The organism is Paraburkholderia aspalathi, assembly GCF_900116445.1.
In the GTDB taxonomy this organism is placed as follows: domain Bacteria; phylum Pseudomonadota; class Gammaproteobacteria; order Burkholderiales; family Burkholderiaceae; genus Paraburkholderia; species Paraburkholderia aspalathi.
In genome coordinates this window covers 1-55,102 of the sequence record NZ_FPBH01000027.1, presented here as the reverse complement: position 1 = coordinate 55,102, position 55,102 = coordinate 1, and the positions used below count along the sequence as shown (strand labels likewise).

Below are 55,102 nucleotides of genomic sequence, written 5' to 3'. Positions count from 1 at the left end.
TAGCCGCGCGGCGGCGTTGGTCGACTGATCGGCGGCGGTCGCGGTGATGCTGCTCGAACGGCTCGCGGCGGCGGTCGCGCTATTGTTGCCGCTGTATGACTCCGACAGACGGATCGTCAGCACGTCGCCAATATGCTGCGCACGCGGCGTTTCGTAGAGCAGCAAGGGCGCGCCAGCCTGATAGATCGCGCCCTGCGTGTTGACGTTCAGCGGCGCCGACGCGAGCGGCGGCGACATCGGCGTTTCGACGATTGACGGCTGTTGGCCGCTCCCGCAAGCCGTGAGGCAGGCCGCCGCGCCTAGCGCGACAGTGAGACGTAGCGCAGTCATACATGCTCCTTGGCCGGATCGGCCGGGTAAAAAACGGACTTTGCAGTCGTGGTGCCGATGCTTTGTTCAACGATGCAATCTGAACCACGCATGCGCCCGCAACCAGCGTGACAGATGAGGCGTCACATCATCCCGCCTCGGCACCGCTCGCCTGCCATTGCCGTACGACCGATTTCACCCATGCGTCCGAGCCTTTCAGCAAATAGGTGAGCGTGCCGTTGCGGGTGCCCGGCAAAAAGCACAACGTGATCGAACTCACCGCGTTTTCCCACACGTAGACCGGCAGCGCGCCCGATGACGACACGCTTTGCGTCACCAGATGCGGCGTGCCATAACGGTCCGCGAGCGCCTCGCGCAGGTCTTCGGCGGTGATCTCGTCGATCACGAAGGAAATCTCGTACAGACGCAGCGCGCTCTGGCCGTCGACACGCGCAAAGCGCAGCACATGCTCCAGCGCCGGCGCGCCGTCGACGACGGCTTGCGACACCGCCCAACCATCGTCCGCACGATGCGCCCAGCGACAGGCCACCGTCAGACTCTCGCGCGATTTCAGCCGCATGCCGAGTGCGCCTGCCTGCACATCCGTCTCGCAGACGGGCACGCTGCCAATCGGCGTAGCGCGCACGGTCGAACCTGCGCGGAACTCGTCGAGCGTGATGCCGAGCGCAATGCCGCGAAATGCAAACGGCATGTCCTGCGAGCGCCGCCGTGCGTCAGCGGAACCCGCCTTCGACGCAGCGCTGGCCGCGTTCGCTTCGCGCACGACGGGCTGCGCCGCAGCGAACATCGAGAACGCGCCGCCCAGCAGCGCCAGCACGCAGGCAAACCGTTTGAGTGTCATGATTCAGTCGATCGCGGATGAACACATGTCGAACGGGGTGGCCGCGGCATGGCCGACGACCGGGACGATTTTCAGCGTAGCCGCAGTCAGCCGACACGGCAGCGCGGCGACGGCGCAGCCGCCGAGTGGCAGCAGCGCCGAGCCGAGCGTCAACCACGCAGCGACACGGATGAAACGTTCAGGAATGCTCGGGGTCGACACACGGGCCTCGGTGCGTCAGGCAGTCGTGTTGACGTGATGCCCGACCAGCCCCGTCGGCAGCGACGGGGGAGCCTCGCCAGCGGGCTCCCTGGTCTGCGGCGTGGCCAGCGAGTTGGTTGGGGCTGCAGGTTTTTCCGCTGGCGGCGTGGGCGCGAGCGAAGAAAAGCGGGTTGAGCTGAGATTGCTATGAACGGTCATGATGAGCCTCGCGTGGCGCTAGGTTTCGATTTCACGCCGCCTGCCGTGGGCCCAAGGCGTTAGGCTGTTTTCGGCATGCGGCGCAACGTACTGCATGACGAATCATCTCGCTGCGCACGTAGTGGCGATGCGCGAAGGAACGCGCGCTTTTCCACGGTTCTTACGACCCGTTGCGACCCCTTGCCGTCAGTAGCAATTGCGCACAGATTCTTTCCCGGAAGAAATTCAAGCGGTGCAAAATGGCTTCCACGCCGCGCTATGCATGGGCAAATGGGCCAACGCCTTACCGGTGCGTTGCCGGCGCGTTGCCGGATATGGCGGCCGTGAAATGTGCCGTGAGCCTTTGGTGGCGGGCCTTACGCCCGCGCCGGAGGGCACGGCGCGAGCCGGGGTAAGCATTGGTAAGAAAACAGTCGATCGCGCGCCGCGCGTGCCAGTCTAAAATTTCGTTATGAATCCACAGGTCCTTATCGTCGACGACGACCCGGTAGTGCGCGATCTGCTCTGCAAGTTTCTGCAGACGAACGGGTTCGACGCGTCAGTGCTGCACGACGGCACCCATTTGCAACGCCGGCTCGAACGTGAACGACCGTCGGTCGTCGTGCTCGACATCATGATGCCGAACACCGACGGCTTACGCGCGCTCACCGCGCTGCGTGCCGCCGGCGACGACATTCCGGTGATTTTCGTAACGGCGCGCGGTACGGTAGCCGACCGCATCGTCGGGCTTTCGCTCGGCGCGGACGACTACCTGACCAAGCCGTTCGACCCACGCGAGCTGCTCGCGCGCATCCATACGGTGTTGCGCCGGCGTGGGCCGTCCACCACGAGCGCGCCGGAAGCCCGCAAGCCGTATCGCTTTGGGCCATTCGAACTCGACTTCGCCACGCGCGCGCTGTCGCGCGACGACTCGAAGCTGCCGCTGCGCGACAGCGAGTTCGCCCTGCTAAAGATTTTCGTCAACAATCCGTACAAAGTGCTGTCGCGCGTGCTGATCCACGATCTCGTACATCGTGACAACCTCGCCTTCCGCGATCGCAGCCTCGACGTGCCGATCTGGCGCCTGCGCCGCGTGATCGAAGACGACCCGTCCAATCCCTGCTACGTGCAGACAGTGCGCGGCAAAGGCTATGTATTCGTGCCGGACGCCGACGGCACACCGTTCGCCGACGAGGCTGCCTCAAGCGCATGAGAAACCCGCTGAACACGCTGTTCGGCAGAATGGCGTTATTGTCGGCAGCGGTGTTGTTCGCAATTCAGGCCGGGTGGTTCGTACTGGTGGTGATGCAGCCGCCGCGCCACGAAATCGACGGTTTCGCACGCGGCATTCTGCTCGTGCTGCAGGCCATCAACGGTGAGCCGATGAAGGGCGCCGCGCTCGCGCCCGCCATGCGGGTGCACCTCGTGCCTACGTGGAACATGCCGTCGAGCGTCCATCTGCGCACGCCGGATCAGCGTCCGCTGGTCGAATTGAGCCGGCACTTGCGCGAGAACCTGCCGCCCGGCACGCAGATCGCCGTCGACGACCTGCGCCCGCCGCAGCTATGGGTGCTGTTCCCCGGCAAATCGAACTGGGTTGTCGTGCCGGTGGACGTGCCGCCGCGCCCGCGCTTCGTGATCGAATCCGTCTCGATGCTGGCGGCGGCGCTGATTCTGTCGCTGTTCGCGGTCTGGCAGATGCAGCGGCCGCTGTCGCGCGTGGCCGATGCCGCCCGCGCGTTCGGCTCGGGCGGCCGGCCGGAACCCGTGACCGTGCAAGGTCCGCGCGAACTGCGCGATCTGATCGGCTCCTTCAACGACATGATGCGGCGCCTGAATGAAGCCGGCGACGACCAGGCAGTGATGCTGGCCGGCGTAGCGCATGACCTGAAAGCGCCGCTCACGCGGCTCAAATTGCGTGCGAGCGTACTGGTTGCGGAAAGCGAGCGGGCCGGCCTGATACGCGACGTCGACTCGCTGACCAACATCGTCCAGCAGTTTCTGGAGTTTGCGGGTCAGTCCGCCGACACCGGACCGCCGGTCGAGGTCGACGAATTCCTGCAGGAACAGTTTTCCGCCGGCGACAGCGCCGAGACGCCGCTCTTCACGCTCGATCTACGCGCCGGTTCGTCGTTCACGCTGCCGCGCACCTTGCTCGACCGGCTGGTCACGAACCTGGTCGACAACGCGCTCGAACACGGCTCACCGCCGGTGGATATCGCCACGGCGCGCGATGACAGCCGTTGGGTCATCAGCGTGCGCGACCACGGCCCAGGCATTCCCGACGACCGTATCGCGGCGGCGATGAAACCGTTCGTGCGGCTCGACGCCGCCCGCGGAGGCGAAGGTCATTGCGGCCTGGGTCTCGCGATTGTCGCGCGCCTCGCGCACGATCGCGGCGGACGCTGCCATGTGCGCAATCACGTGCAAGGCGGGCTGGAAGTGCGGATCGAATTGCCGGTTGAGCCGGCACACGCGTAAGAATGATCGAGAAGGGTGAAGCGCCATTGAGCATGGGCACTTACGCGCCCTTACCAGATGGCCTTTTGTGATGGTTGCGGCCTTATAGTCGCCCCCGGCAACCTCGATGCCGCCCTTCTCTGTCCGCCCGCTTATTTGGGGCGGACTTTTTTTCGTTTGTACCTGCCGGTGTGGTCCACGCAATACCAGGCGCATCGGGCGCGCCAGGCGGGGCGAGCGCGGGTCAGACGACGAGGCGGTCGTGCAACGCGTCGATGGTGGCTTGAGACAGACCCAGGCCTTGTGTCAGATAGCTCGCCATCGTGCCGTAGCTCGCCTGCACCTGATCGAACCCCGCCTGCAGATAATTGTCCTGGACGGTGAACAGGGGCGACTCGCTCGCGGCGACCACGTCGCCGCTTTGCGCGCGTATCACCTCGGTCTGCGCCGCGATCGACTGAGCCAGATAGACGTTGCTCAGCAGATAGTCCTGCATGATGACGTCGAGTGGCACGTTGGCAATGCTGAGCAGGAGAGCCGAGACCCAACCGGCGCGATCCTTACCCGCATTGGAATGAAACAGTTGCGCGCCGGCGCCATTGGCGAGTCGCGTGAGAAGCTCGCCGTAGCCGACGCGCTGGGCGGCGCCGGTGACATAGGCGCGCGCCTGAGCCTCCATGAACGCGACGGCTGCAGCTGCCGTATCGAAGGTTGGCGCGACGAAGTCGCTGACACCGAGCACGTCGAGCGCTTGCGAGGTCGCGCCGGCCGGCAGGATATCCGCGGTACGCGCGATTTCACCGGGCGTGCGCAGATCGTAGACCGAGGCGATGCCGAGTTTGTTGAGCGTGATCGTGTCGGCGGCGCTCAAGGTCAGCGCGTTCGCGCGATAAAAGGCCCCGCGGCGCATCTGTTTGCCGTCAACTGTGGGATAGCCGGCAGCCGCGCCCGCCACATCGCGGAAGTTACTTACCGAGGCGAGGCGTGGCGTTTCCGGCTGATCGGCGTCCAGATTTCCGCCCCCGCAAGCCGACAGCAGCGAGCTGCCCATGCCGGAGAGCAGCAACACGCTTGCCGAGGATTTCAGGAATGCGCGGCGCGATTGATAAGCCCGCAAAGGCGTACTCGCGGAGCGACGGGATGGCGAGCAGGTTTTTGCGGTTGCGTGCATTAAGGGTGACGGGTGCGGACGTGAATAGGACTTTCCCAGCTTGAGTGCTGCCGGCGCAGTTTAACGGCGAATAATTTTTTTCGGGTTACTTCGTAGTAGTTGGTAATGAACAGCAATGAAATTTCTTACTCCATCGCCATTTTTGACCACAACTGGCCGCACAACACCTCGTCCCCTTAGAATACAAAAAACCCCCGATCAAGCCGCCGGAAGGCAAAAACTGCCTGGAGACCACAAAAAAACATGCCCTCTCTCCAATGGTTCACCGAACTGACCCAGCGCGAACGCCGCACCCTCTACGCTGGCTTCGGCGGCTACGCGGTCGACGCGTTCGACTTCATGATCTACTCATTCCTTATCCCGACGCTGATCGCAACGTGGGGCATGACCAAAAGCGAAGCCGGCATGATCGCGACCAGTTCGCTGATTTCGTCGGCGATCGGCGGCTGGCTCGCCGGCATTCTGGCTGACCGCTACGGACGCGTCCGTGTGCTCCAGTGGACCATCGCCACCTTCGCGATCTTCACCTGCCTGTCAGGCTTCACCCACTCGTTCTGGCAACTGCTCACCACCCGCACGCTGCAAGGCATCGGCTTCGGCGGCGAATGGTCGGTCGTGACGATCATGATGGCTGAAACCATCCGTTCACCTCAACATCGCGCGAAAGCCGTCGGCACCGTGCAGAGCAGCTGGTCCGTCGGCTGGGCCGCGGCGGCCATCATCTATTGGGCGTTCTTCGCGCTGCTGCCGGAACAGGTCGCATGGCGCGCCTGCTTCTGGATCGGCCTGCTGCCCGCGCTGTGGATCTTCTACATTCGCCGCAATGTCAGCGATCCTGACATCTTTCTCGAAACACGCCGCGCGCGCGACAGCGGTTTCGATACCTCGCACTTCCTGCAGATCTTCTCCTTCCCTCACCTCAAAACCACCCTGCTGGGCAGCGCGCTGTGCACCGGCATGCTCGGCGGCTACTACGCGATCACCACCTGGCTGCCGACCTATCTGAAGACCGTGCGCCATCTGTCGGTCTTCAACACCAGCGGCTATCTGATCGTGCTGATCGTCGGCTCGTTCACCGGCTATATCGTCGGTGCGATTCTGTGCGACAAGATCGGCCGGCGCGCGTCGTTCGTGCTGTTCGCAATCGGCTCGTTCGTGCTCGGCATGGTCTACACGATGCTGCCGATCACCGACGGCATGATGCTTGCGTTGGGCTTCCCGCTCGGCATCGTCGTGCAGGGGATTTTCGCGGGCGTCGGCGCATATTTGTCGGAACTCTATCCGAATGCGATCCGCGGCTCGGGACAAGGCTTCTGCTACAACCTGGGCCGCGGTCTCGGCTCGTTCTTTCCGATCCTGGTGGGTACACTGTCGCAAACCATGACGCTTGTTAAGGCGATGGGAATCGTCGCCGGTTCGGGCTATCTGCTGGTGATCGTCGCCGCCGTGTGTCTGCCGGAAACCAAGGGCAAGGTGCTCGGCGCGACCAACCCTACCGCCTGAAATCGCTGTACACAACCATGAAAACGATTGTTCTGGGCGGCGGCGTCATTGGCGTCGCCACCGCGTTTTATCTGCGCCAGCAAGGCTGCGACGTCACCGTGATCGAGCGCGAGCCGGACGTCGCGCTCTCCACCAGCTTCGGCAACGCCGGCGTGATCGCGCCGGGCTATGTCACGCCGTGGGCTGCGCCCGGCATGCCGACGAAGATTCTCAAGTATCTGTTCGAGCCGGCCTCACCGCTGATTTTCCGCCCTACCGTGGATCCGGCTCAATGGCGTTGGATCGCGCGCTGGCTGCGTGAATGCGACCTCGAACGGTTTCGCGTCAACAAGCAGCGCATGCAGCGCATCGCTTATTACAGCCGCGAGTGCCTGCACGAATTCCGTGGCCGTCATCCGTTCGACTATGGCCGCAGCCAGGGCTATCTGCAATTGTTCCGCAGCGAATACGACGTCGAACTCGCGCAACCGGCGTTGGCGGTCCTGCGCGACGCGGGCATCGCGCATCGTGAAGTCAGTGCAGCGCAGTGCGTCGAGATCGAACCGGGCTTGCGCTGGGCGCGTCAGACTCCGCTCTCAGGCCTCTATCTCCCCGACGACGAAGCCGGTGATTGCGCCCGCTTCACCCGCGAATTGCGGGCGATCTGCGAGCGCAACGGCGTGCAGTTTCGCTTCGACACACGGGTAAGTTCGCTCGACGTGCGAGGCGGTACGGTGCGCGCGGTGCATCTCGAGAGCGAACGCGGCAGCGAGACATTGCAGGCGGATGCGGTCGTGGTGGCGCTGGGCGTCGACAGTGCGGCGCTGCTCGCGCCGCTCGGTGTGAAGGTGCCGCTCTACCCGGTCAAAGGCTACTCGGCGACGCTGCCGGTCACCGACGATGAAAAGGCCCCGCATGCGGCGCTGATGGACGAGTCGCTGAAGACGGCGATCACGCGCTTCGGCAACAACCTGCGCGTGGCCGGCACCGCGGAGCTCGGCAATCGCCAGACGACTCTGCGCGAGCAGGCCTTGCAGACGCTGATGAAAGTGCTCAAGGACTGGTTTCCGCACGCGGCTAACCCGACCTCTGCACACTTCTGGGTGGGCCGCCGGCCGATGACGCCCGATGGCGCGCCGCTGCTCGGCCCGTCCGGCGTAGACAATCTGTGGCTGAATCTCGGGCACGGCTCAACGGGCTGGGCGATGTCGATGGGCTCGGGCCGGGTGGTCGCGGATCTGATTACGCAGCGCACGCCGGAAATCGATCTGGACGGGCTGACGTTGGCGCGCTATCGGAAGTAGCAATAAAAAGCCGGGTCACCCTCTCAGGTGCCCGGCTTTGTTTTTACCGCTTTATCGTCTCCACCACATCCTGCAAGTAGTGGCTGGTTTCCGCGTTGAAGAGCGAAAACCGGCCGGAGACGTTACGTTAGCGCGGCAGTTCCGAATGACCCATCAGGAACGCATCGACCGAACGTGCGCACTGACGGCCTTCGCGGATCGCCCACACCACCAGCGACTGGCCACGACGCATATCGCCCGCGGTGAAGACCTTGTCCACCGACGTGTAATACGCCTTGTCGCCCTCAGTCGAAGCGCGCACGTTGCCACGGTTGTCCTTGTCGACGCCGAACGCTTCGAGCACCGGCGACACCGGTTGCGTGAAGCCCATGGCCAGCAGCACCAGGTCGGCCTTCATTTCGAATTCCGAGTTCGGCACTTCCTGCATCTTGCCGTCCTTCCATTCGACGCGCGCCGCGATCAGCTTCTCGACCTTGCCGTTCTTGCCTTCGAGGCGCTTGGTAGCCACCGCCCAATCGCGCGAGCAACCTTCGTCATGCGACGACGACGTGCGCAGCTTGATCGGCCAGTACGGCCACACGAGCGGCTTGTTCTCTTCTTCCGGCGGTTGCGGCAGCAGTTCGAATTGCGTGACGCTCTTCGCGCCATGACGGTTCGACGTACCGACGCAGTCCGAACCCGTATCGCCGCCACCGATCACGACCACATGCTTGCCCTTGGCGAGCAACTGGTTCGCGACCTTGTCGCCGGCGTTGACCTTGTTCTGCTGCGGCAGGAATTCCATCGCGTAATGGATGCCTTCCAGCTCGCGGCCCGGCACCGGCAGATCCCGCGGCGTTTCCGAACCGCCGGCGATCACGACCGCGTCGAACTGTTCTTTCAGTTCGGCCGGCGTGATGGTTTCCTTCGCGGTGTTACCGATATGCGTCGGCAGCGAATCCGCCTTGCCGACGAATACGTTAGCGCGGAACGTCACGCCTTCGGCTTCCATCTGGCGCATGCGGCGGTCGATCAGCCACTTCTCCAGCTTGAAGTCAGGAATGCCGTAACGCAGCAAGCCACCGATGCGGTCGTTCTTTTCGAACACGGTGACATCGTGCCCCGCGCGCGCGAGTTGTTGCGCGACGGCCAAACCGGCGGGGCCTGATCCGACCACAGCGACCTTCTTGCCCGTCTTGTGCTTCGGCGGCAGCGGTGCGACCCAACCTTCGGCCCACGCTTTGTCGATGATCGCGTGTTCGATCGACTTGATGCCGACCGCGTCGTCGTTGATGCCGAGCGTGCACGCCGCTTCGCACGGCGCCGGGCAGATTCGGCCCGTGAACTCGGGGAAGTTGTTCGTGGAGTGCAGCACTTCGATCGCGGTCTTCCAGTCCTGATGGAACACCAGGTCGTTGAAGTCCGGGATGATGTTGTTCACCGGGCAGCCGTTGTTGCAGAACGGAATGCCGCAGTCCATGCAACGTGCGCCTTGAATCTTGGCTTCGTCGTCAGTCAGTGCCGCGACGAATTCCTTGTAGTGCTTCACACGCGTGAGCGGAGCTTCGTACGCCTCGTGGCGGCGCTCGAACTCGAGAAAACCGGTTGCCTTGCCCATGTGGTTCTCTTCTCTATCTGTATCAGGTGAGGTGATCTACACCCGCCGCGCGTCGAACAATCGAATCGTCGAGCGGCGGGTACGGCTAAGTTTGACGTCTGCGGGTCGAGCCGCGGGCGGGTCAGTTAAGCAGCGAGGACTTCCTTGTTCGCCTTCTTCGCTGCCATTTCGCCCAGTGCGCGCTTGTATTCGGTCGGGAACACCTTCACGAACTGACGGCGCGACGCATCCCAGTTTTCCAGCAACGCTTTCGCACGCGGCGAACCCGTGAACTGGAAGTGACGTTCGATGAGACCCTTGAGCAGGGCTTCGTCGGTTGCGCCGCTGTGCCACAAGCCCTTGTCGACCGTGCGTTCCTGTTCCGCCTGTTGCAGAACCGGATCGAGCGCGACCATCGACTTGTTGCACTTGCCCGCGAACGTGTTGTCCGGGTCGTACACGTAAGCGATGCCACCCGACATACCGGCCGCGAAGTTACGGCCTGTTTCGCCGAGCACGATCACCGTGCCGCCCGTCATATATTCGCAACCATGGTCGCCCGTGCCTTCGACAACCGCCGTTGCGCCCGAGTTACGCACGCAGAAACGCTCGCCCGCGACGCCGCGGAAGAACGATTCGCCTTCGATCGCGCCGTACATCACCGTGTTGCCGCAGATGATGTTTTCTTCGGACTTGCCGCGGAAATCGTTGGTCGGGCGGATGATGATGCGGCCGCCCGAGAGGCCCTTGCCGACGTAGTCGTTGCCGTCGCCGACCAGATCCAGCGTCACGCCTCTCGCGAGGAACGCGCCGAAACTCTGGCCTGCGGTGCCCTTCAACTGGATGTGAATCGTGTCGTCAGGCAGGCCGTCGTGGCCGTACTTCTTCGCGATCGTGCCGGACAACATCGCGCCGACCGTACGGTTCACGTTGCGCACCGGCTGGATGAACGAGACGTGCTCGCCCTTCTCTATCGCGGCCTTCGCCTTCTCGATCAGCACGTGATCCAGTGCGCGGTCGAGACCGTGGTCCTGCACGTCGACGTGCTTGCGTGCGACATCAGCCGAAACCTGCGGCTGATAGAACACGCGCGAGAAGTCGAGACCCTTCGCCTTCCAGTGTTCGACGCCCTTCTTCATATCGAGCAGCTCGGCGTGACCGATCAGGTCCTCGAACTTGCGGATGCCCAGTTGCGCCATGATTTCGCGCGCTTCTTCCGCAACGAAGAAGAAGAAGTTGACGACGTGTTCCGGCTGGCCCTGGAACTTCGCACGCAGCACTGGATCTTGCGTCGCGACGCCGACCGGGCAGGTGTTCAGGTGGCACTTGCGCATCATGATGCAGCCTTCGACGACGAGCGGCGCCGTCGCGAAGCCGAATTCGTCCGCGCCGAGCAGCGCGCCGATCACGACGTCGCGGCCGGTCTTCATCTGACCGTCGGCCTGCACGCGGATACGGCCGCGCAGCTGGTTCAGCACCAGCGTTTGCTGCGTTTCGGCCAAACCCAGTTCCCACGGCGTACCGGCATGCTTCACCGACGACAGCGGCGACGCGCCCGTACCGCCATCGTGGCCGGCGATCACGACGTGATCGGCCTTCGCCTTGGCGACACCGGCAGCAACCGTACCGACGCCCGACTCCGACACCAGCTTCACCGACACGCTGGCCGCCGAGTTGGCGTTCTTCAGGTCGTGAATCAGCTGCGCCAGATCTTCGATCGAGTAAATGTCGTGGTGCGGCGGCGGCGAAATCAGGCCAACGCCCGGCACCGAATAACGCAGCTTGCCGATGTATTCCGACACCTTGTGACCCGGCAGCTGACCGCCTTCGCCAGGCTTTGCGCCTTGCGCCATCTTGATCTGGATCTGATCGGCCGACGCGAGGTATTCCGCCGTCACGCCGAAACGGCCCGACGCCACCTGCTTGATCTTCGAGCGCAGCGAATCGCCGTCCTTCAGCGGAATGTCGACGATCACTTCGTCGCCGATCACCGACTTCATGGTGTCGCCGTTCTTGATCGGAATGCCGCGCAGTTCGTTGCGATAACGGTTCACGTCCTCGCCGCCTTCGCCGGTGTTCGACTTGCCGCCGATGCGGTTCATCGCGACGGCCAGCGTGGCGTGGGCTTCCGTGCTGATCGAGCCCAGCGACATGGCGCCGGTGGCGAAACGCTTGACGATGTCCTTCGCCGATTCCACTTCGTCGAGCGGGATCGCCTTGGTCGGATCGAACTTGAATTCGAACAGGCCGCGGAACGTCATGTGGCGCTTGGTCTGATCGTTGATCAGATGCGCGTATTCCTTGTACGTCTGGTACGAGTTGCTGCGCGCCGAGTGTTGCAGCTTGGCGATCGCATCCGGCGTCCACATGTGTTCTTCGCCGCGCACGCGATAGGCGTACTCGCCACCCGCGTCGAGCATGTTCGCGAGCACCGGGTTGTCGCCGAACGCATCGCGATGCAGACGGATCGCTTCTTCCGCGACGTCGAACAGGCCGATGCCGCCGACCTTCGACGAGGTGCCGTTGAAATACTTCGACACCAGGCCTTCAGACAGACCGACCGCTTCGAAAATCTGCGCGCCGGTGTAGGACATGTAGGTCGAAATGCCCATCTTGGACATGACCTTCATCAGACCCTTGCCGACTGCCTTGGTGAAGTTATAGACCGCCTTCTCCGCCGACAGGTCGCCCTTCAGGCCCACAGCCATCTGGCTGAGCGTTTCCATCGCGAGGTACGGGTGCACGGCTTCCGCGCCGTAGCCCGCAAGCAGCGCGAAGTGGTGCGTTTCACGCGCCGAGCCGGTTTCAACGACGAGGCCCGCGCTCGTGCGCAGACCGTGCTGGACGAGGTGCGTATGGATCGCGGCGGTGGCCAGCAATGCCGGGATCGCGACGTTGTCGCGGTCGGTCTTGCGGTCCGACACGATCAGCATGTTGTAGCCGGACTTGACCGCGTCCACGGCTTCCGCGCACAGCGATGCCAAACGCGCTTCGATACCTTCCTTGCCCCAGGCCACCGGATAGCAGATGTTCAGTTCGTAGGAGCTGAACTTGCCGCCCGTGTACTGATCGATCGCGCGGATCTTGGCGATGTCCTTGAAGTCGAGCACCGGCTGCGACACTTCGAGACGCATCGGCGGGTTGATGTTGTTGGTGTCCAGCAGGTTCGGCTTCGGACCGACGAACGACACCAGCGACATCACCATGTTTTCACGGATCGGGTCGATCGGCGGGTTCGTGACTTGCGCGAACAACTGCTTGAAGTAGTGATAGAGCGTCTTGTTCTTGTTGGACATGACGGCCAGCGGCGAGTCGTTGCCCATCGAACCGACAGCTTCTTCGCCGGCTTGCGCCATCGGCGCCATCAGGAACTTGAGGTCTTCCTGCGTGTAGCCGAACGCCTGCTGGCGATCCAGCAAAGCAGCGGCTTCGCGGCGTTCCGTCGCGACGTCTTCGGCCTTCGCCTCGATTTCGTCGAGCTTGATGCGCACGGCGTCGATCCAGCTCTTGTACGGCTTGGCGTTCGCGAGGTTGTCCTTCAATTCCTTGTCGTCGATGATGCGGCCGTGTTCCATGTCGATCAGGAACATCTTGCCAGGCTGCAGACGCCACTTCTTGACGATCTTCGACTCGGGGATAGGCAACGTGCCCGCTTCCGACGCCATGATGACCAGGTCGTCGTCAGTAACGATGTAGCGCGCCGGACGCAGACCGTTACGGTCAAGCGTGGCGCCGATCTGACGGCCGTCGGTGAAGGCGATCGCGGCGGGGCCGTCCCACGGCTCCATCATCGCGGCGTGGTATTCGTAGAACGCACGGCGGTTGTCGTCCATCAGCGTGTGCTGTTCCCACGCTTCCGGGATCATCATCATGACCGCGTGGACGAGCGGGTAGCCGGCCATGACCAGCAGTTCGAGACAGTTGTCGAACGAGGCGGTATCCGATTGGCCCGGGTAGATCAGCGGCCACAGCTTGGGCAGATCGTCGCCGAGCACGTGCGACGCGATCGCGCCGGTACGGGCGTTCAGCCAGTTGACGTTGCCCTTCACCGTGTTGATTTCGCCGTTGTGGGCGATCATGCGGTACGGGTGAGCCAGTTCCCACGCCGGGAACGTGTTGGTCGAGAAGCGTTGGTGCACCAGCGCCAGCGCCGACACCGTGCGCTCGTCCTGCAGGTCGCGGTAATACACGCCGACCTGGCCGGCCAGCAGCAGCCCCTTATAGACGACCGTGCGCGCCGAGCACGACGGCACGAAGTATTCCTTGCCGTGCTTGAGCTTGAGCGCCTGGATGCGGTGGCTCGCTGTCTTGCGGATCACGTACAGCTTCCGCTCGAGCGCGTCGGTCACCATGATGTCCTTGCCGCGGCCGATGAAGATCTGGCGGATCAGCGGCTCGCTCGCCTTGACGGTGGGCGAAATCGGCATGGTGTGGTCGACCGGCACGTCGCGCCAGCCCAGCACGACCTGGCCTTCAGCCTTCACCGTGCGTTCCAGCTCCTGTTCGCAGGCGAGACGCGATGCATGTTCCTTCGGCAGGAACACCATGCCCACGCCGTACTCGCCGTTCGGCGGGAGCACGACGCCCTGCTTGGCCATTTCCTCACGGTAGAAACCGTCCGGAATCTGGATCAGGATGCCCGCGCCGTCGCCCATCAGCGGATCGGCGCCGACGGCGCCCCGGTGGTCGAGGTTCTCGAGAATCTTCAGGCCTTGCTCGATGATCTCGTGGCTTTTCTTGCCCTTAATGTGAGCGACGAAGCCGACGCCGCAGGCGTCATGTTCGTTTTGCGGGTCGTACAGACCTTGCGCGGCGGGAACCGGGTGAGTCGGTTGCTGGTGGTCGTTCATGGGGACACCGTCTGTGAGGGGCCGGACAGGCCGTTAAAACCGTTTTTCTATTGCCGCAGTGCGTAGCGCAACCACGTCGGCGACTCAGTACGCTTGAATGCTACGCGTGCCAAAAAGTGCCGGAATTCGGAATATACGCGACGAATCAACGGAATAGCAAATAAAACGTGATGTTTGAACCCCAATTATCAAGTTGGTGCATTGCGGCTATTTTTTATTGGTGCCACATCAAAAAGGTGCAAAAGAAAACGGCATGCGAAGATGCCGTTTCGGGTGCAGCCCTTTGATATGGAACGTTTTATTGCGTCTGTGGTGTCTCGCGGACCTTGCGCGGCCGGCCGCGCGGCAGCGGCGAAACACGCCGGTTGGCGGCCCGCGCCGCCCATTCGCGATAGGTGTCGCTGCCCAGAACCCAACCTTTCAGGGTGGCCTGCTGAAGCTGACTGGCTTCGCGTTCGTCGAGCGGCTGCTCGCACAACTCGCGGTAAGCGCGCTGTCGTTCGAAAGGCGTGTTGCCGAGCGACCAGTACAACGGGTGGTCGGTAATCAGGCTGTCGAGCGTGAGGCCGATGTGATGCCGGTAGCTCGACCAGCGGTAGTCCTCGGGCGCGCTCACCAGCCCGGCTCGCACCGGCGACATCTCGACCACGCGGCTCGCCAGCAGGAAATACCGCTCACCTTCAATGACCGTGGCACGGTAGCGGCCCTCCCACAGGGTGCCGCGGCGCGCGTAACGCCGGTTGAAGTGCGCAACGTAGCGGCGCCCCACCGCCTGCATCGCCTTCGGCAGGCTCGACTCCTCAGTGGGCGTGACGAGCAGTTGGACAGAGCCAGGCATCAACGCATACGCGTGGATGGACAAGTGATGGTCGCGTGAAGCCGCTTTTAAACAGTCGATGAAAAGCTCGTAGTCCTGGTCGTCGACGAATGCGGGCTGCTGATCGAGTCCACGGAGGATGACGTGCTGCGGCTGGTCAGGGACATAGAGACGTGCAAGCCGTGCCATGCTGGAGTATCCAATAGTCGCGTTGGTACATACCCGAAGGTCCGAAGAACCGCGCGCGCCCGGGGTTCGGCGCAGCACGGCTAAGCCAGAAACCACGCGGAGCCTAGGGAGAAAGCTCTAACCGCCGCGTATGGTTTGTTTCAAACGTTGTAGTCATAATGAGCGGGCCTTTTTTGGAGGAGCACATATGAAATTAAAACAGGCCGTAACGGGGATCGCGGCGCTAGCCTGCATGACAACGGCAGCGCACGCGCAATCGGCCGGAAGCTTTTACGTCACATCAGGCTGGTTCCATCTTGCGCCTCAATCGAGCAGCGACCCGTTGAAAGTGACAAGCATTGGCGGCAGCCCGACCAACATCACCGAAGCCAACACCGGCGCATCACTCAGTTCAGCCGACACTCTTGGCTTCGCCGCCGGCTACTTCATCACAGATCACATCGCGACCGAGTTCGTGATCGGCGTCCCACCTTCGTTCGACCTTGAAGGCTCGGGCAGCCTCGCCCAATTCGGCAAGCTGGGTCAGGCGAAACAGTGGAGCCCGACTCTGCTGTTCAAGTACTACTTCAACGCCCCGACCGCCACCTTCCGCCCGTATCTCGGCATCGGTGTAAGCCGCATCTGGTTCACCGACGAAAAGATCACCAACGGCGCATTCGAGGCAAACGTTCTGCATGGTCCGACCAGCGTCTCTACGGATAGTTCGTGGGAGCCGGTGTTTAATGCGGGTTTCACCTATGCGTTCAACCAGCACTGGTTCGCGGGCGTCTCGGTCTCGTACCTGCCGCTCAGCACGACCGCCAAGCTCAGCACCGCCGCAAACACGCCGGTCGGCACGCTGAATGTGCAATCGCAAACCAAGATCAAGCTGAACCCGATCGTTACCTACGTCAACATCGGTTACCGTTTCTAACGCGTCACGAAATTGGGGCCGTTTAGTTAGGGTAGTCGAATTTTCGCGGCTTGGACAACGCTGTCATCATCCAATGACGGCGTTTTTCATTTGGTGCGCGTGGAAGGGCTGTTCGCGGTGTGTGTGGCGATCATCCAGCGGGGCAAGTGCGAGCGTGCGTTTGTAAATTTGACCAGCAAGCGGGCCGGCTCGTGCAATATCTGCGTAGGAATCGCGGCCCGCGCCACGGTGCGTAGGGGCTTGGGGTTTGGCATCGAAGTTGCGCTCTCGAAGTGTTTCCCGCGTGGCGACGTGTATCTCTATGCCAGCGTGGGACCTTTTTCATCCTCATCTCATCGACGGAGCGACCATGACAACACTTCCGAACACGCGAGACGCCCTCGGCGAATCCTGGACCACCACCAGCCGCCGTGCGCGGCGTATAGCTCGCCATAGCCGCCACGCGGCCGAAGATATCGCAGGTGAACTGCGCACGCTGATGTCGGAACTCGAATCCACCCTGGCGGACGGCACCCAGGCGGATGCAGTGGCGCTGCGCAGCAAACTGCGCAAGCAGCTCGACACCGCTCGCGAGCGCCTGAACGACACCCGCGAAGCCATGCGCGAACGCGCTGAAGTGGCGATCGCCGACGCCGACGACTACGTGCACGAAAACCCCTGGCAGACGATTGCGATCGTCGGCGGCGTTGCGCTGATCGCGGGTGCGCTGTTCGCATCGCGGGTGCGCTAGGCGGGTTTTTGCAACGAGCAGCGAGACGGGCCGCCATCGCGGCGGCCTTTTTGCGCCGACGCCCGTCGGTGCAGGCCCGTTTAGTTGTCGTCGATTACGAACAGCCGTTGATACTCCTTCACCGCGTATCGATCCGTCATGCCTGCGATGTAATGGGCGATCAGGCGCGGTTGCTGCGACGCGTCCGTTGATTGATAACCGGGTGGCAATAGCCGCGAATCTTCGGTGAACGCATCGAACAAACCGGCCACCACGCGGCGGGCCTTATTGGCCATGCGCATCACGCGATAGTGGCGGTACAGATTTTTGAACAGGAAACGCTTGAGCACCGCCGCCTGCGCGGAGATTGCTTCGCTATGCGCGACCAGCGGCGGTGCGGCGCGCACTGCGTCCAGCGAAGCCGGCGCATGCTTTGCAAGATTGAGCGAGGTCGTATCGATCAGGTCGACGATCAACGTATTGATGATGCGGCGCACCGTCTCGTGAATCAGCCGGCGCCCTTCGATCTGCGGAAAGTCGCCGCGCGCCGCCACGTAGTGCGTCTGCCATAACTCCACTTCGGCAAGCTGCTCCACCGTGAGCAAGCCCGAGCGCAAGCCGTCGTCGACGTCGTGGTTGTTGTACGCGATCTCATCGGCGACATTGGCGATCTGCGCTTCGATGGAAGGCTGCCGCCCCTCCAGAAAGCGCTCGCCGAGCGCGCCGAGGCGCCGCGCATTCTCGCGCGAGCAGTGCTTGAGAATGCCTTCCCGCGTTTCGAAGCACAGATTCAGGCCGTTGAACGCGCCGTAGTGCTCCTCCAGATCGTCGACCACCGCGAGGCTTTGCAGATTGTGTTCGAAGCCGCCATGCTCGCGCATACATTCGTTCAGCGCGTCCTGGCCCGCATGGCCGAACGGTGTATGACCGAGATCGTGCGCAAGCGAAATGGCTTCAACGAGGTCTTCGTTGACGCGCAGATTGCGAGCCACGGAACGGGCAATCTGCGCGACTTCCAGGCTATGGGTGAGTCGCGTGCGAAACAGATCGCCCTCGTGATTCACGAATACCTGGGTTTTGTATTCGAGCCGGCGGAACGCCGTCGAATGGACAATGCGGTCGCGATCGCGCTGGAATTCGGTGCGCGCGCTGGGCGCGGCTTCGGGATAGCGGCGTCCGCGCGATTGAGCAGAACGTGCCGCATACGGCGCGAGGTGCGCTTCGAGTGCTTCCTGCGACGGCACGCCGCTCACGGGCGTGCCTGCCGGGTCATGCTTTACATCGTCGCTGCGCCTGTCAGTCACCGGATTCTCCGAAACATGGGCGGCGCCTCGTGACGCTCGTGCGTGCTGCCTTGCTGCGAAGCCTCTGCCAGATCGGTCTAGACGGCGGCGGCCAGCGTGGCGTGCACCTCGGCGTCGGGCGCCTGGGTGATCAGCGTCTCACCGAAACGCTTCAGCAAAATGAATTTGATCGCGCCGGCTTCAGCCTTCTTGTCGACCCGCATGAGGTCGACATAACGCGACTCGCCGAGCGCAGGCGCCCGGGTGGGCAGATGCGCGGCAACGATCACGTCGACGAGACGCTTGCGCGCCGCTTCGTCGAGATAACCCATGCGCACGGACAGGTCCGCCGCCATCACCATCCCGCAGCCCACCGCCTCGCCGTGCAGCCATTCGCCGTAGCCGAGTCCGGCTTCGATCGCATGGCCGAAGGTGTGGCCGAAATTGAGGATCGCGCGCAGCCCGCCTTCGCGCTCGTCCTGCGCCACGACTGACGCCTTGATCTCACACGAGCGCTTGACCGCCAAGGCCAGCACTTCGGGCTCGCAGCGATTGAGCGCTTCGACGTTCGCCTCGATCCAGCTGAAGAAACCGGCGTCGGCAATCGCGCCGGTCTTGATCACTTCCGCGACGCCCGCCGCCAGTTCACGCGCCGGCAGCGTGCGCAGCGCGCCGATGTCGGCGATCACGGCCTGCGGCTGGTAGAACGCGCCGATCATGTTCTTGCCAAGCGGATGGTTGATGCCAGTCTTGCCGCCCACCGACGAATCCACCTGCGATAGCAACGTAGTCGGTACCTGAATGAACGGCACACCGCGCATGTAGCACGCTGCGGCAAACCCCGTCATGTCGCCGATCACGCCGCCGCCCAAGGCAATCAGCGTGGTCTTGCGATCGGCGCGCGAGCCCAGCAGCGCGTCGAAAATCAGGTTCAGGGTTTCGAGGTTCTTGTACGCTTCGCCGTCCGGCAAAACGACCGTGGAGACCTGCTTGCCGAGCGGCGCCAGCGCGGCGCGCAGCTTGTCGCCGTAAAGCGGGTCGACCGAGGTGTTCGTGACGATGGTGACCGAACTGCCGGTGATATGCGGCGCGAACAATGCGGTCTGGCCGATCAGTTCAGCACCGATATGGATGGGGTAGGCGCGCTCGCCCAGTTCGACATTGACGGTAATCATACGGTCCATTATGACGCAGGATGTTTGGCGACGCCGGCCATCTCGAGCTGCATCAGAACCATGTTGACGAGTCCGTTGACCGAAGGCCGGCCAGTTTCGATCACGAAGTGCGCGCATTCCCGGTATAGCGGATCGCGTACTTCGTAGAGCGCCTCGAGGCGCGCTTTGGGGTCTTCAGTCTGCAAAAGCGGGCGATTCTTGTCGCGTCGGGTGCGCAGCCACAGATCGTGCGGATTGGCGCGCAAATAGATCACCACACCCCGATTTTGCAGCGCTTCGCGGTTTTCCGGCCGCAGCACCGCGCCGCCGCCCGTGGCCAGCACGATATTGTCGCGCCCGGTCAGGTCGGAAATCACGTGCGCTTCGCGATCGCGAAAGCCCGCTTCGCCTTCCAGCTCGAAGATCACCGGGATGCGCGCGCCCGTACGCGCCTCGATTTCATGGTCGGAATCGAAGAACGGGCGATCGAGACGGCGCGCAATGGCCCGGCCCACGGTGGTTTTGCCTGCCCCCATGAGCCCTACAAAAAATACATTGGCGTGTGCGTCCCGCGCTTGCAACGGTGTCCCTCTGGCTAATCCGGTATGGTTCGTGCCGCAGCTTACTGGCAAAGCGGCTGCCTTGTCGAGCCTGCAGGCCGCCGCTGGAGAGCGGCGGCAGCGTGCCCCTAATTTGTCTGAACGACGCGCGGCGTGATGAAAACTGCCAGTTCACTGCGCTGGTCCCGATGGGCCCGATGGCGGAAAAGCGCGCCTAAAACCGGTATTTTGCCCAGGAGCGGCACCCGCGTCACATCGTCCCGGTTGTCGGTCGCGTAAATTCCGCCGATCGACACCGTACCACCATCTTCGACTTCGACGCGCGTTTGCACGTGTTTGGTATTAATCGCGGGCCCGGCGTCGGTCTGCTCGCCGACGCTGTCTTTGGCGACGTCGAGGTCCAGCACCACTCTACCGTCCGGCATGATTTGCGGCTCGACCTCCAGTTTGAGCGTAGCGCGGCGAAACTGCACGCCCGACACGCCCTGCCCCACTTTCGCCTGATAGGGCAGCTCGGTGCCCTGCTCGACGACCGCTTTCATCCGGTCCGCCGTCACCACCCGGGGGCTCGAGACGATTTCGCCGCGGCCTTCGGCCTCCAGCGCGCTCAGCTCGATGTTCAGGAGCCGCGTCGCGCCGGCTGCGAACAAGGTCAGCCCGGCAGTGGCGGCATCGAAACCGGAAATCGGACGCGCTGACAGATCGTACACGGTGCCGTCCGCGCCGCCGGTCAGGCCTCGGGCGGTGCCGTCGGCGCTAGTGGCCGCCATGGAGAGCCGCACGCCGAGATTGCGCGAAAAACCGTGCTCTCCCTCGACGATGCGCGCTTCGATCAACACCTGCCGGGTCGGCCGGTCGACGGAAGCAAGCAGCGCCGTGATTTGCGCGAGGCGTCCTTCGAGATCGGTGACGAACAGCAGATTGGTGCGCGGATCGGCCGTCGCGGCGCCGCGTTTGGACAGCACGCGCTGGTTACCGGCGCCGGTCAGCAGGCGCCGCACGTCTTCGGCCCGCGCGTAGTGCAGCTCGAACGTGCGGCTTGCGAGCGGTTCGAGATCGGCGGCTCTCGCGTGCGCTTCGAAACGCTGCCGTTCGCGCGCGGCCAGCTCCGCGATCGGCGCGACCCAGATCACGTTGCCGTGGCGCTCCATGGCGAGCCCGTTGACGTCGAGCAAGGTATCGAATGCAGTGCGCCACGGGACCTTGTCGAGTCGTAGTGTGACGGCGCCACGCACTCTCTCGCTCGCGACGATGTTCAGGCCGGTGAACTGGGCGAACGCGTTAAGCACCGCGCCGAGTTCCGCGCGCTGGAAGTTGAGCGAGATCGGTTTGTCGTCGGCGGCGAGTTTGGCGTCGTCGGGGGTCTTCGGTGCGTTGCTCAGGCGCGCAAGCGGAGGCAACGGCACCGGCGGCCCTTCGAGCGCCGAGGTTCCCTTGGCGTCGTTGTGCGCCGACATCGCGGATTGCCTCCGTAGTGGCACCGAACCGTCTGCGTCGTCGGCAAGGTCGTCAGCGCGTCCGATGTCAGCGGGTGCCGTCCCTCGCGATACGCCAGAGTCGGCGACGGAATTGTCGCGGAACGGGTTGGGTACTTCGGCAGCGATGCCGCGCGGTAAGGGCGGTACATCGTATCGGGCTTCGGGCGCCGTAATGGCGTCGTCGAGCGGCATGTATGCGGGCAGCGGCGGCAACGGTGGCGTCGAAGCATGCGCGATGCCGACGCTTATCGCCATGCATGCGATCAGGCTGCGAATCGGATTGCGAAGCAGGCTGCAAAGCGGATTGTGAATCGAGCTGCGAACCAAGTTGCAAACTGGGCTCGCACGCATCCTTCCAGACAAGCCGCGACACACGCCCGAACCAAACCACACACGAACGCCGACGCGCGACTCCGCAAAACCGAACGTCTTCATCAACCTCATCAGGACGTCCCCGTCAGTGCCAGCGTGCGTGTCACGCAGCCATTTGCCAGCGTGATGCTGAGCGCGTCGAGCCGCGTGACGCGCTCGGTGCCGAGTTGCTGCCCGGACACGACGGTGGTCGCACCATCCGGCGTATCTAGCAAGGCAAGTCCGCGCGTGCGATCGTGCAGCAAGCCGACGAGGCGCAGCTGCGAAGCATCAGGCGGCGGCTCATCGGACGCAAGCGTCTGCGGAAGCGAGAACGGGTCGAAGAACACGATATTTTCTTCGTCATCCGAATCGAGGCTTTCGTCGGCAAACGCGTCCGCATTCGCAGTTGAAGGCAGCGGCCTCAGCGCGCTGAATACGTGCAGCGTTGCTTTCACCGCTAACGAATCCGCATCGCGCTTGACCGTCACATCGACGGGCACGATCAGCACCGGCAGATCCGACAGGCCGCGCAGAAATGCCATCAGGTGAACGAAATCGGTGTGCGCGGTGAGTTGCACAGGACGCATGCTTTCGGCACCTGAGCCACTGGCAGCACCCGGTTCTACCGAGAGCAACGAGACGCTATTCTGCGCCGCGAGTTCGGATACGATCCGCACGTCGTCCGCGGAGGTCCATGGCGCAGGCAACTGTGCACCCGGCATGGCGGCAACGTCCCGACGCAGCGCGGGCAATTGCGTCAGCGCACGGTGCGCGTCAGTGAGGTGCCGCGTGGCCGCCTCCAATGCCGCACGGCTCGCCTCGACGCCGCCGAGATCCGCCACAACCCAACCATGCGTGCCAAGTCCGAACACCACGGCAGCGATCAGCAACGCAACCGCCCAACGGCGCCGACGACTCCAGGCAGCGAGCGGCACGCGCACGCGCGTCATCCACTGAGAAAGCGCTGGCCGCGCGCTGGCCGCGCCGCCGAACCCGAGAAAAGTCGTACTCATTTCGTATCTCCTGACTGTTCAGATTTCATGTGACGTTGCGCGGCGAGGCCCGACGTATGGGCTGTTTTCTTCGGCGGGTCGCCCCAACGCAGATGCGCTCCGAATTCGATCGGGCCGCTCACGCTGGCCGCCGCCACCGGACTGCTGCGTGACGCCGAGCGACGCAGATCGCTCACCTCGGCGCCCTTCACACCGCGGATCGCGCTCAAGCGTTTGAGCCACTCGGCAGATGCGGTATGTCCGCGCGAGGTCGCGAGCAACTCCGTCTCATGCTCGCGCTGCCGCATCTGCTGCAACACCACACCGTCACCGGGTTCAAAACTCAGTGCATCCAGCAGGTCGCGCAAATGCGTAAGTGGCTCGGACAGGTTCATCGCACGCGCCACGCTTTTGCGTTGTTCGTCCTGCACCCGCAACAATCTGGCGTGCTCGGCGAGCGGCTCGGCCAGTTGCGCGAGCGATTGTTCGACCGACGCGCGCCGCGCATCCAGTCGCGCCCTTTCGAATGCCTGCCATCCGACTAACGCAAACACGGCCGCAAAACCGGTAAGCGCGGCGACAAACCATTCGAGCAGACGCCGCCGGCGCGCGAGCCGGGCGTTGCGTTGCCTGTACGGCAGCAGGTTGAAACCGCCGAGCCACGGCTGTGTGAAGCGCACGCCACGCGTAGAAGCACGCGTGTCCGGGGCCGCCGGAGCCAAACGGGGCGGCAGACCGCGCATCATTCAAGTACTCCGCGCAACGCAAGTCCGAATGCGACCGCGGCAGCCGGCTCGTGCAACAGCGGATCGTGCAGTTGACGTGCGCGCCCACCCAGCGCCGCACACTCGAACGGCATCACGGTGCAACCCAACACATCGGCGATATCCGCGATCGAGAAACCCACGCTGTCGAGCAGATCGACCTCGCCGCTCAACAACGCACAATCGAGTACAGGACCGTGGACAAGATCACGCAACGCATCCGCGAGATCGGCGTGTTCGGGCGCCGGGTAGCGCATTTCACCGACCAGGCAGTCGTCGACGACGCGCCAGCCATATACGCCGTCCGTGCCGATCCAGAGTGCGACGTAGGGCTCGTGCGGATCGAGTTCGTGACTCGCCGCGTAGCGCATGGCGCGCAATGCCGCGTGCGGCTCGCCATCGATCGCGGTGAGCGAGATGCCGGCGGTCGCGGCGCATTCGATACGCGCTTCGAGATGCTGGCGTGCGGTTGCGGCGATCGTCACCGAACGGATTGGCGAACGCGTTTCGTCGACGAACCAGTCGACCGCCAACGCGTGCCGCTCGAGGCCTGCGATGCGCTCGACTTCGCTCATCACCGCCGGTTCGAGTTCGGCGAGTTCATGCCCGCCGTCTCCCACGCAACCGACGAGCGCGGCAAGCCGTGTGAGCGGCACGGTAGTGGTCAACGTGGCCGAGGCGGGCAGCGCCATCGCGCAGCGCAATGCATGCGTCGCACACGCGCGCGGCAGCCCCGCGAATGCGTCACGCAACGCACGCGCCACCGCATGCCGGTCGGCGATCTCCGTACCGGCCATTGCGCCCGCGCCGAGCGGCACGGTGCTCGCATGTTCGATGTGCAGCGCGGCACGTGCGCGCGAATGCTGACTCACCACGACCAGTCGCACCGCCTGCGAACCCACATCGATGCCCGCCGCGAAACGCTGCGCGCCGAGTTGCACACCTTGAAGCCACGAACTTTTGAATGTCATCACGCCCTCCCTCAGACTCACGCGACGAACCATTCGAACGCGAGTAACGAGTGAGGATTGTGCTTAGCCGCGCCGCCGCGCGACACTCAGCCGAATGGCTAACGTTGCGCGACGCGCGCCCTCTCGGCCATCAAAGCGTCTACAGTGAAGTCATTCCCGCGCGCGGCGTGCAGACTTGTCAAGAACTGTCAGTAAGCACGCCGAAAGCTGAAAAGCGAGGCGGCTATAATCGCGGGACTGTTTTTTGGTGCCCATATGCAATCCACGTCTCCCACGTCTCCGCCGCCCGCGCCGCAGAAGCGCAAACGCCCCCTGTGGCTCAAGCTCATCATCGGCCTGGTGGGTCTGATCGTCGCAGGCATCCTGTGCGTGCTGCTGGTGCTCGGTTATGCGCTGGTGGTAGCAACGCCGAACCTGCCGTCGCTCGATGCGCTGACCGACTACCGGCCGAAGGTGCCATTGCGCATCTATACGGCCGACCACGTGCTGATCGGCGAATTCGGTGAAGAACGGCGCGATATCGTCCATATCCAGGACGTGCCCGATAGCCTGAAGAAAGCCGTGCTGGCCATCGAAGACGCGCGCTTCTACGATCACGGCGGCGTCGACCTCACAGGCATCGCGCGCGCCGGCTTCGTCGCACTGACCAACGGCCACGCCACGCAAGGCGCCAGCACGATCACCATGCAGGTGGCGCGCAACTTCTTCCTGTCGAGCGAAAAGACCTACACGCGCAAGATCTACGAGATGCTGCTCGCGTACAAGATCGAGTCGAAACTGTCGAAAGATCAGATTCTCGAGGTGTACATGAATCAGATCTACCTCGGCCAGCGTGCGTATGGCTTCGCGAGCGCGGCGCGGGTGTACTTCGGCAAAGATCTGAAGGACCTGACCCTGGCGGAATCCGCCATGTTGGCGGGTTTGCCGAAGGCGCCGTCCGCGTATAACCCGGTGGTCAATCCGAAGCGCGCGAAGATCCGCCAGGAGTACATCCTGCAGCGAATGTACGAACTGCACTACATCACTCAGGAACAATACGACGAGGCAAGCAGGCAACCGCTGATCGTCAAGGGTGCGGGCAAGGAATTCAGCGTGCACGCGGAGTACGTCGCGGAAATGGTGCGGCAGATGATGTACGCGCAGTATCGCGAAGAGGCGTACACGCGTGGGCTGAACGTGGTGACCACCATCGACTCGGCAGATCAGGACGTTGCTTACCGGGCGCTGCGCAAAGGTCTGATGGACTACGAACGGCGCCACGGCTATCGTGGGCCGGAGGCGTTCATCGATTTGCCGTCCGATGCGGACGACCGCGAACAGGCTATCGACGACGCGTTGCTCGAACATCCCGACAACGGTGAAATCATCGCCGCGGTGGTCACGGCGGCGAGTCCGAAGCAGGTCCAGGCCACCTTCATCGACGGCAACGTCGCGACCATTCAGGGCGACGGCCTGCGCTTCGCGCAGTTCGCGCTCGGCACGCGCGCGCAGCCGAATCAACGCGTGCGTCCCGGCGCGATCATTCGCGTCGTGAAGGATGACGACGGCAACTGGTCGATCACGCAGTTGCCGCAAGTGGAAGGCGCATTCGTTTCGGTGGTGCCGCAGGATGGCGCGATTCGCGCGCTGGTCGGCGGTTTCGACTTCAACAAGAACAAGTTCAACCACGTGACCCAGGCGTGGCGTCAACCGGGTTCGAGCTTCAAGCCGTTCATCTATTCGGCCTCGCTCGAAAAGGGGCTCGGACCGGCCACGGTGATCAACGATGCGCCGCTCTTTTTCAGCGCTGCGGAGACGGGCGGCCAGGCGTGGGAACCGAAGAACTACGGCGGCGGTTTCGATGGTCCTATGACCATGCGCACCGCCCTGCAGAAGTCGAAGAACCTCGTGTCGATTCGCATCCTGAACCACATCGGCACCAAGTATGCGCAGCAATACATCACGCGTTTCGGCTTCGACGCGGACCGTCACCCAGCTTACCTCCCGATGGCGCTCGGCGCGGGACTCGTTACGCCCTTGCAGATGGCCGGCGCGTTCTCGGTGTTTGCTAACGGCGGCTATCGCATCAACCCGTATCTGATCGCGGAAGTCACCGATCAGCGCGGCATCGTCGTGGCGCACGCGCAACCGCTGGTCGCCGAGCAGAGCGCGCCGCACGCGATCGAACCGCGCAATGCGTATGTGATGAACAGCCTGCTGCAAAGCGTCGCGCAACGAGGCACGGGCGCGAAGAGCAACGTGCTGAAACGTACCGACCTCGGCGGCAAGACCGGCACGACGAACGATTCGCGCGATGCGTGGTTCGGCGGCTATCAGCACACGCTCACAGCGATCGCGTGGATCGGTTACGACAACCCGCGCAGTCTCGGCGATAAGGAAACGGGCGGCGGCCTCGCGTTGCCGGTTTGGATCGAATACATGGCGCGCGCGCTCAAGGGTGTGCCGGACTACAAGATGCCGATGCCCGACGGTGTGACCGAGCTCGGCTCAGAACTGTATTTCGACGAGTTCACGCCGGGCCACGGATTCGTCTCGACGGTCGGTATCAGTCAGGCAGCGCTGGATGCCGAGGCGAGCGGTGCGTCCGCGGCCGCGCCCGAGCAGGTCGGCGAACAGGAAAAGCAGGACATCATGAATCTGTTCCGCGGGCACTAAAGACGCGCTCAGAAGAGGCGGCAACGTTCGCCAGAAAAAAACCGCCGCGCTCGATGCGCGGCGGTTTTTACCAAACGCTTTACGCTTTGAACTGAACCGGCTCGCCGGCCTGCTGCGTCGCGTACTCCGACAGCGCGGCGAAAAACTCGGTGCCGCTGCGCGTATCGCGCCATTCACCGTCGATGAAACGGAAGTGGAAACCACCCGCTTTCGCGGCGATCCAGATCTCGCTCATCGGCGGCTGCAGGTTGACGATGATCTTCGTGCGGTTCTCGAATTCGAGGGTCAGGACATTGCCGCTGCGCTCGAGTTCGATGTCGGCTTCCGTGTCGTCAAGCGCGCGTTCGATGGCGGCTAGCGCGGCTTCCGCGCGGGTCAGGTAATCACTATCGGACATGCTAAACTCCATCGATTATTTATTCAGGGACAGTCATGCGAGTCGTATCTCGGATGCGCGCGGCGGCGCCCGGCCGCGCGATTGTAGCGGGTTTAGCCATTCTCGCAGGTTGTGCACTTGCCGGCTGCGGGCAACGCGGTTCGCTCTATTTGCCCACCGTGCCGCCGCTACCGGCCAAGCCGATCGATCGCACACAACCGCCGTCGCCGGATACAGTGAAATCGGGCACGGCAACCCCCTCCACGATGGGTGAGGTGCCGGATACTTCCGGCGCGCCGCTCTCGTTGGCGCCGGAAAGCGAACTCGCCGCGCCGCCCGCATCTGCTGCATCCGCTGCTGCGCCTGCGCAACCTGCCTCCGCCGTCACTCCCGCTCAATAAGACTTTCGCATGACTCGATCCGCATTTGACTACGTCGACGGCGTGTTGCACGCCGAGGGCGTGTCCGCCGCCTCACTCGCCGAACAGTTCGGCACACCGCTGTACGTCTATTCGCGCGCCGCGCTCACCGAAGCGTGGAATGCCTACGCAGGCGCTTGCGCCGGCCGCCGTGCGACCGTGCACGTCGCCGTCAAGGCCAATAGCAATCTCGCGGTGCTGAACGTGTTCGCGCGTCTCGGCGCGGGCTTCGACATCGTGTCGGGCGGTGAACTGGCGCGTGTGCTGGCCGCCGGCGGCAAAGCGGAAAACACCGTGTTCTCCGGCGTCGGCAAGCATGCGGACGAGATGCGTCAGGCGCTCGCGGCCGGCGTCAAATGCTTCAACGTCGAGTCGATTCCCGAGCTCGACCGTCTGAATGCGGTGGCGGCAGAAATGGGCAGAAAGGCCCCCGTCTCGCTGCGAGTGAATCCAGACGTCGACGCGAAAACACATCCGTATATTTCCACCGGCCTGAAGTCGAACAAGTTCGGCGTCGCGTTCGAAGATGCACGCACTACGTATCGCGCCGCCGCGGCGATGACGCATCTCGACGTGGTCGGCATCGACTGCCATATCGGCTCGCAGATCACTGAAGTCGCGCCGTATCTGGACGCAGTCGACAAGGTTCTCGAACTGGTCGAACAGATCGAACAGGACGGCGTGAAGATTCGCCACATCGACGTAGGCGGCGGTCTCGGCATCACGTATGACGACGAAACCCCGCCGGAAATCGGCGACTTCGTGCGCACGGTGCTGGATCGCATTGAAGCGCGCGGTCATGGGCATCGTGAAGTGTATTTCGAGCCGGGCCGTTCGCTGGTCGGCAATGCCGGTGTACTGCTTACGCGCGTCGAATTTCTGAAGCCTGGCGCGGAAAAGAACTTCGCCATCGTCGACGCGGCGATGACCGACCTCGCACGCCCTGCGATGTACGAGGCGTATCACGCGATCGAGGCGGTCGTTAAGCGCGACGTGCCCGCCCACGTGTACGACGTGGTCGGCCCGGTTTGCGAAAGCGGCGATTGGCTGGGTCGCGAGCGTCTGCTGGCGGTCGAACCGGGCGATCTGCTGGCGATTCGCTCGGCTGGCGCCTATGGCTTCGTGATGAGCTCGAACTACAACACCCGTCCGCGTGCGGCCGAGGTGATGGTTGATGGTACACAAGCGTATGTGGTCCGCGCTCGTGAAGAGGTGAAGCAGCTATTTTCGGGTGAGACGATCTTGCCGGCGTAAACGTCTGAGCCGAGAGCACCTCGACAAAAAAGGCGATGCCACTGCGGCATCGCCTTTTCATTTGCGCGCTGTACCTGGTGGTCAGCGTGTCTTTACCCTGCGCTCGCGCAACCACACGAGCAAACGCCACCCCAGCAACGCGACCATGATCGCCCCGTAAATCTTCGGCAAGATCAGGTCGTGCTTGCCCGCCTTCATCCACCAGAAGTGCAGGATCGCGAGCCCGCCGATCGCATAGATCGCGCGATGCAATGTCTGCCAGCGGCGTCCAAGTTTTCGCACCATCGCGCGCGGCGATGTAACGGCCAATGCGATCAGCAGCACGAACGCCGCGAAACCCACAGTGATGAAAGGCCGTTTGCCGATGTCCTTGAGAATCGCGGCAACGTCGAACCACTTGTCGAACCACAGGTATGTGGTGAAGTGCAGCGTCGCGTAGAAGAATGCATAGAGACCTAGCATCCGGCGAAACCTGGCCATTGCAGTGATGCCGGTCAGTCGACGCAACGGCGTCACCGCCAGCGTGATGCAAAGAAAGACGAGCGTCCACAGGCCCGTCGAGCGCGTGATGAACTCGATCGGATTCGCGCCCAGCCGATCGGTCACGCCGAACAGCACGATGCGCGCAAGTGGATACCACGCCGCAATGAACACCACGATTTTCGCGGGTACGATCCAGCGCGCACCGGTGGCGGGCCGCTTTGTCGTCGCTGACGCCGGCGCTTTGGTACGCGGCGTTGTTCGCGAGGTCTCGGCAACAGGTTGCGTGTCGGAGGAAGCCATGATGACGCCGCTCAAAAGTTTTTCTTCAGGTCCATGCCCTGATACAGCGACGCGACCTGATCGCCGTAGCCGTTGAACATCAACGTCTTGCGCTTAGGCGTAAAGAAACCATCTTCGCCGATGCGCCGCTCGGTGGCCTGGCTCCAGCGCGGGTGATCGACGTTCGGATTCACGTTCGAATAGAAACCGTATTCGTTCGAAGCATACGTGTTCCAGCTGGTCGGCGGCTGCTTGTCGAGGAAGCGGATTTTCACCAGCGACTTCGCGCTCTTGAAGCCGTACTTCCACGGCACCACGACACGGATCGGCGCACCGTTCTGATTCGGCAGCACCTGGCCGTAGAGACCCATCGTCAGGAACGTCAGCGGGTTCATTGCTTCGTCCATTCGCAGACCTTCGGTGTACGGCCAGTCGAGTACCGGCGTCGACAGGCCAGGCATTTGCGACGGATCGGCGAGCGTGATGAATTGCACGTACTTCGCGTTGCCGGTCGGCTGCACGCGCTTGATCAACTCCGCGAGCGGCACGCCAATCCACGGAATCACCATCGACCAGCCTTCGACACAACGCAACCGATACACGCGTTCCTCGAGCGGCGCGAGCTTCAGCAATTCGTCGATGTCGTACACCTTCGGATTCTTGATTTCGCCCTCGACGCTCACCTTCCACGGGTGCGGACGCAACGTACCGGCGTTGTGCGCGGGATCCGCCTTGTCGGTGCCGAACTCGTAGTAGTTGTTGTACGTGGTGATGTCCTTGTACGGCGTGATCTTGTCGGGCGCGACGAACTTCGGGTTGGTCTTCGCCATGAGCTTCTGCGCCTTCGGATCCGGCGACGAATACGCGGCTAGCGCTTCGCCATTTACGCCGATCAGACTACCGAGCGCCAACGCGCCCGCAGCCTGCAACACGCGCCGCCGGTTCTCGAAGACATGCTGAGGCGTGATTTCGCTGCGTGCGATGTCATCGCCAACGAGTTGAGTTCTGTCGCTTCGCTTGATCCACATCGTGCTGCTCCTTGCCGGCCCATCGGGTTGTCTATCTTACGGGGCCATATTGATGATCGGCTCGTTTAGCCACTCGCCCAGCCATCCTTGGGTGCTGATCTAACAAACACACTGGATGCAGCGAATATTCCGCCGGACGTAAAAAAACCGCCGGTGCGAAACACGCGGCGGTTTTTAGTCGGCTCAGAACGGCAGATCTTACAGCTTGCCGTAGCTATGCAGCCCCGACAGGAACATGTTGACGCCGAGGAACGCGAAGGTCGTCACCAGCAGGCCGGTCAGCGCCCACCAGGCCGCCACCGCGCCGCGCAGGCCCTTCATCAGGCGCATATGCAGCCAGGCCGCGTAGTTCAGCCACACGATCAGCGCCCACGTTTCCTTCGGGTCCCAGCTCCAGTAACCGCCCCATGCTTCCGCGGCCCACAGCGCACCGAGAATCGTCGCGATCGTGAAGAACGCGAAGCCGACGGCGATCGACTTGTACATCAGGTCGTCGAGCACATCGAGCGGCGGCAGGCGGTCGGCCAGCACGCCGCGTTCTTTCGCCAGATACGCAACGCCGACCATGGCCGACAGCGCAAAGCTGCCATAACCGATGAAGTTAGCCGGCACGTGGATCTTCATCCACCAGCTCTGCAGCGCCGGCACGAGCGGCTGGATCTGCTGGGCGTCGCGCGCGACCGAGTACCACATCAGGAAGCCGACCGCCGCGCTGATCACCAGCAGCACGAATGCGCCGAGCGCACGCGTGTTGTAGTGCTGCTCGTAGTACAGATAGAACAGCGCCGTGATCAGGCTGAACAGCACGAACACTTCGTACAGGTTCGAGATTGGGATATGGCCGACGTCCGCGCCGATCAGGTACGACTCGTACCAGCGCACCATCAGACCGACGAAGCCCATCACCACCGCAGCCCACGTCATTTTTGAACCGATCGCGGCGCCGGTCGGTGAACGCGACAGCAGGCCGATCCAGTAGAAGACGGTGGCGAAGACGAAGAGCGCGCTCATCCACAGGATTGCGGACTGGCTCGACAGGAAATATTTGAGCAAGAACGCGTTATCCGCGCGCGTCAGATCGCCGTGATAGATCTGGATCGCCAGCAGCGACAGCGCGGCAATGCCCACCATCAGCGGACGCACCGGCTTCCAGCGCCAGCCGAGTACCACGAACACCGGCACCGCGAGGCACAGCACCAGTTTGTCGTAGTAATTCATGAACGGGTGATAGCGCGACAGCGCAAACCCCGCGCCCGCGACCATCACGACGGCGAACAGCCAGTCGACGACACCGAGGCGTTTCAGAAACGGCCGCTCGTCGAACTGAGCAACGTTGAGTGCCTCGTTCGCGAACGACTTCTGCGGCCGCGAGGCTGAAGAGGAGGATGAGGAAACCTGAGTCAAGTCCATGATCTTACCGGGTCGAATCTTGTGAGCGTGCGGACGGCGCGCCGGCTGGGCCGGGTTTGTCGGAAGCGCCGGCGGCGTCGGATGCTTCAGTGAGTTTGGCGCCCAACGCGGCGCCGACAGCGTCGCGCGTTTGAACGAACTCCTTTTCGAAATCGAGCGTTTTGCGCGCGCTCGACATCGCCATCACGACATTCGTGCCGTGATCGGTATCTTTGAGCCAGAACCAGAGGCGCCGTTCGCGGACGTAGAACATCGAAAAGATGCCCAACACGAGGAGCAGGCTGCCAAGATACACGACTTTTTTGCCCGGCGCGCGCGTCAACTGAAATACCGAAGCTTGCACCTGCTTGAATGAGTCGAGCTGTAAATAGACCGGCGAACCATACAAAAAGCTGTCGGATATTGCATTGATCGAGCTCTGGACAAAGCGGCTGGCGTCCGCGTTGGGCTGCGCATCCGGCTCGCTCAGCTGCTCACGCGACAGTTGCCACAGGTCCCACGTCGCGCCTTCCAGCATGCGCAGCAGCAAGCCTGCGGCTTTTTCCTGCTCACCCTTCGGCACGGAATGGTCGATGAACCCCGCAACCGCCTGGAAACCGCCAACTGTCTGGCCGTTCGGCATCTTGATACTGTTGTCCGCACCGGCAAACAGGGTCAGGACACGCAATGCGCTTTCTTCGAGGTGCTGTTGCAGTTCGGTATTTGAACCCGGCACCGAGCGCAGCGCGAAACGGTGAGCGGCCGCCGCGCGCATGGCCGGATCTTCAAGCGTGGCGCGCAGGTTCATCCATTCCTTCACGGTCCCACCGGTGTCGGCGGGAATCCGCAGGTAGCGGAAGGGATCGTCCGGATTCAGACGCATGCCGGCGAGGAACATCTTTTCGCCCGCGACGTCCACCGGCAGCATGTAGTTGTTGTACTCGCGCGCCTGGCCGTCCTTGTCGCGCACCTTGTACTGCACCGACGGACCGACGTTATGCAGATCGAGGGGCTTCGAACTCTTGGCGCCGGAGCCGAGACGCTCGTCGAACGCTTCTTTCAGTGACCGATGCGCGGCGACGCCACGCGCATCGTTCTGGCCGCTGCCATTGGAGACGTTTTCGACGTTGATCGCGCGGAAATCGGTGAATTCGACGGTCTGGCCGTCAGCCAGCGGCGTGGCCGTGCCCAACGGCGCATTGCCGCCGATCGTGCCGCCGAACGGCGCGGTCTTCGCGCTCGCGCCGGACATCGGGTACGCGGTCATCCGCATCTGCGAGCCGCCATCCTGGAAGCTCGACTGGTAGATCGACACGCCGTCGTAGGTGAACGGCTTGTTCACTTCGACGCGTGCCGGCACGCGTGCGCCCGTCTTATGGTCGACCACGACGATATCGCTCGCGAACAACTTCGGCATGCCCGTCGAGTAGTAATCGACGATGAATTTGTTCAGCTCGATCGAGAACGGCAGGTCCTGGATCAGCGAGCCGTCCGGCTGGTTAAGGATCGCCGTCGACACATGCTGCCCTTCCGGCACCCACGCATAGCCGCGGAAAGTCGGGTTCGATTGCGACAGACGATGTTCTGGCGGAATGTCGTTGATCACCGTGTTGGCGCGGATCGGCGACTTGTCGAACAGCCACATTTGCAGCTTGATCGGCAGATTGCTGTCGAGCAGGCCGCCCAGACAGATCACCACAATCGCAATGTGCGCGGAGATGTAGCCAAACTTGGTCAGCGCGCCGCGCTTGGCGGCGATCAGCGTTGCGCCGTCCGACTCACGCGTGACGAACTTGTAGCCGAGCTTGGCCGAGAGTTTGGCGAGTACAGCCGCGGTCTGCGCGCGCTTGCCGTGCACCGCGAACTCGCCCTTGTGATGGAACGCGCGCAAGCTGCCTTCGCGGACCTTGTCTTTCCAGCTCTTGGCGTCCGCAACCATTTTCGGTGCATTGCGGATCACACACAGCGACACCGACACCATCAGGAAGCCGAGAATCAGCATGAACCACCACGAGCTGTACACCGTGTACAGGCTCAGCGAGCGGAAAATGTCCGCCCAGAACGGGCCGAACTGATTGACGTAGTTGGGATACGGATCGTCCTGCGTGAGGACGGTGCCGATGATGCTGGCGATCGACAGAATCACGAGCAGCGCGATCGCGAAACGCATCGAACTCAATACCTCGATGATGCTGCGCGTGATGCGATTGCCCGACTTCGACTGCAAACCCGACGTGGTGACGCTCATTCATACTCCGACTGAACAGCAAAAAAGGGTGAAGGGCTGTCGTAAACACGACGCCCTCACCCTTTTCTTGTTTTGTACCGGCCTCGCCGGGCCGGTGGTTGCTTGCGTGCGGACTTCTTAGTGCAAGCCCGCGATGTAATCGGCTACAGCCTTGATCTCGCTGTCCGACAGACGCGATGCAATAGCGTGCATCGCCTCATTGTTGTTACGTGCGCCCGGACCCTGCGTGAACGCGGTCAACTGCGCCACCGTGTATTCGGCCCACTGGCCCGACAGACGCGGATACTGCGACGGAATCCCCTGACCGGTCGGCCCGTGGCAGCTTGCGCACGCCGGTACTCCCTTGTCCGCAATGCCGCCGCGGTAAATCTTCTGGCCGAGCGGGACAGTGTCCTTGTTATGCGCGTAGCCTGGCTTCGGGGTCTGCGTCGAAAAATAAGCAGCCACGTTGACCACGTCCTGATCGGACAGCGCCGCGGCCATGCCCGCCATGATCGCATTGTTGCGCGCGGGCTGCTTGGCGCCCGGCTGCGTTTTGAAATCCATCAGCTGCTTGACGAGATACTCGGGATGCTGACCTGCCAGCTTTGGATACGCACCGCCAGCACTGTTGCCGTCTGCACCGTGACATGTCGCGCAAACCTGGACTGCGATTGCCTGCCCCCGATTGACGTCCGGCTTTGCCGGATCTGCTGCTCGTGCCTGAATTGCCAAACCTGAAAGACCTGCCGCTACATGAAGCACCATCAGAGTCTTGCACAGTCGATTCATTCGCACACCCTGTCTCGTCTTGTGGGATTTTAGAGGTTTTGCAAGATACGACAGCGACTGAGTGACCGCAAAGAGCCGCCAAGGCACGCGGGCTGGCCCCCTCAGGTTTTCAGTAAACCATCGTATTGTACAATAACTCGCTAATCGCTAAGACGCCAGTCGGGCTTGACCCGTCCCCACTCCGGGTTCCCCGGCGTCTCGAATACCGGCCTGATCATGTCCTTCCTGCTCCACCAATCCCGCTTTTTCACGACCGTCAATCACTTGCGTGATCTGCCGGCCACCGCGCAACCCGAGATCTGCTTTGCGGGACGCTCGAATGCGGGCAAGTCCACGGCCATCAATATTCTGTGCAATCAGAAGCGTCTGGCCTTCGCCAGTAAGACGCCTGGCCGCACCCAGCACATCAACTATTTCTCGGTGGGCAAGGAGGATGAGCCGACTGCGCATCTGGTCGACCTGCCGGGATACGGCTACGCGGAAGTGCCGGGCGCAGCCAAGGCCCACTGGGAAGCGCTGCTCTCCACCTACCTGCAATCGCGCTCGCAACTGCGCGGCATGATCCTGATGATGGACTCGCGCCGCCCGTTGACGGACCTGGACCGGCGGATGATCGAGTGGTTCGCGCCGACCGGCAAGCCGATCCACACGCTGCTGACGAAGTGCGACAAATTGACGCGTCAGGAAAGCGTCAACGCCTTGCGCGCAACGCAGAAAGGTTTGGCCGAATATCGCGCCGCTGGCTACCAGGGCGAACTGACCGCGCAGCTGTTCTCGGCGCTCAAACGCGTCGGCATCGACGAAGCGCACGAACTGATCGAAGGCTGGCTGATCCCCGAAGCGAAGGGCGAAGCAGACGCGCCGCAGTAATCGCGCCGCGGGTGCGAACCCGGGCAAAAAAACGCCATTCCGGCCGCCCATAAAAAAACCCGCCGCTTTAACGGCGGGTCAAACAGCCTAATCGAAAAAACGACAGGCACCCGCTCAGGGAGGAGAAGCGGGGAGGTCAGCGCAGGGCGCCTTGCTCGATCGGTATGATATACCATTGTCTCGAAAAGTTTCCGGGAGCGGAGGCACGCGTTACTCGCCCACTCCACACATCCACGTTTCCTCGATTCGGTTATGAGCTTCTTTCCGCACTACCGTCCGCGCCGCATGCGCCGTGACGACTTCTCGCGCCGCCTGATGCGAGAAAACATCCTCACCACCAACGATCTGATCTATCCCGTGTTTATCGTCGAAGGCACCAACGTGCGGCAAGCCGTACCGTCGATGCCAGGCGTCGAGCGTGTGTCGGTGGATCTGCTGATGGGCGTGGCCGAGCAATGTGTCGAGCTGGGCGTGCCGGTACTGGCGCTCTTTCCGGCCATAGATCCTTCCTTGAAGACGCCTGACGGTCGCGAGGCGACCAACCCGGCTGGCCTGATTCCGCGCGCGGTTCGCGAACTGAAAAAGAATTTCCCCGACCTCGGCGTGCTGACCGACGTCGCGCTCGATCCGTACACGAGCCACGGCCAGGACGGCGTTCTGGACGAAGCGGGCTACGTGATCAACGACGAGACCGTCGAGATCCTTGTGGAACAGGCTCGCGTGCAAGCTGAAGCGGGCGTCGATATCGTTGCGCCCTCGGACATGATGGACGGCCGCATTGGCGCGATCCGCGAAATGCTCGAGAGCGAGGGACATATCCACACGCGCATCATGGCTTATGCAGCCAAGTTCGCGTCGGCGTTTTACGGCCCGTTCCGCGATGCCGTCGGTTCCGCGACGAACCTCGGCAAGGGCAACAAGATGACCTACCAGATGGACCCGGCCAACTCGGATGAGGCGCTGCGCGAAGTGCAGGCGGACATCGAAGAAGGCGCGGATATGGTGATGGTCAAGCCGGGCATGCCGTATCTGGACATCGTGCGTCGCGTGAAGGACGAGTTCAAGTTCCCGACCTACGTGTATCAGGTCAGCGGCGAATACGCGATGCTGAAGGCGGCCGCGCAAAATGGCTGGCTCGATCACGACAAGGCGATGATGGAGTCGCTGCTGGCGTTCAAGCGGGCAGGCGCGGATGGCGTGCTGACCTACTTCGCGCTGGATGCCGCGCGGATTTTGCGCTCGCAGAAGTGATTTAACGTGTTGCTTTATCGGCGACGCTAGTCTTCTGACAACGCCCCAAAAAAACGGAGGCCGACTTTAAGTCGTGCCTCCGTTTTTTATGCGTGTTCTGGCGCGCGTTTTTTTGCGGGCGCGTCGGGGGTGCGGGGTTTTTTGTGCGCTCAGGCGGCCTAGCTGCTTTCCGTTACGCCCCGGGCGCGTTGGCGCGATCGAGGGTGCGCAAAAACTTGTCCGCGGACTCGTAGCCGACAACGCGAAGCACTTCCTTGCCGCCCTGGTCGAAAAAGATGATGCCCGGCGGCCCGAACAGGCTGAAGCGCTTGAGCAGCATCTGGTCGTCGGCGTTATTCGCGGTCACGTCGGCGCGTAGCAGGTTCATCTGCTTCAACTTCGCCTGAACGCGCGGATCGCTGAACGTGAACTTCTCCATCTCTTTGCAGCTCACGCACCAGTCTGCGTAAAAATCGAGCATAGCGGGCTGCGCAGCCGTTTTGACGGCCTCGTCGAGCTCGGTCGAGGAACGAACCGAAGCGAACGTCAGATCGCTCTGTGACGCTGTATTGGGCTTGTTGGAGGCGTTTGCCACGCTAAGGTTGGCGTCCCCACCGCCACGCGCGGCCAGGACCGCTAGCGGACGCAGAGGATCGGACGAGCCCGCTGCCAGGCCAACCAGCAGCACCGCGGCCCAGATTGCCAGCGCCGCTCCGATACCACGGCCAAGCCGGCGCCACACCGAAGCGGCCACCGCTGGGGCCGAGAAAAGACCAAGCCCGGCTGCGGCAATCAGCAGCCACAGCGCGCTCAACAGCATGGTCGCGGTCGCACCGAGCACCGGCCAAACGATCCACAGGGCTGCGGCAAGCAGCACCACGCCAAAAAACACCTTGACGCCGTCCATCCATGCGCCGGCGCGCGGCAGCAAGGTCCCGGCGCCAAGGCCGATGATCAGGAGCGGCACGCCGAGCCCGAGTCCCATCGAGAATAGCGCCGCGCCACCGAGCAACGCATCGCCCGTATGCGCAATGAATGCCAGCACAGCAAAAAGCGGCGCGGTCATGCAGGCCCCGACCACCAGCGCGGACAACGCCCCCATAACAGCGACAGCGGCAAACTTGCCGCCGGAACGTCCAGTCGACGCGCGCGACACGCCATCCTGCCAGCGCTGCGGCAACGCGATGTCGAAGCCAGCGATCAGCGTCAAGGCGAAAACGGTCAGCAATACGCCGAACGTACCGAGCACCCACGGGTTCTGCAGCCACGCGCCAAGGCTCTGCCCAACGAGCGCGGCCGCAATACCAAGCGCCGTGTACACGAGCGCCATGCCGATCACGTAGGCCAGCGACAAGGCAAAGCCTCGGGCACGCGTCACCCGCGCGCCTTCGCCGATGATGATTGCCGACAGGATCGGGATCATCGGATAGGAGCACGGCAACAGGCTGAGCACGGCGCCGGCCACGAAATAGAGCCCGATGATCGCGAAGAAGCCACCGCCTTGCAGCAGCGATTGCGCATAGTCGGCGCTGGTGGCGCGCTCATACCACGACGCGCCGGCGGCTGCGGATTGCTGTGTGGCGGCGGTAGTCGCCGCGGCGCTACCGGCCGGCTGCAAAGCCTCGCCGCTCACGTGGTACACGCGCTCCATTGGCGGATAGCAGATGCCTGCATCGGCACAGCCCTGAGACGTGACGGCCAGGTCGAACGGCCCCTGGGCCTGTTTCACCGGGATGCGGATCGTCAGCTCATTGCGATACGTCTCAACGTTCTTGTTGAAAGTCTGATCGAACTTGACATGACCGGCTGGCAATTGGGGCTCGCCAATCGTCGTCGTGCCGTTGCGGGTCGCGAACGCGAAGCGCTCACGGTACATGTAGTAACCGTCCGCGATCTTGTACGTCACGTCGACTTCGCCCGGCTTCTCGGTCGCGCTGAATTTGAAGGCGACGGCGGGATCGAGGAAGTCGTCCGCAGCGCGGGCAAGCGTGCCGAACTGCGCGAAGATCAGGCAGCCGAACAGGAAGAAGACTGCGCGCAACGCGTGGCGCGCACGTCGATTGAGACCGTTAAACATGGAGAGGACGTTGGGTTTCCGCAGAGATCCATTGGCCGTACGCGGCCGATGCCGTAGCTTGCCACGAGAGGATTTCCGGCGTGTCGTAGGGATGGTGCGCCTGAATGTATTGTTCAAGTTCGAGTGCACGTGCCGCGCTGGTCTTGAACAGCAACTGGATCTCCTGCGCTGTTTCGACCGCGCCCTGCCAGTGATAGCTGGACTGCACCGTGCCCAACTGCGTGACGCAGGCGCATAGCCGCGCGGCCAACGCATCTGTGGCGAGCTTCTGAGCCACGGCGGCATCCGGGACCGTGGTCAGAATCAAGGTCACATTCAAGCTCACGCTCACGAAGGCTCCAGACACGCTCAATTCAAGTGCCAATATCGTATCACCTAGCCTTGCGAAGCCGCAGACGCCCACGCAGCAAGCATGCGGCATTTGGCCGCCGCGATCGACATGCCGCAGTGAAATTCGCCGCCATAAACAAAAAAAGCCAGGCTTGGTGCCTGGCTTTTTCTTCGATGCTAAGAAGCTTACTCAGCTTCTTGCACTTCAACTTCTTCGACTTCCGGACGGTCCAGCAATTCGACCAGTGCCATCGGTGCGTTGTCGCCGACGCGGAAACCGAACTTCAGGACGCGCAGGTAGCCGCCCGGACGGGTAGCGTAACGCGGGCCGAGGACTTCGAACAGCTTCGTGACCGAGTCACGATCGCGCAGGCGGTTGAACGCCAGACGACGATTTGCCAGCGACGGCTTCTTGCCGAGCGTGATCAGCGGCTCGACGACTTTACGGAGTTCTTTCGCCTTCGGCAGCGTCGTCTTGATGACTTCGTGCTCGATCAACGAGTTGGACATGTTACGGAGCATTGCCAGACGGTGGCTGCTCGTGCGGTTCAGTTTCCGCAAACCATGACGGTGACGCATGTTAATTCCTTCGATTCAAAGTTTTGGTCCAGCTCTTCTATCGCGCTCGGTCTACCCTCGGTTTCCCAACGGTGACGAGTGCACGGGCCGGTAGTGAAAAAAGACAAGACGCGGATTTTAAAGGAAAATCCGCGTCTTTGCCAGTGCAGCGGCGGGGTCTTATCCCGAGACTACTACTCGACTTACTTGTCCAAACCTGCCGGCGGCCAGTTTTCGAGTTTCATGCCGAGCGTCAAACCACGCGACGCCAGTACTTCCTTGATTTCGTTCAACGACTTGCGACCCAGATTCGGGGTCTTGAGCAACTCGTTTTCCGTGCGCTGGATCAGGTCGCCGATGTAGTAAATGTTCTCAGCCTTCAGGCAGTTCGCGGAACGAACCGTCAGTTCGAGATCATCAACCGGACGCAGCAGGATCGGATCGATCTGCGGCGCACGCGACGGCGCTTCCGCCGTTGCTTCGGTGCCTTCCAGTGCAGCGAACACCGACAGCTGATCAACCAGAATACGCGCCGATTGACGGATCGCTTCTTCCGGCGAGATCACACCGTTGGTCTCGATGTTCATCACGAGCTTGTCGAGGTCGGTACGCTGTTCGACGCGCGCGCTTTCAACGGCGTAGCTCACGCGGCGAACCGGCGAGAACGACGCGTCCAGCACGATACGGCCGATGATCTTGGCCGACTCTTCGCCATAACGACGCACATTGCCCGGCACATAACCACGGCCCTTTTCGACCTTGATCTGCACGTCGAGCTTACCGCCCTTCGACAGATGCGCAATCACGTGATCCGGGTTGATCACTTCGCAATCGTGCGCGAGTTCGATGTCGCCAGCGGTGACAACGCCTTCGCCTTCCTTGCGCAGCGTAACCGTCACTTCGTCACGGTTATGCAGCTTGAAGACCACGCCCTTCAGGTTCAACAACAGGTTGACCACGTCCTCTTGCACACCGTCGAGCGTCGAATACTCATGTACGACGCCTGCGATCGTCACTTCGGTCGGCGCGTAGCCGATCATCGACGACAGCAGCACGCGCCGAAGCGCGTTACCCAAGGTGTGGCCGTAACCGCGTTCAAACGGTTCCATGACCACTTTCGCGTGGCTCTCACCAAGCGATTCAACAGCGATGATCTTGGGCTTCAACAAACTGGTTTGCATAGGTTTTCCTTTTCAATACCCTCGGCTCGTTACACCGATAAGGCTGACCGGTAACAACCTGAAAATAAACAGCCGAGACGCCCCCTTGCGCAACGCAATCGAGGTGCCCCGGCCGTTAATCCGATTACCGCGAATACAATTCGACGATCAGGCTTTCGTTGATATCGCCAGCGATGTCGCTGCGTTCCGGCTTGCTCTTGAACGTACCTTCGAATTTCTTCGAATCGACAGCGACCCAGCTCGGCAGACCGCCTTGCTCGGCCAGCGACAGCGCTTCGAGAATACGCGCCTGCTTCTTCTTTTGTTCGCGCACTGCGACGACGTCGCCTGCCTTCACTTGCATCGACGGGATGTTCGACACCACGCCGTTCACCGTGATCGCCTTGTGGCTCACGAGCTGACGCGCTTCAGCGCGCGTCGAGCCGAAGCCCATGCGATACACGACGTTGTCGAGACGCGATTCGAGCAATTGCAGCAGGTTTTCACCCGTGTTGCCCTTCAGGCGGTCGGCTTCAGCGAAGTAACGGCGGAATTGACGCTCGAGGACACCGTAGATGCGCTTCACTTTTTGCTTTTCGCGCAGCTGCGTGCCGTAGTCGGACGTACGTGCACCCGACGTGCGGCCGTGTTGGCCAGGCTTGCTGTCAAGCTTGCACTTGTCAGCGAGCGAACGACGGGCGCTCTTCAGGAAGAGGTCAGTGCCTTCACGGCGGGACAGCTTGGCCTTAGGGCCGATATAACGTGCCACGTTGATTCCTTCTATGATTGATCACACGAATGCATGCACTCGCGCTAGTCCGAACCCTTTGGGTCGAACGGTGGGCTTAGTCAATTCAATAGCGCAAGCAGCCTGTGGTCGCCGGCTTGAACACCGGCGGCAACAGGCGCTAGCGAAAACAGCGTCTTAGATACGACGACGCTTCGGCGGACGGCAGCCGTTGTGCGGGACCGGCGTCACGTCGGAGATCGCGGTGATCTTGATGCCAAGACCATGCAACGCGCGCACCGCCGATTCGCGGCCAGGACCGGGGCCCTTGATACGCACTTCGAGGTTCTTCACGCCGTATTCCATCGCCACGCGGCCAGCCGATTCAGCTGCCACCTGGGCTGCAAACGGGGTCGATTTACGCGAACCCTTGAAGCCCTGACCACCCGACGTTGCCCAGGCAAGTGCATTGCCTTGACGATCGGTGATCGTGATGATGGTGTTGTTGAACGACGCGTGAACGTGAACCACGCCCTCGGCGACGTTCTTCTTGACCTTCTTGCGAACGCGTTGCGCCGCGGAGTTGTTCGAAGCCTTAGCCATTACGTTTTCCTGTAACTGTCAGTTCCGCTTACTTCTTCAGCGATTGCGCTGCACGACGCGGACCCTTGCGCGTACGGGCATTCGTACGCGTGCGTTGGCCACGCAGGGGCAGGCCCTTGCGATGACGCACGCCACGGTAGCAGCCGAGATCCATCAGGCGCTTGATGTTCATCGTCGTTTCACGGCGCAGATCGCCTTCAACGATGAACTTGCCGACTTCTTCACGCAGCTTTTCGAGGTCTGCGTCGTTCAGGTCCTTGACCTTCTTCGAAAATGCCACACCAGCAGCGACGCAGATGTCGCGCGAGCGCGTGCGGCCGATACCGTAAATTGCCGTCAGGCCGATTTCGGTATGCTGGTGATTCGGGATGTTAACCCCTGCGATACGAGCCATTGTTTTTCCTCAAACAAAAAGCGCAGCAAAAAGCGCGGCGTTCAGCCTTGACGCTGTTTGTGGCGCGGATCAGAGCTGCAAATCACGCGCACAACGCCTTTGCGCTTGATGATCTTGCAATTGCGGCAAATGCGCTTAACCGATGCCATCACTTTCATGATATTACCCTTTTTTCAAATCACTTCGCCCGGAACACGATCCGCGCACGCGACAGATCGTAAGGCGTCAATTCAACCGTTACCTTGTCGCCCGGCAAGATTCGGATGTAGTGCATCCGCATCTTGCCGGATATGTGTCCCAATACGACATGGCCGTTTTCCAGCTTCACCCTAAAGGTAGCGTTAGGCAGGTTTTCGATGACTTCACCCTGCATCTGGATAACATCGTCTTTGGCCATAAGTCCTTTCAACGCATCGGGACGCCGCCGCCTTTGAAATTAGCTTTCTTCAGCAGCGATTCATACTGTTGCGACATAACGTACGACTGCACCTGCGCCATGAAATCCATTGTGACGACGACAATGATCAGCAGCGACGTTCCACCAAAATAAAACGGCACGTTCCAGCGCAGTACCAAAAATTCAGGCAGCAGACAAACAAACACGATGTAGATCGCACCAGCCAGCGTCAGACGCGTGAGAATGCGGTCGATGTATCGCGCTGTTTGATCGCCCGGGCGGATGCCTGGGACGAAAGCGCCACTCTTTTTCAGGTTGTCGGCCGTTTCTCTGCTGTTGAACACCAGTGCGGTGTAGAAAAAGCAGAAGAAGACGATCGCCAACGCGTACAGCAACACGTACACGGGTTGACCGGGCTTAAGGGCTTCGGCCACGTTGTGCAACGTGTCTGCGAACCAGCTGGTACGCGACCCCGAACTAAACCAGTTCAGGATGGTTGCCGGGAAGAGAATGATCGACGATGCAAAGATCGGCGGAATCACGCCCGACATATTCAACTTCAGCGGCAGATGTGAAGACTGTCCGCCGTAAATCTTGTTACCGACTTGCCGCTTGGCGTAATTCACAAGAATCTTGCGCTGGCCGCGTTCGATGAACACCACCAGATACGTCACACCGGCAATCAGCGCGACCACGATAATCGCCGAGATGATGCTCATCGAGCCGGTTCGCACCAGTTCGAAAAGACCACCGATTGCGTTCGGGAAACCCGCCGCAATACCGCCGAAAATGATGATCGAGATACCGTTACCAAGCCCGCGTTCCGTGATCTGCTCACCTAGCCACATCAGGAACATCGTGCCGGTCACCAGCGTCACGACCGTCGTCAGCCGAAATACCATCCCCGGATCGATCACCAGGCCCGGCTGATTTTCCAGTGCGACGGCAATGCCGAACGCCTGGAATGTCGCCAGCAGGACCGTAAAGATACGCGTGTACTGCGTAATCTTCCGTTGACCCGCCTGCCCTTCCTTTTTCAGCGCTTCCAGCTGCGGCGAGACAATCGCCAGCAACTGCATGATGATCGACGCCGAAATGTACGGCATGATCCCCAGCGCAAAAATCGTGAACCGCGAAAGTGCACCACCCGAAAACATGTTGAACATGCCAAGGATGCCGCCCGACTGGCTTTGGAACAACTTTGCCAGCTGGTCCGGGTCAATACCCGGCACCGGAATGTGCGCGCCGATTCGGTAGACGATCAACGCCAGCAGCAGGAATACTGCACGCCGACGCAGATCGCCGAACTTCGCCGCGCTGCGACCGGGTTTTGCGAGACTCGGACTGTTAGCCAAGTACCTTCTCCGATGCAAATGCTAGTGACGGCAAATAACTTGCGCGTTACTCGGCAAAAGAGCCGCCGGCTGCTTCAATAGCAGCGCGCGCACCCTTCGTCGCACCCAGACCCTTCACAACGATCTTGCGCTTAAGCTCGCCCGTCGCGATGATCTTGGCGCTCTTGATCAGCTCGCCGAGCAGGCCGGCTTGCTTCAGAGCCAACAGATCGATTTCGTCGACCGGCAGCTTTTCCAGATCAGAGAGACGCACTTCACCGACGAATTCCTTCGTCAGCGAGGTGAAGCCACGCTTCGGCAGGCGACGTTGCAGCGGCATTTGACCGCCTTCGAAGCCAACCTTGTGAAAGCCGCCCGAACGCGACTTCTGACCCTTGTGACCGCGGCCAGCCGTCTTGCCCAGACCGGAGCCGATGCCACGGCCGACGCGACGCTTAGCGTGCTTCGAACCTTCAGCCGGCTTCAGGTTATTCAATTCCATTATCAACTCCTTGAGTCCTGGTCAGCCGCTTAGCTGATGACCTTAACGAGGTACGAAACCTTGTTGATCATGCCGCGCACAGCCGGCGTGTCCTGCAACTCGCTAACCGAGTTGAGTCGGCGCAGGCCCAAGCCACGCACCGTTGCACGGTGCGTTTCACGGGTGCCGATCAGGCTCTTGACGAGCTGGACCTTGACAGTTTTATCAGACATGGTGTCCACCTTAGCCCAGAATATCTTCGACGGACTTGCCGCGCTTCGCCGCGATATCACCCGGCGTCGACTGCTTACGCAGACCGTCGAGCGTTGCACGAACGAGGTTGTACGGGTTCGTCGAACCGTGGCTCTTGGCCACAACGTTCTGCACGCCCATCACGTCGAACACTGCGCGCATCGGGCCGCCAGCGATCACACCGGTACCGTCCTTCGCCGGAGCGAGGAGGACCATCGATGCGCCGTGCTTACCGTGCACTTCGTGTTGCAGGGTACCGTTCTTAAGCGGCACCTTGAACATGTTGCGGCGAGCCTGTTCCATCGCCTTCTGAACAGCGACCGGCACTTCCTTCGCCTTGCCCTTGCCCATACCGACGCGGCCATCACCGTCGCCGACCACGGTCAGTGCGGCAAAACCGAGAATCCGGCCGCCCTTCACAACCTTGGTCACGCGGTTGACCGAAATCATCTTTTCGCGCAGGCCGTCGTCGCGTTCGTCAGCCTGAACTTTCGCTTGCATCTTTGCCATGACGAATTCTTCCCTTAGAACTTGAGTCCGGCTTCGCGCGCCGCATCAGCCAGCGCTTTCACGCGGCCGTGGTAACGGAAACCCGAACGGTCGAAGGCGACGGATTCGATGCCGGCAGCCTTAGCCTTTTCTGCAATGCGCTTACCGATCAGGGTCGCAGCGGCGACGTTGCCGCCCTTGCCAGTCTGATCAGCCAGTTGCGCACGCACTTCGGCTTCGAGCGTCGACGCGCTGGCGAGCACCTTGGTGCCGCACGGCGAGAACACTTGCGCATAGATGTGCGTGTTCGTGCGATGCACGGCGAGACGCGCGACCTGCAGCTCAGCGATCTTGATACGCGTCTGACGAGCGCGGCGCAGGCGAGATTGAGTCTTATCCATGATTGCGCACCCTTACTTCTTCTTCGTTTCTTTGAGGATCACAACCTCGTTGGCGTAACGCACACCCTTGCCCTTGTAGGGCTCCGGTGGGCGATAGCCGCGCACTTCTGCAGCGACCTGGCCAACTTGTTGCTTGTTGATCCCCTTGATCACGATTTCGGTTTGCGTCGGGGTTTCAGCCTTGACGCCTTCCGGCATCTGGTGCACCACGGGGTGCGAGAAACCCAGCGACAGGTTCAGCTTGTCGCCTTGCGCCTGTGCGCGGTAACCGACGCCAACCAGCGTCAGCTTGCGCTCGAAACCCTTCGTCACGCCGTTCACCATGTTCGCAACCAGTGCGCGCATCGTGCCCGACATCGCATTCGCTTCGCGGCTTTCGTCCACCGGCTCGAACTTCAGCGTGCCGTTGTCGTTCACCACCTTCACGAGGCTGTTTGCAGCCTGCGAAATCGTACCCAGCGGGCCCTTGACGGTAATGCGTTCGTCGCTCAGGGCCACTTCTGCGCCTTGCAGCGCGATCGGGCTTTTACCTACTCGAGACATGTTTCTCTCCTTTCGGCCTTAAGCGACGTAGCAGATGACTTCGCCGCCAACGCCCGTTGCACGCGCCTTGCGGTCCGTCATCACGCCCTTCGGCGTCGACACGATTGCCACGCCGAGGCCATTCATGACCACGGGGATGTCGTTACGGCCGCGGTACACACGCAGACCAGGCTTCGAAACGCGTTCAATGCGCTCGATCACCGGACGGCCAGCGTAGTACTTCAACACGATGTTCAATTCAGACTTCGCACCTTCGGACTTCACTGCGAAATCATCGATATAGCCTTCGTCCTTAAGGACCTGCGCAATCGCAACCTTGACTTTCGACGAGGGCATTGTCACCGAAACTTTCTCAACCATCTGCGCATTGCGGATGCGAGTCAGCATATCGGCGATAGGATCACTCATGCTCATTTACGTTTCTCCTATTACCAGCTCGCCTTGGTCAGGCCAGGGATCTCGCCGCGGAACGCGATTTCGCGAATCTTGTTACGCGCCAGCCCGAATTTACGGAACGTGCCACGCGGGCGACCGGTAATTGCGCAACGATTGCGCTTACGGGTCGGGTTAGAGTTGCGCGGCAGTTGTTGCAGTTCCAGACGTGCTGCGTAATGCTCTTCGTCCGACTTGCTCATATCGCCGATAATCGCTTTCAGCTCAGCACGCTTGGGAGCGTACTTAGCGGCCAGGCGAGCACGCTTCTTTTCACGTTCGATCAGTGCCAGTTTAGCCACGGTAACCTCAGTTTCTGAACGGGAACTTGAAGCTGGCGAGCAGAGCCTTTGCTTCGTCGTCGGTCTTCGCAGTTGTCGTGATGCTGATGTTCAGCCCACGCAGTGCGTCGATCTTGTCGTAGTCGATTTCGGGGAAAATGATCTGCTCTTTCACACCGATGTTGTAGTTGCCGCGACCATCGAACGCACGACCCGACACGCCACGGAAGTCGCGCACACGGGGGAGCGCAACCGTCACGAAACGGTCCAGAAATTCGTACATTGCCTGACCACGCAACGTGACCATTGCACCGATCGGATAGCCCTGACGGATCTTGAAGCCAGCGATTGCCTTGCGTGCCTTCGTGATCACCGGCTTCTGGCCTGCGATCTTCGTCAGGTCGCCAACGGCGTTTTCGATGATCTTCTTGTCAGCAACCGCTTCGCCAAGGCCCATGTTCAGGGTGATCTTGGTGATGCGCGGCACTTCCATCACGGACTTGTAACCGAACTTCTCGATGAGGCCGGGTACAACCTTCTCTTTGTAAAACTCTTGCAAACGAGCCATTTTTTTACTCCGCAGCGTCAGGCGCTCAGCACGGCACCGGTCGTCTTAAGGAAACGGACTTTCTTGTCTCCCTCGACCTTGATGCCTACACGCGACGCCTTGCCATTCGCGTCGACCAATGCGACGTTCGAAATTTGCAGCGGCATCGTCTTGGCTTCCACGCCACCCGTCGTACCCTTCATCGGGTTCGGCTTGACGTGCTTCTTGACGAGGTTGATGCCCTCGACAATTACCTTGTCTTCGCCAACGGACAGCACGACGCCGCGCTTGCCTTTATCTTTGCCGGTGATGACGATAACTTCGTCACCTTTGCGAATCTTGTTCATCGCGACTCCTTACAGCACTTCAGGTGCCAACGAAACGATCTTCATGAATCGTTCGCTGCGCAACTCGCGCGTAACAGGCCCGAAAATACGGGTGCCAATAGGTTCGAGCTTGGCATTCAACAGCACTGCAGCATTGCCATCGAACTTGATCAGCGAGCCGTCCTGACGGCGCACGCCCTTGGCGGTGCGAACCACCACGGCGTTGTAAATTTCGCCTTTCTTCACGCGCCCGCGCGGCGTTGCTTCTTTGACGGTCACCTTGATGATGTCGCCAATGCTGGCATAACGACGCTTCGAGCCGCCGAGAACCTTGATGCACATGACTTCACGCGCACCGGTGTTGTCGGCCACTTCAAGCCGAGTTTCGGTCTGGATCATGGTTTATCTATCCCAACTTAATCCGGTCACACCACCATGGCGTACCCGGTCAGTCTTGGTCCCGTCAGCCAATCGGCTGCTTGGGTATGAACAGCAGCGACGGCAAACGAAACCCGCCATCGCAATCCGGTGAATCCTTCGGAACAGACTGGCGCCTGAACCGCTTCCCCCACCAACTTCGCCCGCGACGGGGCTCCCATAAAAGAGGGAAGACCGAGATTATAACAAATAATCTCGGTCTTGCAAGCGAAACTTACTGCGATTTCAACTACTTCTACAACTTTGCGGCGTCAGATGACGCGAGCAGCCTCGACCAGGCGAGCCACAACCCAAGCTTTCGTCTTCGAAATCGGACGCGTTTCCTGGATTTCAACGAGGTCACCCTCGTTGTACGTGTTCGCATCGTCGTGCGCGTGGTATTTCTTCGAACGCACAACGTACTTGCCGTAGATCGGGTGCTTCACGCGGTGCTCAACCAGCACGGTGACCGTCTTGTCCATCTTGTTGCTGACGACCTTGCCGACCAGCGTCCGCTTGAGCGAGGTTTTTACGCTATCGTTCATTTCTGGTTCGCCTTCTCAGTCAGGACGGTCCGCACACGTGCGATGTCGCGACGAACCTTCTTCAGCTGGCTCGTGTTCGTGAGCTGCTGGGTCGCGAGTTGCATGCGCAGGCCGAATTGCGCCTTCAACAGGTCCGACAGCTCCTTGTTGAGCGCGGCCTGATCTTTCTGGTGAAGTTCGGAAGCCTTCATCATTTGCTCCTTAGGCGCCGAGCTGACGCACGATAAACGTCGTCTTGAGCGGCAGCTTAGCTGCAGCCAGACGGAACGCTTCGCGTGCCAGCTCTTCGGTTACGCCGTCCATTTCGTACAGCATCTTGCCCGGTTGAATCTCTGCGACGTAGTACTCAGGGTTACCTTTACCGTTACCCATACGTACTTCAGCCGGCTTGTGCGAGATCGGCTTGTCCGGGAAGATGCGGATCCAGATGCGGCCACCACGCTTGATGTGACGCGTCATTGCACGACGTGCCGCTTCAATCTGGCGCGCGGTCAGACGACCACGACCGATAGCCTTCAGGCCGAACTCACCGAACGACACCGCGTTGCCGCGGGTAGCGATACCGGTGTTACGACCCTTCTGCTCTTTGCGATACTTTCTGCGTTTCGGTTGCAGCATCGTTATTCTCCAGTCTTCCCGCCGTCGCCGGCACCGCCAGCACGACGGGGAGCGCCACGGCGTGCACCTGCCGGGCCACCACCTTCACCATCGCGACGCGGACGGCGATCGCCACCCGGACGTGCGTTACGGCGCGGACGCTTTTCTTCGGCGACTTCTTCAACCACCGGTGCGTCGTTGCGGCCGAGCGTGTCGCCCTTGTAGACCCACACCTTCACGCCGATGATGCCGTACGTCGTCTTCGCTTCCGACGTTGCGTAGTCGATATCAGCACGCAGCGTATGAAGAGGCACGCGACCTTCGCGATACCATTCCGTACGAGCGATTTCGATACCGTTCAGGCGGCCAGCGCTCATGATCTTGATGCCTTGAGCACCCAGACGCATTGCGTTTTGCATCGCACGCTTCATCGCGCGGCGGAACATAATCCGGCGCTCGAGTTGTTGCGTGATCGAGTCAGCGATCAGTTGCGCATCGGTTTCCGGCTTGCGGATTTCTTCGATGTTGACGTGGACCGGAACGCCCATGCGGCGTTGCAGTTCCGACTTCAGCAGCTCGATATCCTCGCCCTTCTTACCGATGACGACACCCGGACGCGAGCTATAAATCGTGATGCGCGCGTTTTTCGCCGGACGCTCGATAACGACGCGACCAACCGAAGCGTTTTTCAGCTTCTTCTTCAGGTATTCACGAACACCGATGTCTTCCTGCAACATCGCCGCGAAATTGTTGTTGTTCGCGTACCAACGCGACGCCCAATTGCGGCTGACGGCCAAACGGAAGCCAGTCGGATGAATTTTCTGTCCCATCGTATGACCCCTTAATTCCCGACCGTCACAGTGATGTGACAGGATTGCTTCTCGATGCGGTTACCGCGGCCTTTAGCGCGCGCAGTAAAACGCTTGAGCGATGCAGCCTTGTCGACCATGATGCTCGTTACTTTGAGCTCGTCGATATCGGCGCCTTCGTTATGCTCCGCATTCGCGATCGCCGACAGCACGACCTTTTTCACGATTCCCGCAGCCTTCTTCGGCGAAAACGTCAGAACGTTCAGCGCCTTGTCGACCGGCAAACCGCGGATCTGGTCAGCCACAAGGCGCGTTTTCTGCGCCGAGATGCGGGCACCGCGATGAATTGCTTTCACTTCCATCATGAGCCCCTTATTTCTTAGCCTTCTTGTCGGCTGCATGACCCTTGAACGTCCGGGTCAATGCAAACTCGCCAAGCTTGTGGCCGACCATGTTTTCCGAGATGTACACCGGAACGTGTTGACGTCCGTTGTGCACAGCAATCGTCAAACCGATGAAATCCGGCAGAATCGTCGAACGACGCGACCAGGTTTTGATCGGCTTCTTGTCACGTGCAGCGGCTGCCGACTCAACTTTCTTCAGCAAATGGGCGTCGCAGAACGGACCTTTTTTTACAGAACGTGCCATTGCCTACTCCTTAACGCTTGTGACGGCGCTGGACGATCATGCTCGTCGTGCGCTTGTTGCTGCGGGTGCGATAACCCTTAGCAGGCGTGCCCCACGGGCTCACCGGATCGCGACCTGCAGCCGTCTTGCCTTCACCACCACCGTGCGGGTGATCGACCGGGTTCATTGCAACGCCACGCACCGTCGGGCGGATACCGCGCCAGCGGTTTGCGCCAGCCTTACCGATTTGACGGAGGCTGTGCTCTTCGTTGCCAACTTCACCAATCGTCGCGCGGCATTCAACGTGAACGCGGCGGATTTCACCAGAGCGCAAGCGGACCTGTGCGTAGATGCCTTCACGAGCCAGCAACATCGCCGACGTACCAGCCGAACGCGCCATTTGCGCGCCCTTGCCCGGCAGCATTTCGATGCAGTGGATCGTCGTACCGACCGGAATGTTGCGGATCGGCAGCGTGTTACCTGCGCGGATCGGAGCTTCCGAACCCGACATCAGTTGCTGACCAACCGTCACACCCTTCGGAGCGATGATGTACTTGCGCTCGCCGTCTGCGTACAGAACCAGCGCGATGTTCGCGCTACGGTTCGGATCGTACTCAAGACGTTCGACCTTTGCCGGAATGCCGTCCTTGTTGCGACGGAAATCGACGACACGGTAGTGATGCTTGTGACCACCACCCTTATGACGCGTGGTGATGTGACCGTTGTTATTACGGCCGGCGGTCGTGGATTGCGAGTCGAGCAGCGGTGCGAACGGCTTGCCCTTATGCAGATCCTTATTGACCACCTTGACCATCGCACGGCGACCCGGCGAAGTCGGCTTAACTTTAACGATTGCCATGATTACTTGGCCTCCGCTTCAAAGTTGATTTCCTGGCCGGGCTTCAGGCAGACGTACGCCTTCTTCACGTCCTTGCGCTTGCCCATGAAGCGGCCAAAGCGCTTGGCTTTGCCCTTCGAGACCAGCACGTTGACGGAATTGACTTCCACCTTGAACAGCAGCTCGACTGCAGCTTTCACTTCCTGCTTCGTGGCATCGGGCGCGACTTCGAACACAACTTGCTCGTTCTTGTCGGCCACCAGCGTCGCCTTTTCGGAGATCACCGGCGCGAGCAGGACCTGCATCAAACGATGATCGTTCTTGCGAATCTCGCTCATGACAGCAACTCCTCGATCTGGGCGACCGCAGCCTTCGTGATCAGGATCTTCTTGAAGTAGATCAGCGACAGCGGGTCGGCGTAACGCGGCTCGACAACTGCCACATGGGCGAGGTTGCGCGACGCGAGGTACAGGTTTTCGTCAACCGTGTCGGTAATCACCAGCACGGAGTCGAGACCCATCGCCTTGAATTTTTCGGCCAGCAGCTTCGTCTTCGGCGCTTCGAGCGTCAGCTCGTCAACCACCGAGATGCGGCCTTCGCGAGCCAGCTGCGAGAAGATCGAGCAGAGGCCTGCGCGATGCATCTTCTTGTTAACCTTGTGCGAAAAGTTTTCTTCCGGCGAATTCGGGAAGATCCGGCCACCGCCGCGCCACAACGGGCTCGACGACATACCGGCACGGGCGCGACCCGTACCCTTTTGACGCCACGGCTTCTTGGTCGTGTGCTTGACTTGCTCACGGTCCTTCTGCGCGCGGTTACCGCTACGGGCATTCGCTTGATACGCCACCACAACCTGGTGAATCAGGGCTTCGTTGTAATCGCGGCCGAACACTACGTCCGACGCGCTAACGCCTGCACCTTCCTGACCATTGGCATTCAGGAGCTTAAGTTCCATTATTTCGCTCCTTTCACGGCACGCGTCTTCACGGCCGGCGTAACGAATACCTTGCCACCCTTCGCACCCGGAACGGCGCCCTTGACCAGCAACAGCTTGCGGTCAGCGTCGATACGAGCGATTTCGAGGTTTTGCACGGTTACCGTATCGTCACCCATGTGACCGGTCATGCGCTTACCCGGGAAAACACGACCCGGATCCTGCGCCATACCGATCGAACCCGGCACGTTGTGCGAGCGCGAGTTACCGTGCGATGCACGGCCGGATGCGAAGTTGTAACGCTTGATGGTACCGGCGTAGCCCTTACCGATCGACACGCCTTGCACGTCGACCTTCTGGCCTACTTCGAACAGGTCGGGACCGACCACGGTGCCGTTCGACAACTCGGCAGCCTTGGCAGCATCGATCTGGAATTCTTTGAGGATTTCACCGGCTTGAACACCGGCTTTGGCGAGATGACCGGCCAACGGCTTCGTCACACGCGATGCACGGCGCGTACCGAATGCAACCTGCACGGCGGTGTAGCCGTCGGTTTCAACAGTCTTGATCTGCGTCACGCGGTTGTCGGACACGTCCAGCACGGTAACGGGAATCGAATCCCCTTCTGCCGTGAAGATACGGGTCATGCCAACCTTGCGACCTACGAGTCCAAGGCTCATCGTTTTCTCCATTCCCGACTGCGATTGGTCGGGGCTAATTTACAAAATGCCGGTGCCGTTTCGGGCGTGAAATCACGCTGCAGCACACCGACTTTTTTGCGCAAATGCGCGAAAAGCCCACTATTATAGCGAGGCTTTTCGTTTTCCGCAAGCAATCAATGACTTAGCGCTGCCCGGCACGCCAGGCAACCGCTACAAGCCTTATTGGAGCTTGATTTCCACGTCCACGCCAGCCGGCAGGTCCAGCTTCATCAGTGCGTCGACGGTCTTGTCCGTCGGATCGACGATGTCCATCAGACGTTGGTGCGTACGGATTTCGAGCTGATCGCGCGACGTCTTGTTGACGTGCGGCGAACGCAGGATGTCGAAACGTTGAATGCGGGTCGGCAGGGGCACCGGACCACGAACGATTGCGCCAGTCCGCTTTGCCGTGTCGACGATTTCAGCTGCCGATTGATCGATCAGGCGATAGTCGAAAGCCTTCAGGCGAATGCGGATTTTCTGGTTCTGCATGACAATTCCTTGGAAAGAGCGAGGCGGTATTGCGCCGCCAGATAGTAAAAGAACGTAGAGCCGGGCACCTGCTATGGCGCTGGCGCCCGGCTCCGGGCACCACTTACTGCAACTTCAACCCTCGATTTTACTCGAGAATCTTGGCAACCACACCTGCGCCGACCGTACGGCCGCCTTCGCGAATTGCGAAACGCAGACCTTCTTCCATCGCGATCGGGTTGATCAGCTTCAC

Annotated in this window: 64 protein-coding genes (1 of these 64 cut by a window edge); 11 read left to right on the top strand and 53 right to left on the bottom strand. The window is 61.4% G+C overall.

All coding sequences use genetic code 11. From position 1 onward, the window contains the following. The 4 genes from BM438_RS32640 to BM438_RS32625 all read right to left on the bottom strand — a co-directional run. Nucleotides 1-330 carry the 5' end (the start) of a flagellar basal body L-ring protein FlgH gene (locus BM438_RS32640; protein ID WP_093643420.1) on the bottom strand. It extends 342 nt beyond the left edge of the window, so 330 of the gene's 672 nt are visible here — the first part of the coding sequence; its start codon is at nt 328-330; the stop codon falls past the left edge of the window. Nucleotides 331-457: 127 nt separating this feature from the next. Then, entirely contained in the window at nt 458-1,171 is a 714-nt protein-coding gene (locus BM438_RS32635) for a hypothetical protein (protein ID WP_093643418.1), read from the bottom strand. A gap of 3 nt (nt 1,172-1,174) precedes the next feature. Then, nucleotides 1,175-1,342 (bottom strand): DUF6726 family protein, encoded by a 168-nt coding sequence (locus BM438_RS32630; RefSeq protein WP_323137087.1) that lies wholly within the window; start codon nt 1,340-1,342, stop codon nt 1,175-1,177. A 45-nt stretch (nt 1,343-1,387) separates the two neighbouring features. Then, nucleotides 1,388-1,570: a hypothetical protein gene (locus BM438_RS32625; RefSeq protein ID WP_093643414.1), complete on the bottom strand. Its 183-nt coding sequence runs from the start codon at nt 1,568-1,570 to the stop codon at nt 1,388-1,390. Between the two features lie 451 nt (nt 1,571-2,021). Between BM438_RS32625 and BM438_RS32620 the strand changes: the two genes are divergently transcribed. Continuing rightward, on the top strand, nt 2,022-2,762 hold the full coding sequence (locus BM438_RS32620; protein ID WP_093643412.1) for a response regulator: 741 nt from the start codon (nt 2,022-2,024) through the stop codon (nt 2,760-2,762). Then, complete coding sequence (locus tag BM438_RS32615) at nt 2,759-4,030, top strand: ATP-binding protein (RefSeq protein ID WP_093643410.1); 1,272 nt, start codon at nt 2,759-2,761, stop codon at nt 4,028-4,030. Before BM438_RS32620 ends, BM438_RS32615 begins: the two co-directional genes overlap by 4 nt. A 223-nt stretch (nt 4,031-4,253) precedes the next feature. Here the strand turns inward: BM438_RS32615 and BM438_RS32610 are convergent, their stop codons facing one another. Further along, nucleotides 4,254-5,180, bottom strand: a complete 927-nt coding sequence (locus BM438_RS32610; protein WP_093643408.1) for a tyrosine-protein phosphatase — start codon at nt 5,178-5,180, stop codon at nt 4,254-4,256. A gap of 243 nt (nt 5,181-5,423) precedes the next feature. Here BM438_RS32610 and BM438_RS32605 point away from each other — a divergent pair, with 243 nt between their 5' ends. Together BM438_RS32605 and BM438_RS32600 are read left to right on the top strand one after the other, a co-directional pair. Further along, nucleotides 5,424-6,683 carry an MFS transporter gene (locus BM438_RS32605; RefSeq protein WP_093643406.1) on the top strand — a complete coding sequence of 420 codons (1,260 nt, stop codon included), beginning with the start codon at nt 5,424-5,426 and terminating at the stop codon, nt 6,681-6,683. A 17-nt stretch (nt 6,684-6,700) separates the two neighbouring features. Next, a complete protein-coding gene (locus BM438_RS32600; RefSeq protein WP_093643404.1) occupies nt 6,701-7,966 on the top strand; it encodes a D-amino acid dehydrogenase in 1,266 nt (421 codons plus the stop codon). A gap of 127 nt (nt 7,967-8,093) precedes the next feature. Here BM438_RS32600 and BM438_RS32595 read toward each other — a convergent pair whose 3' ends face one another. The 3 genes from BM438_RS32595 to BM438_RS32585 form a co-directional block, all read right to left on the bottom strand. After that, entirely contained in the window at nt 8,094-9,563 is a 1,470-nt protein-coding gene (locus BM438_RS32595) for a glutamate synthase subunit beta (RefSeq protein WP_093643403.1), read from the bottom strand. Nucleotides 9,564-9,688: 125 nt separating this feature from the next. After that, the gene (locus BM438_RS32590) at nt 9,689-14,392 is read right to left on the bottom strand and encodes a glutamate synthase-related protein (RefSeq protein ID WP_093643402.1); all 4,704 of its coding nucleotides are present in this window, start codon (nt 14,390-14,392) and stop codon (nt 9,689-9,691) included. Nucleotides 14,393-14,690: 298 nt separating this feature from the next. Continuing rightward, nucleotides 14,691-15,398 (bottom strand): transposase, encoded by a 708-nt coding sequence (locus BM438_RS32585; protein WP_054036587.1) that lies wholly within the window; start codon nt 15,396-15,398, stop codon nt 14,691-14,693. Between the two features lie 187 nt (nt 15,399-15,585). Between BM438_RS32585 and BM438_RS32580 the strand changes: the two genes are divergently transcribed. After that, entirely contained in the window at nt 15,586-16,311 is a 726-nt protein-coding gene (locus BM438_RS32580; protein WP_093643401.1) for an OmpW/AlkL family protein, read from the top strand. Nucleotides 16,312-16,660: 349 nt separating this feature from the next. Next, entirely contained in the window at nt 16,661-17,041 is a 381-nt protein-coding gene (locus BM438_RS32575) for an ElaB/YgaM/YqjD family protein (RefSeq protein WP_093643400.1), read from the top strand. A gap of 80 nt (nt 17,042-17,121) precedes the next feature. On the opposite strand, the gene BM438_RS32570 is transcribed toward BM438_RS32575, so the two are convergent. From BM438_RS32570 to pilM, 7 genes are all read right to left on the bottom strand, one after another. Beyond that, entirely contained in the window at nt 17,122-18,324 is a 1,203-nt protein-coding gene (locus tag BM438_RS32570; RefSeq protein ID WP_093643399.1) for a deoxyguanosinetriphosphate triphosphohydrolase, read from the bottom strand. Nucleotides 18,325-18,401: 77 nt separating this feature from the next. After that, nucleotides 18,402-19,478, bottom strand: coding sequence for a 3-dehydroquinate synthase (gene aroB / locus BM438_RS32565; RefSeq protein WP_093643569.1), 1,077 nt, complete (start codon nt 19,476-19,478; stop codon nt 18,402-18,404). A gap of 8 nt (nt 19,479-19,486) precedes the next feature. Continuing rightward, complete coding sequence (locus tag BM438_RS32560; protein WP_093643398.1) at nt 19,487-20,038, bottom strand: shikimate kinase; 552 nt, start codon at nt 20,036-20,038, stop codon at nt 19,487-19,489. Between the two features lie 107 nt (nt 20,039-20,145). Continuing rightward, nucleotides 20,146-21,750: a type IV pilus secretin PilQ gene (locus tag BM438_RS32555; RefSeq protein WP_244179513.1), complete on the bottom strand. Its 1,605-nt coding sequence runs from the start codon at nt 21,748-21,750 to the stop codon at nt 20,146-20,148. A gap of 188 nt (nt 21,751-21,938) precedes the next feature. Next, nucleotides 21,939-22,862 (bottom strand): hypothetical protein, encoded by a 924-nt coding sequence (locus BM438_RS32550; protein WP_093643397.1) that lies wholly within the window; start codon nt 22,860-22,862, stop codon nt 21,939-21,941. Further along, on the bottom strand, nt 22,859-23,587 hold the full coding sequence (locus BM438_RS32545; protein ID WP_425270755.1) for a fimbrial assembly protein: 729 nt from the start codon (nt 23,585-23,587) through the stop codon (nt 22,859-22,861). The genes BM438_RS32550 and BM438_RS32545 overlap by 4 nt, the downstream gene beginning before the upstream one ends. Beyond that, nucleotides 23,584-24,576, bottom strand: coding sequence for a type IV pilus biogenesis protein PilM (gene pilM / locus BM438_RS32540; protein ID WP_093643396.1), 993 nt, complete (start codon nt 24,574-24,576; stop codon nt 23,584-23,586). Before pilM ends, BM438_RS32545 begins: the two co-directional genes overlap by 4 nt. 255 nt (nt 24,577-24,831) lie before the next feature. Here pilM and BM438_RS32535 point away from each other — a divergent pair, with 255 nt between their 5' ends. Then, nucleotides 24,832-27,231, top strand: coding sequence for a penicillin-binding protein 1A (locus BM438_RS32535; protein WP_093643395.1), 2,400 nt, complete (start codon nt 24,832-24,834; stop codon nt 27,229-27,231). 79 nt (nt 27,232-27,310) lie between these two features. On the opposite strand, the gene cyaY is transcribed toward BM438_RS32535, so the two are convergent. Then, nucleotides 27,311-27,628 (bottom strand): iron donor protein CyaY, encoded by a 318-nt coding sequence (gene cyaY, locus BM438_RS32530; RefSeq protein ID WP_093643394.1) that lies wholly within the window; start codon nt 27,626-27,628, stop codon nt 27,311-27,313. Nucleotides 27,629-27,663: 35 nt separating this feature from the next. On the opposite strand from cyaY, the gene lptM reads away from it, so the two are divergent. Further along, nucleotides 27,664-28,008, top strand: coding sequence for an LPS translocon maturation chaperone LptM (lptM, locus tag BM438_RS32525; RefSeq protein WP_093643393.1), 345 nt, complete (start codon nt 27,664-27,666; stop codon nt 28,006-28,008). A gap of 9 nt (nt 28,009-28,017) precedes the next feature. After that, the gene (lysA, locus tag BM438_RS32520) at nt 28,018-29,280 is read left to right on the top strand and encodes a diaminopimelate decarboxylase (RefSeq protein ID WP_093643391.1); all 1,263 of its coding nucleotides are present in this window, start codon (nt 28,018-28,020) and stop codon (nt 29,278-29,280) included. A gap of 81 nt (nt 29,281-29,361) precedes the next feature. Here the strand turns inward: lysA and msrQ are convergent, their stop codons facing one another. The 5 genes from msrQ to BM438_RS32495 form a co-directional block, all read right to left on the bottom strand. Beyond that, on the bottom strand, nt 29,362-30,063 hold the full coding sequence (gene msrQ / locus BM438_RS32515) for a protein-methionine-sulfoxide reductase heme-binding subunit MsrQ (RefSeq protein ID WP_093643389.1): 702 nt from the start codon (nt 30,061-30,063) through the stop codon (nt 29,362-29,364). A gap of 11 nt (nt 30,064-30,074) precedes the next feature. Then, entirely contained in the window at nt 30,075-31,070 is a 996-nt protein-coding gene (msrP, locus tag BM438_RS32510) for a protein-methionine-sulfoxide reductase catalytic subunit MsrP (RefSeq protein WP_093643387.1), read from the bottom strand. A gap of 198 nt (nt 31,071-31,268) precedes the next feature. Continuing rightward, nucleotides 31,269-32,480, bottom strand: coding sequence for a c-type cytochrome biogenesis protein CcsB (gene ccsB / locus BM438_RS32505; RefSeq protein ID WP_093643384.1), 1,212 nt, complete (start codon nt 32,478-32,480; stop codon nt 31,269-31,271). 4 nt (nt 32,481-32,484) lie between these two features. Further along, on the bottom strand, nt 32,485-34,707 hold the full coding sequence (locus BM438_RS32500; RefSeq protein ID WP_093643382.1) for a cytochrome c biogenesis protein ResB: 2,223 nt from the start codon (nt 34,705-34,707) through the stop codon (nt 32,485-32,487). 117 nt (nt 34,708-34,824) lie between these two features. Next, on the bottom strand, nt 34,825-35,478 hold the full coding sequence (locus BM438_RS32495) for a c-type cytochrome (protein WP_093643380.1): 654 nt from the start codon (nt 35,476-35,478) through the stop codon (nt 34,825-34,827). A gap of 216 nt (nt 35,479-35,694) precedes the next feature. Between BM438_RS32495 and yihA the strand changes: the two genes are divergently transcribed. Both yihA and hemB read left to right on the top strand, forming a co-directional pair. Continuing rightward, complete coding sequence (gene yihA / locus BM438_RS32490; RefSeq protein ID WP_093643378.1) at nt 35,695-36,348, top strand: ribosome biogenesis GTP-binding protein YihA/YsxC; 654 nt, start codon at nt 35,695-35,697, stop codon at nt 36,346-36,348. Between the two features lie 252 nt (nt 36,349-36,600). Then, nucleotides 36,601-37,599, top strand: coding sequence for a porphobilinogen synthase (gene hemB / locus BM438_RS32485; protein WP_093643376.1), 999 nt, complete (start codon nt 36,601-36,603; stop codon nt 37,597-37,599). 172 nt (nt 37,600-37,771) lie between these two features. Here the strand turns inward: hemB and dsbD are convergent, their stop codons facing one another. The 32 genes from dsbD to BM438_RS32325 form a co-directional block, all read right to left on the bottom strand. After that, entirely contained in the window at nt 37,772-39,655 is a 1,884-nt protein-coding gene (gene dsbD, locus BM438_RS32480) for a protein-disulfide reductase DsbD (protein WP_093643374.1), read from the bottom strand. Next, nucleotides 39,648-39,980 (bottom strand): divalent-cation tolerance protein CutA, encoded by a 333-nt coding sequence (gene cutA / locus BM438_RS32475; RefSeq protein ID WP_093643563.1) that lies wholly within the window; start codon nt 39,978-39,980, stop codon nt 39,648-39,650. The genes dsbD and cutA overlap by 8 nt, the downstream gene beginning before the upstream one ends. A gap of 191 nt (nt 39,981-40,171) precedes the next feature. Further along, nucleotides 40,172-40,564 carry a 50S ribosomal protein L17 gene (rplQ, locus tag BM438_RS32470; RefSeq protein WP_006052227.1) on the bottom strand — a complete coding sequence of 131 codons (393 nt, stop codon included), beginning with the start codon at nt 40,562-40,564 and terminating at the stop codon, nt 40,172-40,174. Nucleotides 40,565-40,746: 182 nt separating this feature from the next. Next, nucleotides 40,747-41,724, bottom strand: coding sequence for a DNA-directed RNA polymerase subunit alpha (locus BM438_RS32465; RefSeq protein ID WP_006052226.1), 978 nt, complete (start codon nt 41,722-41,724; stop codon nt 40,747-40,749). 124 nt (nt 41,725-41,848) lie between these two features. Then, complete coding sequence (rpsD, locus tag BM438_RS32460; protein ID WP_027800372.1) at nt 41,849-42,472, bottom strand: 30S ribosomal protein S4; 624 nt, start codon at nt 42,470-42,472, stop codon at nt 41,849-41,851. 156 nt (nt 42,473-42,628) lie between these two features. Next, a complete protein-coding gene (gene rpsK, locus BM438_RS32455; protein ID WP_006052224.1) occupies nt 42,629-43,033 on the bottom strand; it encodes a 30S ribosomal protein S11 in 405 nt (134 codons plus the stop codon). A gap of 28 nt (nt 43,034-43,061) precedes the next feature. Beyond that, nucleotides 43,062-43,427, bottom strand: coding sequence for a 30S ribosomal protein S13 (gene rpsM, locus BM438_RS32450; RefSeq protein WP_006052223.1), 366 nt, complete (start codon nt 43,425-43,427; stop codon nt 43,062-43,064). Nucleotides 43,428-43,468: 41 nt separating this feature from the next. Further along, nucleotides 43,469-43,585, bottom strand: coding sequence for a 50S ribosomal protein L36 (gene rpmJ / locus BM438_RS32445; protein WP_004199844.1), 117 nt, complete (start codon nt 43,583-43,585; stop codon nt 43,469-43,471). A 20-nt stretch (nt 43,586-43,605) separates the two neighbouring features. Then, nucleotides 43,606-43,824: a translation initiation factor IF-1 gene (gene infA / locus BM438_RS32440; protein ID WP_004521905.1), complete on the bottom strand. Its 219-nt coding sequence runs from the start codon at nt 43,822-43,824 to the stop codon at nt 43,606-43,608. A gap of 8 nt (nt 43,825-43,832) precedes the next feature. Then, nucleotides 43,833-45,179 carry a preprotein translocase subunit SecY gene (gene secY, locus BM438_RS32435; RefSeq protein WP_063497536.1) on the bottom strand — a complete coding sequence of 449 codons (1,347 nt, stop codon included), beginning with the start codon at nt 45,177-45,179 and terminating at the stop codon, nt 43,833-43,835. 46 nt (nt 45,180-45,225) lie between these two features. Then, nucleotides 45,226-45,660, bottom strand: coding sequence for a 50S ribosomal protein L15 (gene rplO, locus BM438_RS32430; protein ID WP_054036556.1), 435 nt, complete (start codon nt 45,658-45,660; stop codon nt 45,226-45,228). A gap of 29 nt (nt 45,661-45,689) precedes the next feature. Further along, on the bottom strand, nt 45,690-45,872 hold the full coding sequence (gene rpmD, locus BM438_RS32425; RefSeq protein WP_007180126.1) for a 50S ribosomal protein L30: 183 nt from the start codon (nt 45,870-45,872) through the stop codon (nt 45,690-45,692). 10 nt (nt 45,873-45,882) lie between these two features. Beyond that, complete coding sequence (gene rpsE / locus BM438_RS32420; protein WP_006052219.1) at nt 45,883-46,401, bottom strand: 30S ribosomal protein S5; 519 nt, start codon at nt 46,399-46,401, stop codon at nt 45,883-45,885. 14 nt (nt 46,402-46,415) lie between these two features. Beyond that, nucleotides 46,416-46,781, bottom strand: a complete 366-nt coding sequence (rplR, locus tag BM438_RS32415) for a 50S ribosomal protein L18 (protein WP_006052218.1) — start codon at nt 46,779-46,781, stop codon at nt 46,416-46,418. 12 nt (nt 46,782-46,793) lie between these two features. Next, nucleotides 46,794-47,324, bottom strand: a complete 531-nt coding sequence (gene rplF / locus BM438_RS32410; protein ID WP_028199570.1) for a 50S ribosomal protein L6 — start codon at nt 47,322-47,324, stop codon at nt 46,794-46,796. 18 nt (nt 47,325-47,342) lie between these two features. Next, nucleotides 47,343-47,738 (bottom strand): 30S ribosomal protein S8, encoded by a 396-nt coding sequence (rpsH, locus tag BM438_RS32405; protein WP_006052216.1) that lies wholly within the window; start codon nt 47,736-47,738, stop codon nt 47,343-47,345. 14 nt (nt 47,739-47,752) lie between these two features. Further along, a complete protein-coding gene (rpsN, locus tag BM438_RS32400; protein ID WP_006052215.1) occupies nt 47,753-48,058 on the bottom strand; it encodes a 30S ribosomal protein S14 in 306 nt (101 codons plus the stop codon). Nucleotides 48,059-48,065: 7 nt separating this feature from the next. Continuing rightward, nucleotides 48,066-48,605, bottom strand: coding sequence for a 50S ribosomal protein L5 (gene rplE / locus BM438_RS32395; RefSeq protein WP_006052214.1), 540 nt, complete (start codon nt 48,603-48,605; stop codon nt 48,066-48,068). 17 nt (nt 48,606-48,622) lie between these two features. Further along, complete coding sequence (gene rplX, locus BM438_RS32390; RefSeq protein ID WP_028199569.1) at nt 48,623-48,931, bottom strand: 50S ribosomal protein L24; 309 nt, start codon at nt 48,929-48,931, stop codon at nt 48,623-48,625. A gap of 9 nt (nt 48,932-48,940) precedes the next feature. Beyond that, nucleotides 48,941-49,309, bottom strand: coding sequence for a 50S ribosomal protein L14 (rplN, locus tag BM438_RS32385; RefSeq protein ID WP_006052212.1), 369 nt, complete (start codon nt 49,307-49,309; stop codon nt 48,941-48,943). A gap of 290 nt (nt 49,310-49,599) precedes the next feature. Continuing rightward, the gene (rpsQ, locus tag BM438_RS32380) at nt 49,600-49,872 is read right to left on the bottom strand and encodes a 30S ribosomal protein S17 (protein ID WP_007180129.1); all 273 of its coding nucleotides are present in this window, start codon (nt 49,870-49,872) and stop codon (nt 49,600-49,602) included. After that, the gene (gene rpmC / locus BM438_RS32375) at nt 49,869-50,063 is read right to left on the bottom strand and encodes a 50S ribosomal protein L29 (protein ID WP_007180130.1); all 195 of its coding nucleotides are present in this window, start codon (nt 50,061-50,063) and stop codon (nt 49,869-49,871) included. The genes rpsQ and rpmC overlap by 4 nt, the downstream gene beginning before the upstream one ends. Before the next feature lie 10 nt (nt 50,064-50,073). Beyond that, nucleotides 50,074-50,490, bottom strand: coding sequence for a 50S ribosomal protein L16 (gene rplP, locus BM438_RS32370; protein ID WP_007180131.1), 417 nt, complete (start codon nt 50,488-50,490; stop codon nt 50,074-50,076). A gap of 2 nt (nt 50,491-50,492) precedes the next feature. Further along, a complete protein-coding gene (rpsC, locus tag BM438_RS32365) occupies nt 50,493-51,299 on the bottom strand; it encodes a 30S ribosomal protein S3 (protein WP_011490053.1) in 807 nt (268 codons plus the stop codon). A gap of 11 nt (nt 51,300-51,310) precedes the next feature. Further along, complete coding sequence (rplV, locus tag BM438_RS32360) at nt 51,311-51,643, bottom strand: 50S ribosomal protein L22 (protein WP_197070230.1); 333 nt, start codon at nt 51,641-51,643, stop codon at nt 51,311-51,313. Nucleotides 51,644-51,650: 7 nt separating this feature from the next. Further along, nucleotides 51,651-51,926 carry a 30S ribosomal protein S19 gene (gene rpsS, locus BM438_RS32355; protein ID WP_054036552.1) on the bottom strand — a complete coding sequence of 92 codons (276 nt, stop codon included), beginning with the start codon at nt 51,924-51,926 and terminating at the stop codon, nt 51,651-51,653. A 10-nt stretch (nt 51,927-51,936) separates the two neighbouring features. Further along, the gene (rplB, locus tag BM438_RS32350) at nt 51,937-52,764 is read right to left on the bottom strand and encodes a 50S ribosomal protein L2 (RefSeq protein ID WP_063497538.1); all 828 of its coding nucleotides are present in this window, start codon (nt 52,762-52,764) and stop codon (nt 51,937-51,939) included. A gap of 2 nt (nt 52,765-52,766) precedes the next feature. Further along, nucleotides 52,767-53,081, bottom strand: coding sequence for a 50S ribosomal protein L23 (gene rplW, locus BM438_RS32345; protein WP_007180135.1), 315 nt, complete (start codon nt 53,079-53,081; stop codon nt 52,767-52,769). Next, complete coding sequence (gene rplD, locus BM438_RS32340) at nt 53,078-53,698, bottom strand: 50S ribosomal protein L4 (protein ID WP_007180136.1); 621 nt, start codon at nt 53,696-53,698, stop codon at nt 53,078-53,080. The genes rplW and rplD overlap by 4 nt, the downstream gene beginning before the upstream one ends. Beyond that, entirely contained in the window at nt 53,698-54,357 is a 660-nt protein-coding gene (gene rplC, locus BM438_RS32335; RefSeq protein WP_007180137.1) for a 50S ribosomal protein L3, read from the bottom strand. The genes rplD and rplC overlap by 1 nt, the downstream gene beginning before the upstream one ends. Nucleotides 54,358-54,558: 201 nt before the next feature. Further along, nucleotides 54,559-54,870: a 30S ribosomal protein S10 gene (gene rpsJ, locus BM438_RS32330; protein ID WP_006998489.1), complete on the bottom strand. Its 312-nt coding sequence runs from the start codon at nt 54,868-54,870 to the stop codon at nt 54,559-54,561. Between the two features lie 127 nt (nt 54,871-54,997). Further along, the coding region (locus BM438_RS32325) for an EF-Tu C-terminal domain-related protein (protein WP_482811913.1) at nt 54,998-55,102 on the bottom strand (105 nt) is incomplete at its 5' end.

What these genes read in the sequence shown, in the direction of transcription:
- rpsC (WP_011490053.1), bottom strand. Translation starts at nt 51,299, where the DNA reads ATGGGACAGAAAATTCATCCGACTGGCTTCCGTTTGGCCGTCAGCCGC.
- rplQ (WP_006052227.1), bottom strand. Translation starts at nt 40,564, where the DNA reads ATGCGTCACCGTCATGGTTTGCGGAAACTGAACCGCACGAGCAGCCAC.
- BM438_RS32550 (WP_093643397.1), bottom strand. Translation starts at nt 22,862, where the DNA reads ATGAGTACGACTTTTCTCGGGTTCGGCGGCGCGGCCAGCGCGCGGCCA.
- BM438_RS32575 (WP_093643400.1), top strand. Translation starts at nt 16,661, where the DNA reads ATGACAACACTTCCGAACACGCGAGACGCCCTCGGCGAATCCTGGACC.
- BM438_RS32610 (WP_093643408.1), bottom strand. Translation starts at nt 5,180, where the DNA reads ATGCACGCAACCGCAAAAACCTGCTCGCCATCCCGTCGCTCCGCGAGT.
- lptM (WP_093643393.1), top strand. Translation starts at nt 27,664, where the DNA reads ATGCGAGTCGTATCTCGGATGCGCGCGGCGGCGCCCGGCCGCGCGATT.
- BM438_RS32495 (WP_093643380.1), bottom strand. Translation starts at nt 35,478, where the DNA reads ATGAATCGACTGTGCAAGACTCTGATGGTGCTTCATGTAGCGGCAGGT.
- infA (WP_004521905.1), bottom strand. Translation starts at nt 43,824, where the DNA reads ATGGCCAAAGACGATGTTATCCAGATGCAGGGTGAAGTCATCGAAAAC.
- rplP (WP_007180131.1), bottom strand. Translation starts at nt 50,490, where the DNA reads ATGCTGCAACCGAAACGCAGAAAGTATCGCAAAGAGCAGAAGGGTCGT.
- BM438_RS32605 (WP_093643406.1), top strand. Translation starts at nt 5,424, where the DNA reads ATGCCCTCTCTCCAATGGTTCACCGAACTGACCCAGCGCGAACGCCGC.
- rplW (WP_007180135.1), bottom strand. Translation starts at nt 53,081, where the DNA reads ATGAGCGAGATTCGCAAGAACGATCATCGTTTGATGCAGGTCCTGCTC.
- hemB (WP_093643376.1), top strand. Translation starts at nt 36,601, where the DNA reads ATGAGCTTCTTTCCGCACTACCGTCCGCGCCGCATGCGCCGTGACGAC.
- rpsQ (WP_007180129.1), bottom strand. Translation starts at nt 49,872, where the DNA reads ATGAACGATAGCGTAAAAACCTCGCTCAAGCGGACGCTGGTCGGCAAG.
- rpsJ (WP_006998489.1), bottom strand. Translation starts at nt 54,870, where the DNA reads ATGCAGAACCAGAAAATCCGCATTCGCCTGAAGGCTTTCGACTATCGC.
- BM438_RS32465 (WP_006052226.1), bottom strand. Translation starts at nt 41,724, where the DNA reads ATGCAAACCAGTTTGTTGAAGCCCAAGATCATCGCTGTTGAATCGCTT.
- BM438_RS32595 (WP_093643403.1), bottom strand. Translation starts at nt 9,563, where the DNA reads ATGGGCAAGGCAACCGGTTTTCTCGAGTTCGAGCGCCGCCACGAGGCG.
- lysA (WP_093643391.1), top strand. Translation starts at nt 28,018, where the DNA reads ATGACTCGATCCGCATTTGACTACGTCGACGGCGTGTTGCACGCCGAG.
- BM438_RS32620 (WP_093643412.1), top strand. Translation starts at nt 2,022, where the DNA reads ATGAATCCACAGGTCCTTATCGTCGACGACGACCCGGTAGTGCGCGAT.
- rplV (WP_197070230.1), bottom strand. Translation starts at nt 51,643, where the DNA reads ATGATGGAAGTGAAAGCAATTCATCGCGGTGCCCGCATCTCGGCGCAG.
- BM438_RS32535 (WP_093643395.1), top strand. Translation starts at nt 24,832, where the DNA reads ATGCAATCCACGTCTCCCACGTCTCCGCCGCCCGCGCCGCAGAAGCGC.
- rpsE (WP_006052219.1), bottom strand. Translation starts at nt 46,401, where the DNA reads ATGGCAAAGATGCAAGCGAAAGTTCAGGCTGACGAACGCGACGACGGC.
- aroB (WP_093643569.1), bottom strand. Translation starts at nt 19,478, where the DNA reads ATGATTACCGTCAATGTCGAACTGGGCGAGCGCGCCTACCCCATCCAT.
- rplF (WP_028199570.1), bottom strand. Translation starts at nt 47,324, where the DNA reads ATGTCTCGAGTAGGTAAAAGCCCGATCGCGCTGCAAGGCGCAGAAGTG.
- BM438_RS32625 (WP_093643414.1), bottom strand. Translation starts at nt 1,570, where the DNA reads ATGACCGTTCATAGCAATCTCAGCTCAACCCGCTTTTCTTCGCTCGCG.
- rplB (WP_063497538.1), bottom strand. Translation starts at nt 52,764, where the DNA reads ATGGCAATCGTTAAAGTTAAGCCGACTTCGCCGGGTCGCCGTGCGATG.
- BM438_RS32580 (WP_093643401.1), top strand. Translation starts at nt 15,586, where the DNA reads ATGAAATTAAAACAGGCCGTAACGGGGATCGCGGCGCTAGCCTGCATG.
- rplR (WP_006052218.1), bottom strand. Translation starts at nt 46,781, where the DNA reads ATGGATAAGACTCAATCTCGCCTGCGCCGCGCTCGTCAGACGCGTATC.
- rplE (WP_006052214.1), bottom strand. Translation starts at nt 48,605, where the DNA reads ATGGCTCGTTTGCAAGAGTTTTACAAAGAGAAGGTTGTACCCGGCCTC.
- rplO (WP_054036556.1), bottom strand. Translation starts at nt 45,660, where the DNA reads ATGGAATTGAATAACCTGAAGCCGGCTGAAGGTTCGAAGCACGCTAAG.
- rplC (WP_007180137.1), bottom strand. Translation starts at nt 54,357, where the DNA reads ATGAGCCTTGGACTCGTAGGTCGCAAGGTTGGCATGACCCGTATCTTC.
- msrP (WP_093643387.1), bottom strand. Translation starts at nt 31,070, where the DNA reads ATGTGGATCAAGCGAAGCGACAGAACTCAACTCGTTGGCGATGACATC.
- BM438_RS32590 (WP_093643402.1), bottom strand. Translation starts at nt 14,392, where the DNA reads ATGAACGACCACCAGCAACCGACTCACCCGGTTCCCGCCGCGCAAGGT.
- BM438_RS32615 (WP_093643410.1), top strand. Translation starts at nt 2,759, where the DNA reads ATGAGAAACCCGCTGAACACGCTGTTCGGCAGAATGGCGTTATTGTCG.
- cyaY (WP_093643394.1), bottom strand. Translation starts at nt 27,628, where the DNA reads ATGTCCGATAGTGATTACCTGACCCGCGCGGAAGCCGCGCTAGCCGCC.
- rpsK (WP_006052224.1), bottom strand. Translation starts at nt 43,033, where the DNA reads ATGGCTAAGGCTTCGAACAACTCCGCGGCGCAACGCGTTCGCAAGAAG.
- rplX (WP_028199569.1), bottom strand. Translation starts at nt 48,931, where the DNA reads ATGAACAAGATTCGCAAAGGTGACGAAGTTATCGTCATCACCGGCAAA.
- BM438_RS32600 (WP_093643404.1), top strand. Translation starts at nt 6,701, where the DNA reads ATGAAAACGATTGTTCTGGGCGGCGGCGTCATTGGCGTCGCCACCGCG.
- dsbD (WP_093643374.1), bottom strand. Translation starts at nt 39,655, where the DNA reads ATGTTTAACGGTCTCAATCGACGTGCGCGCCACGCGTTGCGCGCAGTC.
- rpsM (WP_006052223.1), bottom strand. Translation starts at nt 43,427, where the DNA reads ATGGCTCGTATCGCAGGGGTTAACATCCCGAATCACCAGCATACCGAA.
- rplD (WP_007180136.1), bottom strand. Translation starts at nt 53,698, where the DNA reads ATGGAACTTAAGCTCCTGAATGCCAATGGTCAGGAAGGTGCAGGCGTT.
- msrQ (WP_093643389.1), bottom strand. Translation starts at nt 30,063, where the DNA reads ATGGCTTCCTCCGACACGCAACCTGTTGCCGAGACCTCGCGAACAACG.
- rpmJ (WP_004199844.1), bottom strand. Translation starts at nt 43,585, where the DNA reads ATGAAAGTGATGGCATCGGTTAAGCGCATTTGCCGCAATTGCAAGATC.
- rpmD (WP_007180126.1), bottom strand. Translation starts at nt 45,872, where the DNA reads ATGTCTGATAAAACTGTCAAGGTCCAGCTCGTCAAGAGCCTGATCGGC.
- yihA (WP_093643378.1), top strand. Translation starts at nt 35,695, where the DNA reads ATGTCCTTCCTGCTCCACCAATCCCGCTTTTTCACGACCGTCAATCAC.
- rpsH (WP_006052216.1), bottom strand. Translation starts at nt 47,738, where the DNA reads ATGAGCATGAGTGATCCTATCGCCGATATGCTGACTCGCATCCGCAAT.
- rplN (WP_006052212.1), bottom strand. Translation starts at nt 49,309, where the DNA reads ATGATCCAGACCGAAACTCGGCTTGAAGTGGCCGACAACACCGGTGCG.
- BM438_RS32500 (WP_093643382.1), bottom strand. Translation starts at nt 34,707, where the DNA reads ATGAGCGTCACCACGTCGGGTTTGCAGTCGAAGTCGGGCAATCGCATC.
- BM438_RS32635 (WP_093643418.1), bottom strand. Translation starts at nt 1,171, where the DNA reads ATGACACTCAAACGGTTTGCCTGCGTGCTGGCGCTGCTGGGCGGCGCG.
- rpmC (WP_007180130.1), bottom strand. Translation starts at nt 50,063, where the DNA reads ATGAAGGCTTCCGAACTTCACCAGAAAGATCAGGCCGCGCTCAACAAG.
- rpsS (WP_054036552.1), bottom strand. Translation starts at nt 51,926, where the DNA reads ATGGCACGTTCTGTAAAAAAAGGTCCGTTCTGCGACGCCCATTTGCTG.
- pilM (WP_093643396.1), bottom strand. Translation starts at nt 24,576, where the DNA reads ATGACATTCAAAAGTTCGTGGCTTCAAGGTGTGCAACTCGGCGCGCAG.
- BM438_RS32545 (WP_425270755.1), bottom strand. Translation starts at nt 23,587, where the DNA reads ATGATGCGCGGTCTGCCGCCCCGTTTGGCTCCGGCGGCCCCGGACACG.
- BM438_RS32555 (WP_244179513.1), bottom strand. Translation starts at nt 21,750, where the DNA reads ATGGCGATAAGCGTCGGCATCGCGCATGCTTCGACGCCACCGTTGCCG.
- ccsB (WP_093643384.1), bottom strand. Translation starts at nt 32,480, where the DNA reads ATGGACTTGACTCAGGTTTCCTCATCCTCCTCTTCAGCCTCGCGGCCG.
- BM438_RS32585 (WP_054036587.1), bottom strand. Translation starts at nt 15,398, where the DNA reads ATGGCACGGCTTGCACGTCTCTATGTCCCTGACCAGCCGCAGCACGTC.